The following is a 56,735-nucleotide window of genomic DNA, read 5'->3' on the forward strand; positions in this document are numbered from 1 at the left end:
GCAGGTTGCGGCCGGCCACGCGCTGCAACGCATCGTCGATCGACGCGAGCAGTGCCGGCGGCGCGGGCTGGCGCGCGTTCGCGGCCGCGCAGCGCGTGTAGTGATCGGTGACGCCGGCCAGCACGCGGTCGATCGCGTCGGGCACGTCGCCCGACAGCTTGCGACGCGAGCGGCGCAGGTCGAGCGCGTTCAGCGCGATACGCAGGTCGCGGAAGCTCTCGATCGACGGATGACGGTGGTCGTCGGACGCGCCGAGGCGCGGCAACAGTTGCGTGACGCGATCGAGCATGCGCGACGCATGGTTGCGCTGATCGTCGAGCGGCTGCGTCGACGCGGAGCGCGCGACGTCCTCCCAGCCCGAGCGCAGCAGTCGCCGCACCGCGAGTTCCGCGCCGAACGGCCGCGTCGCCCGCGTCCATACGTATGCGAACAGCAGCCCGGCGACGCCGGCAAGGTTGCTGTTCAGGAACACGAAGAAGTCGGCCTCGTACGCGCTCTGGATGCTGATGAAGGTCGCGGTGTTCACCGCGACGAGCATCGTCACCATGTTGAACTGCGGGCGCGGCAGCAGCGTGCCGATCAGGATGAACGGGCCGGCGAACATCAGCACGAGCATCGCGAAGTCGTGCACGTGCGGCAGCACGGCGAACAGGTACAGGCCCGCGAACACGACGCTCGCGGTGGTGGCCAGGAAGAACTTGAACACCAGCGGCGCGGGCTCGTCGAGCGCCGCGAAGAAGCTGCACGCGACGGCGACGAGCGTGACGGCGCCGGCGCCGTCGTGCCAGCCGGACTGGATCCACAGCCAGCAAGCGAACACGATCGCGCCGACCACGGTCAGCGTCGAGAACAGCATCATCCCGCGATCGAAGAAGCGCTCGGTGCCGCCGAGCCGCCAGTGCCGGTAACGTGGCTGCCAGACACCCGACTCGTTCGCGATCAGCGCGCGCAGCGAGCGGCAGTCCTGCCAGATGTCGATGACCTGGCGCAACCGCCACAGCGCGTTCGACAGCAGCGCGCCGTCCCAGCTCGTCAGCGCGCTGTCCGGCGGCTGCAGCGCGGCGATGCGCGCGCGCAGGTTGTCCGCGACCGGGTCGTCGGCCGTCGCGCCCTCGGTGCCGGCCTTCAAGGCCGGCAGCGGCGCGTCGAACCACTTCGCGGCGTCGGCGAGCAGCGCGTCGAGCGCGGGCGGGCGCACGTGCAGGTCGCGCATCAGCGCAATCAGCGGATCGGCGAGCGACGACATCAGCGGCAGGAACAGCTGCATCCGGCCCGCGAGCGCCTGCATGCGGGCGAGCACGTGCGGGTGCGCGTGGTCGTAGCTCAGCTGGCTCAGCAGGAATTCGAGGCCGGTGATGGTCGCGGCGAGGCGCTGCCGGCACGCGGACAGCGCCTTGCCCGCGAGGTGCCCGGACAGCGTCTCGCGGCCGTAGAACGCGGCGTCCTTGAACCACGCGTCGGTGCGCTCGATCAGCGTCGGCGCGAGCCGGTTCGGGAACACGGCGCTGCCGACCACGCTCGCGCACACGATGCCGAGCACGATTTCCTCGGTGCGTGCGATCGCGACGTCGAAGATCGTCGACGGATCGGTCACGGTGGGCAGCGCGACCAGCGGCATCGTGTAGCCGGCGAGCATGAATACATAGCTGCGCGCGGTGCGGTCGGAGATCGCGAGGTAGAGCAGCGTGCCGCACCACGTCGCGACGATGATGCTGAACAGGAGCGGCGTCTCGACGAACGGCGGCACGAACAGGATCGCGGCGGCCGCGCCGAGCGCGGTGCCGAGCGCGCGATACAGCGCCTTCGAGCGCGTCGCGCCGACGAACGGGTTCGACACGATGTAGACGCTCGCCATCGCCCAGTACGGACGCGGCAGCTGGAAATACAGGCCGAGGTACAGCGCCAGCATCGACGCGGCGAACGTCTTGCCCGAGAACAGCCAGTCGCGAAGGCTCGGATAGGTCATGACGCGGAATCGGCGGGGTGGGACGGACGTGACGCCGGGTGCTGCGCATCGGCCGCGCCGAATGCGTTCAGGACGCGCAGCGTCGCTTCGAGATCGGCGCGCGTGACGCCCTTGAGCACCTGCGCGCGCAGCACGCGAAGGTCTTCTTCCATCTTCGCGGTGACCGCGCGGCCGGCGGCCGTCAGCGAAATCGTCTTCGCACGGCGGTCGTGCGGATCCTCGTCGCGGCGTGCGAGGCCGGCCGCGCACAGCTGGTCGAGCAGGCGCACGAGCGACGGCCCCTCGATGCCGACGTGCTCGGCGAGCGTGCCCTGGCGCACGCCTTCACCGAGGCGGCCGGCGATCAGCAGCGGCGTCGCGCAGGCTTCGGACACGTTGTACGCGGTCAGCACGGCGTCGCTCGTGCGGCGCCACTTGCGCGCGGTGAGCACCAGCAGGCTGCTGACGGCGAGGCGAAGGTCGTGCAGATTGGTCATGGGCGAGATGATAGAGGCAAAAACATTCGATAGCAAACTATCGGTTTTGTCACCTTGGTGTCATTGCCGCACGCCGCGGCGCCAGCCTGCAACGAGCAATCCGGGCAGCTGGCCCGGGGCTGGTCGAGCTGTAAGCTTGTGAATTCGCGGCGGATCAAACCAGACTATACCGGCCCGACTGCGGCGACCGGGATCGCCGCTGGCGGTTGGCCGATCCGTGCGGGGGGGCGGGCGTTGTAGGCCCGACGGGCCGCGCGCCCTGGACGGCCGCGCACCGGTCACACCGAATGAACGTAGCGCATCATGCATTCCGCACGCGATTGCACTAGGCCAATAATTTCCGGGTGTCTTTTTGAGCGGCCATGCGAAAGCAACGGTGGAGACATCGAGACGGGATGGACCGAGCTATCGGCGCGCTGGCACCGGGCGCGCGGCTCGCGCCGCAGCGCGACGTGGCGTCGAGCCTCGGCGTTAGCGTGCAGACCGTCGCCAATGCCGACAAGGAACTCGAAAGGCAGGGCCTGATCCGTTGCGAAGTCGTGCGCGGCAGCTTCGTGGCCGCGCGCGCGTGACCGAATCGATGTCGAACGACATGCTCGATACGGCCGAGCGCGAAATGGTCGATTTCTCGATCGCGCGCGAGGAAGCGGACGAGAGCGTCGGTATCGTGAAGGACGCCGTGGACGAGGTCGCGCAACGGAATAGTTCAACCGTCGCGTGAGTGTCATGCGGTCCTGATGTGCGCGTTGGTGCGCAAGAGGACGCCGTCGCACGGAAGTGCGGCGGCGTTTTTCTATTGATGGGTGGCGATTCGGGAAACGTCGTCCGTCGTCAGCCCTGCATCAATCAGTAGTCCCACGTGACGGGAACGAAGCGGAAACCTTCGCCGTTCTTTGCTACATGCCCGATGGACGGGAACGCCACGTGCGCCGCGGCCAGCAGCGCGCCGGTTTCGGCGGCTTCGTTGAACAGCGCGATACGCACGTCGACCGCTGCTTCGGGATCGTGTTCGAAGCCGTTTTGCCAGTCGGGATTGTCGAAGTTGACTTCGAAGACCGCGTCGCCGACGAACGTCAGCTTTTCACCCTTCGACGCGATGTCCACCACGCAGTGTCCCGGCGTGTGCCCGCCCGTCACGCGCGCCGACACGCCCGGCGCGACTTCCACGGTCCGGTCGAACTGCACGATGTTTTCGCCGTAGAGTTCGACGAACTTCGCGGCCGCCTTGCGCAGCGCGGGCGGAACGGTTTCCGGCATCACCGTCTTGCTGAAATCCGGATTCTTCCAGAACGCGACTTCCGCGGCCGATACGTGAATGCGCACGTCCGGGCTCAGCCGGGCTTTGACGCCGTCGGTGTTCAGGCCGCCGACGTGGTCCATGTGCATGTGCGTGATCACGATATCGGTGATCGCAGCCAGGTCGATGCCCGCCGATTCCAGACGCATGACCGATCGCCCGGCGCGCGTGAAGTATTCGAAACCGTCGCCCACGCCCGAGTCGATCAGGATCAGGCGCTCGCCGCTGCGCACGAGCGCGATATTCAGCGCCCAGTCGAACATGTCGCGTTGCAGGAAACGGCCGTCGAACCATTCGTTACGGTCCGCTTCGCTCACGTTGGTGGACATGGTGGAGGTCGGCAGCGGCAGCACGCCGTCGCTGATCAGCACGACATCGACGTCGCCGATGCGCACGGCATAGCGGGAAGAGACGAGTTCGCCCGAATCTTCGTTGCCGAGGCGGGTGGTAACCGGCTGTACGTTGCGGATTGATTTGTTCATGGTCAATCGTCCTGTTGATCAAGTGGGGTAAGCCGCACTGCGCAGCGCGGTTCGCGGGCGCGACCGTGAATGTCACGCACTTCGCTTCGCTCGCATGTCGATCGAGCGTGTGAGCGATTGTAAGAAACGGCGACGGATGCCAGTAGCACCGCGTGTGCGCACATCGTGTTGTCCGGGCGACAACAATCGGGCATCGACCGCGCTGTTCACGGGAATGCACATCGCCCGCCGTCCGTTGCCGGGCGGCTGGCGATGCGGTCGATGTCATCGATGTCTTTGATGCGTCAGGGTGCTTTACCCGGCACAGTGTCCCGCCGGAGCGAGCCACGCCCCGTGTCCAAAGGACCAGTCCGAATCGTCATTCAGCGAAACAGCGCATGGGCGCCCAGCGGACCAACAGCGCTATCCCGCCAACCTCGTGATCGCTACCTGGCTGCCCGCTTGCTCCCGGAGACGGAACTTCTGGATCTTGCCCGTAGCGGTCTTGGGCAACTCGCCGAAAATCACACGACGCGGGCATTTGAAATGCGCCAGTCGCTCGCGACAGAACAAGATCACATCCTCCTCGGTGATGTGAGAGGCATCCGGTTTCAGTTCGATGAACGCACAAGGCGTCTCGCCCCATTTGTCATCCGGCTGAGCGACCACGGCCGCGTTGAGCACGCCGGACATGCGATAAATGACCTCCTCCACCTCCACGGACGAAATGTTTTCTCCACCCGAGATGATGACGTCCTTGGAGCGGTCCGTGATCTGGATATAGCCGTCGGGATGAACGACCGCAAGATCGCCGGTATGAAACCAGCCGCCAGCGAAAGCCTGTGCCGTTGCGTCGGCATTCTTGAAGTATCCCATCATGACCGTATTCCCCCGGACCAGAACTTCGCCGCAAGACGTGCTATCGGCGGGGACCGGTTCGAGCGTCGCGAGATCGGCGACCGACAAGTTCTCGAACGCGGCCGCGCGTACACCTTGTCGCGCTTTCAATCTCCCTTGCTGCTCCGACGGCAACGTATCCCACTCGTCGTGCCATGCACAGCTGATCGGCGTACCGGCGATCTCGGTAATGCCATAGACGTGGTCGACGTCGAAACCCATCGCGCCAACGGCCTCCAGCACCGCTGCCGGCGCCGGCGAGCCGGCGGTCAAGACCCGCACACGACGAGGCAACGGCTGCAGTTCCGACGGGGGCACGCTCGCGATGCCTGCGAGGACAATCGGTGCCGCACAAAAATGATCGACGCCGTGGTCGGTGATCGCGGAGAGAATATGCGCGGCATTCACCTTGCGCAAACAGACATGCGTTCCCGCCGCTGCCGTAATCGCCCATGTGAAGCACCAGCCGTTCGCGTGGAACATGGGAAGCGTCCACAGGTAAATCGGCGCACGCGGGAGCGGCCAGTTCGTCATTTGCAACAGGCTCATCACATAGGTGCCACGGTGGCTCGGAACGACGCCTTTCGGATCGCCGGTGGTGCCCGAGGTGTAGTTCAACGCGATCGGCGTCCACTCGTCGACCGGGCGGCAGCCTGCAAATGCCGGATCGCCGCTCGCCAGCAGCGACTCATAATCGGTTTCCCCGATGGCCGGGCCGTCGGGTGCTTCGTGATCGTTGATGTCGATCACGCGCGGCGGATGGGGAACCGACTGCAATGCTTTCTCGACCAGAGGCGCCAATTCGCGGTCCACGAGCAGCAGCTTGCATTCGCCGTGGCGCAGAATGAATGCGATGCCGTCGGCATCGAGGCGGCAATTGATGGCATTGAGAACGGCGCCCGAGAGCGGGACGCCGAAGTGGGCCTCAAGCATGGCCGGGGTGTTCGGCGCGATGATCGACACCGTGTCGCCCGGTTCGATCCCCAACCGAACGAGCGCCGACGCGAAGCGATAGCAACGCTCGCGCGTTTCCGCCCACGTCTGCCGGAAGTCGCCATGAATGATCGCGGTTCGATTCGGAAAGACGTCGGCGGTTCGATCGAGAAAGGTCAGGGGCGTCAATGGAACGTGGTTTGCCGCGTTCTTCTCGAGGCCACGAGAATAGGCCGTTGCACTCATGACGTTGTCTCCATTCATTCATTATAAAAAGTAGTGAAGTCACCTACCGGACTACGCTCCGTTACCAGCGTGTTCTCGATGCAGCCGTGATCCGCATAACCCAGGCTCATTCCGCACACCAACATCTGGTTGTCGGGAATGGACAGTTCGTCGGCGATGACGCGGTGGAACTTGTTGAACGCCGCCTGCGGGCAGGTGTCGAGGCCCCGCGCCCGGGCGGCGATCATGACGCTTTGCAGGAACATCCCCGTGTCGAGCAGACTGCCTTCACGCATGACCCGGTCAACCGTGAAGAACAGGCCCACGGGTGCATCGAAGAAGCTGTAATTGCGACCGTGCTGGACGTGCATCCGCTCCTTGTCACCCTTCTCGATGCCCAGCAAGCCATACAGGTTCCAGCCAACCGCGCGCCGGCGATCCACATAAGGTGCGATCCATTCGCGCGGGTAGTAATCGTAGGGCTCGTCCAGGTCGGCGCTGCGGCCAGGATCGTCATTGATCTCGTTGACGGCGGCAGACAGGCGGGACTTCATCGCGCCTGTCACGACATGCACATGCCAAGGCTGGATGTTGACGCCCGTTGCGCTGAAGCGAGCCACGTCGAGGATGGCTTCGATGTGCTCGCGAGGAACCGGCGTGGGCAGGAAAGCGCGGACGCTGCGCCGCGTGACGAGCGCCCAATCGACGGCTCGGGTCACGTCGGCGAACGAGTTCAACGGAGGAGGAGATAGACGGTCCATTTCGATGCCGGCATTGAAAGATGCTTTGCACTGAGCCATGTGGCGTTTGTCGAGGGTAGAGCTCATACGAGCCGTGTTGTTCGCAAGAATGTCGGCGATTGAGTTGCCATGGCAGAAGCGTCAGCGGCCCGCGCTACCCTGAACCGCGACAACCGGCGCACTGTTCGAGCGATGCGAGTCGGCACGTGTCTGGTTGATCAGCGTCACCGCCGCCGCGCCGATGAGGCCAGCCAGGCCGATCGCCATGAAATTCTGTTCCAGCGGCAGCTTCAAGGACACGAGCCAGCCAATGAGCACCGGAGCCACGATCGCGCCGATCCGGCCCACGCCGGAAGCAAAGCCAACACCCGTAGATCGGATCGCATGCGGATAGAAGTCTCCCGCATAAGCGTAGGCCAGCAATTGCGTACCGAGTGTCGATGCGCCGACAACGAATACGACGACAAACAACGATCCGGTCGACTTCGTGTGGCCCATCAGTGACAGCGCCACTGCCCCGACGACGTAAAACGCAATCAGCACCCGCTTGATGTTGACCTTGTCGCTGAGCCAACCACCGAAGATCGCACCGACGATGGCGCCGACGTTGAAGACAATCACGAAGTTCAAGGCCGAGCCGAGGCTATATCCGGCCATGGCCATCAGCTTGGTCAACCACGAACTGAGCGCGTAGACCATGAAGAGGCCCGTCATGAACGCGACCCAGATCATCGAGGTACTGAAGCCCCGCCCGTCCTGGAAGAGGCGTCGCACCGAGGCGTCCTGGGCTTGGTCTGACGAACCTCCCGCGAACTGCTCTTGACCGGTCAACGGATAGTCGGGCACCAACCGCTTCAGCACCGCGCGCAGTTTGTCGTGCCGGCCGCGTTTGAGCAGGAAAATCATCGAATGGGGCATCGTCTTGATGATGAACGGGATCAGCAGGACAGGCAGGCCCGCAGCGAAAAAGACCGATTGCCAGCCGTAGCTGCCGATAAGCTGCTTCGCGGTCAGCGCCACCAGAATCCCGCCAATCGAATATCCGGCGAACACCAGCGTGACCAATCGGGTTCGCAACGCATTGGGCGAAAGCTCCGCCATCTGCGCGGTGACGATCGGCAAGACGCCGCCGATGCCCAGGCCGGCGACGAAGCGCGTGACGCTGAAACTGACGGGATCGCTCGTCAACCCGGCGGCCGCAGTGAAAAGACTGAACAGGGCCACGCAAACGCACATCATCGTCGGTCGTCCGAAGCGGTCAGCCAGCGTGCCGAGGAAAATGGCCCCGAGCATGACACCAAACAGCGTCGAGCCGGCCATGATGCCCGCGCTGGTCGCGTCGATGCGCATGTCCTTCATGATCGACGGCAGCGCCGCGCCGACGACGGCAAGATCGTAGCCGTCGAGTATCAACATCAGGACACACCAGAACAGAACAAGGGCATGAAAGCCATTGAATCTGGCCCGACCGGCGAGTGAGTACACGTCTATCTGGTTCATGTCGTCTCCTTGGATTTAATGTCGTGCATTGAAATGCGCGCGAGTTGCAACCAGTGTCAGACGGACGCGATTGGCCGTCCATGTCCGTCAACTTCAACCTGAATGAGGTCATCGGACACCGATGTTTGCGGCGTTACGCCACTGGCGGCAGCCAGTTGGAGCAATCGCTTCTCGTGATGACGGATTGACGCAGTCCCTCGGACAAACCGTGCCCCGTGCGACGGTCTGCATCGCACGAGGCTATTCGTCTATTCGTTTGAGTACGGGCGTAACGAGGGTGGTGATTGGCATCGGGCTGGAACGTGCGGACCCGGTTGCGTCAGCGCGGACAATTCCGGGCGGAAGCCAACCGCCCGGCACAGCCGATTGGTGCGCACGGCGAACCGCACTAATTCGAGCACGAGAAGCTCGCCGCCAGATTCTGGTCGCCCCCGATGTATTTGGGCCACTGTGGGTATTCGCACATCGGTCTGGTACGTCCGGCTGTTGCCGGAGTCAGGTCGGTGATGGTCAGATCTTTGGGCGCGACTCCTTTCGTCACCCAGTTGTCCAATACCGTCAGACCGTCATATGAACCATTGAATTGTCCGCCGAAGCTGTGGGCTGCACCCGGAACCAGGTAGAACTTCAGAAATTGACCCAGTGGCCCCTGCCCGAATCGGGATACCAGCCTGTTGTAGTAATCGATCGACAATTGCGCCGGGATGAACTGGTCTGATTGTCCGTGCTGGAGAATGATCTTGCCGCCGCGGCTCTGGAATTGACTCAAGTCGGTGCCGGTGCTGTCCATGAGCGCACTCACGGCCTGGACGCGCGAGGTCAATGAGTCCGGGTTCGCAGGATTGAAATTCAGAATGCTGGCGGCAGCGTCGCGAGCGACCGCGAACCGGAGCATGTCATTTGGAAACGCGTAAAAAAATGCGGTCTTGCCGATCACCCCAGGCTCGACCGTCGCATCGGCGGCGGAACTACCCCAGGCCAGGGGCGTCGACCAAAAGTCCGCTCCGGCGAACGCGTTATATCCCGGAAAGGTGTGAATTCCGTTTGCCAGATCGAAGCTGAAGTCGAGTGGTGTGCCAGCGGTGGTCATCGTATTGATTTGCGCGTCTGACAGGCAACTGTCGCCGGTGTCGCCCCCACCGGCGCAGCGAATCGCTGCTGGATCGAACACGCATGCAGCAGGGTTGCTGATAATGCCGTCAGCCACACCGTCCAGCGCGTCGCATTGCTTCATGACCGCTGCGAGCACGGCCTTGCCTTTGGCGGGCGTGATGTATCCGCCGGGCGCCAGCAGCGATCGCGAGATCCTGCCCATCTGCAGCCACAGTCCCGTGATTCCCGACGCGGGAAAGGTCGAAATGATGCCGTCGTAGTCGTGCGGGAATCGTTGCGCCGCGATCAAGCCTTGTCGTCCGCCGCTCGAGCCGCCAATGAAATAACTGTGCACGAAGTCCGACCCATATCGTGCCTTTGCGAGGAAGGCTGCGAAATCGTGCGTCTTCTTGATGTGGTCGCCTGCGTAGTTGGCGCGTGCCTCGTCGTTTGCTGCAAACGAACCGTCCAGGGCGTTTCCCTCATGCCCGCTGTCGCTCCCCATCGTTACGTAACCCCTGCGCAACGGCGTACTGACGCCCGCGGGCTCTGCCCCCGCCAGGAACCCGTCGGCGGGCGAACCCTCGGTATCGGCAATGGTGCCGTCAAATCCGCCGCCGCCAAAGTGGACCGCTTTTCCGTTGAAGTTGGTCGGAAGATCCACCTCCGCCCGAATATCGGGCGCATTGAAATCGACCGGATGAATGGTGCCGAGCACTTTGCAGTACTCACCATTATGGTTACCAGAAACGGTATCGGCGACGAGCGTCGCGGACACGACAGTAGCACCGCTGGTCGGCAACCCGATCGAGCTGGCAGGAACGGTCATGCCAGCCAACGCACTGCACTTCGCGGCTGCCGTCACGACCGCGGCGTTTGCCGGTGCCGCGTCATCGCCGCCGCAGCCCGATACGGTAACGGCTGATGCCGCGAATAGCGCACTCACAATAGCCGGGCTTCGGCGGATTCTGAACCGGGTTGTCATTCTCGTCTCCATATCTTTTTTGCTACCGCAATGCGCTGCTCATCGAGGGCAATTTTTCTTTTCGCGCCGCTGATTGGGTGGCGGGTTGAAGGGAAAACTGTGGCCCGAGTAAGCGATTGCTTGTCTTGCGGTGTTTATTAAGTGCGGGGCTTTCGCGGAGCCAACTCCGGTTCCGCCGCGCAACGGGGCGCGAGGCTTGTTCTGGTTTGCCGAACGCGATTGCAGTGTCAGCCTGGCCGGCACACCAATCCATGCCCGCCGACCTCAGTTTGCGTGAGGTCTGTGGACACGTCGGGTTTTCGTGGTGCTTCGTGCGTTGGCTGCCCGTCACCCGAGCATTCGAGGGAGCATGAGTGGGATGCTGCTTCGGCGCTGCCCGCCTATAGGCGATTCATCGGTTGCACGGCTTTGCGTTGCCTTGCCTCGGCAGCCATGCTTTTGCGCAACGCTCGTTTGGAAACGAGGCTCGAGCCTTTCGGCCGCTCGGACGTACGATCAAGCGTTCGTCTTGCCGTGGCGGTACATTCCCGGGCTGGCCCCCGTCCACTTCCTGAAGGCCCTGTGAAAAGCACTGGCTTCCTGAAATCCAGTCCGTGCCGCGACTTCGGCGACCGTGAGAGAAGTGCTGGAAAACAACTCGATTGCGATGTCACGGCGCAATTCGTCTTTCAGTTGCCGGTAGTTCGTGCCTTCGGCCAGCAGGCGGCGTTGCAGCGTGGCCGCGGATAGATTCAGCAGCCGCGAGAGCGCGTCGAGGTCCGGCCAGTCGTCGGGGGCCTGGTTTCTTAGTCGGCGCCTGACCTGGGCCGTCGTGCTCGATTCATTGCGATACTTGACCAGGATATTGGCCGGTGCATTCTCCAGGAATGCACGCAGGCTCGCTTCCGTCCCGGACAGTTTGAGGTCGAGGAAACTGCGATCGAACCGGATCAGGGTCTCCTCCGCGGAAAACGTCACGTCCTCGCAGAAGCGCATGCGGTAGTCGCTGTCATCGATTGGTGCGGACGCGCGAAACCTCATCTCGATCAGTGGAATCCGTCTGCGTGCGAGCCAGCATGCAAAACCGTGCACGAGGATGAACCATGTCCCGTAGGCAAAGAGCCGGCGTGTCCGCCCATCGTCATGCAGGATGATCACCGCATGCTCGCCTTCGCAGCGCAACTCCCCATGAATGTCGTCGAGAACGGCACGCAGGAACTTCAGCATGCGACGCAGCGCGTGTTCCAGATTGTCCGAATGCAGCGCCGCGTGACACATCAGCGCGTAACTGCCCCGGCGCAGTGGGTGGCTGTCGAGACCAAAGAACTCGTCGTCCATCAAGTCGGCCAGCGCCGCCCACAGGCGCGAAAAGGCCAACGCCGGCACACGGGCTCTCGGTGCATTCAACAATTCTGCCGCGATCCCCGCGTGCTGGAGGACGGCCGACACATCGAGATTCCGTTGTGTCGCCACGAGAATGGCCTCACGTACCAGGCTGATCGAGGTTGTGCCCTTGTCTTGAGCATCATTCATGGTCGGGCTCATCCACGGAAAGTGCAGTGATGTTAATCGCTGCCGGGCGCAAGCGAAACCTGCTACCGGTGATGGCCGTGCGCGTGGTGCTGATGGGCGGCGTCGGCATCCTGGGCGGTGCGGGACTCGAGTGGCCGCATCCGAGGATCATGCGAAACGACGTCACGCTGCGCGGCAAGTGGATGTACCCCTGAAACGCGCATCGCCCGCGGCAGGCAGTGCGGCTCCTCGCCGCGGGAAGCCGTCTCGTCCGGAACGGACGCGGCGGTGGAACGGAAGTCCGCGATGGCACGTATCGCATGAGGGATCCTCGCTATCAGCATGCGCCCGGGCGGGCGCCGACGAGGATCAAAGTCATCCCGCCGATTAGCGAGGCCGGATGTCACAGGACGATGTGGGGAGCGGGGTTCTCCCCGTGCCGTGGACGAGGATGCGGCGGCCCGGCACGCCGGCTCGCGAAGCCGGCGCATCGCCCGAATCGGCGCCTACCGCACATGCGGCAGCAACGCGCGCAACCAGCACGCGACCGCCACCGCGCCGCCATCCGGCGTGCCGATCGCGCGTTCGCCGAGATAGCTCGCCCGTCCCGCGCGCGGTGTCATGCCGGCCGTCTGCTGCGCACCGTGTTCCGCGGCTTCGACTGCGGCCGCGAATGCGCTCGCGGGGTCGCGATCATGGTCGAGTGCGCGGTCGAACGCATCGGCGGCCGGCACCAGTGCGTCGAGCATCGTCCGGTCGCCGGCGCGTGCGCCGCCCAGTTCGCTGATCGCCTCCACCGCGCCGCGGAACGCCGCGGCCCAGTCGCGCGCCGACGGCTCGGCGGTATCGTCGGCATCGTCGGTAGTAGCGAGGCGTCGCGACGCGCGCACCAGCGCGGTCGCATAAAACGGCCCCGAACTGCCCGCGATCGCGCGGCGCAACGCGGCGCCCAGCGCCGCGAGCGTACCGGCCGGCGTGCCGTACGCGGCTTCCGGCAACGCGAGGATCGCCTGCGCGGCGCGATGCATGCTTGCGCCGAGATCGCCGTCGCCCGCGGCCGTGTCGAGTTCCGTCAGTGTCGCTTCGTTGTCGATCAACGCCTGCGCGACCGCATGCAGCGCCGGCTGCAGCCGCGCGGCCCACGCGCGACCGGCCGCATCGAGCGGCGGCAGCGGCTCATCGTGCGCGGCCGCCGCGGCCACATGAATCTGCGCATTGACCGTGCCGCCGCCAGGCCATGCGCGCGCCTGCGTCGGCGCGTCGAGCAGCGCGGCGCGTTCTTCGTTCAACCGCAGCAGCGAGATCGAGCAGCCGGGCATGTTCAGCGCGGACAGGAACGTGCCGGCCCATGCGCGCGCGACTGTGATGCCGCGCCGGCTCAGGTTGTCGTACGCGGCGCGCAGCACGATCGCCAGTTCCATGTCCGGCGTCGCGCCGAGACCGTTGACGAACAGCGCGACGCGTTCGCCGCGATCGAGCACGAGATCGGCGACGATGCTCGACAGCAGCGTCTCGACGAGCGCATCGGCCGGCAGCGGCGCGGTGCGTTCGACGCCTTTCTCGCCGTGGATGCCGAGGCCGAGCTCGATCTCGTGATCGGCGAGACTGAACCCCGATTTCTCGGCGCCGGGGATCGTGCAGCCGTCGAGCGCGACGCCCATCGTGCCGAGTTCGGCCGCCGCGTTGCGCGCGATTGCCGCGACACGGGCAAGCGGCAGCCCGCGCGCGGCGGCCGCGCCGGCCAGCTTGTGGATCAGTACGGTGCCCGCGATTCCGCGCCGCTGCCCGCGCTCGACGCGCCCGCGCAGCGACACGTCGTCGGCGACGATCACCGTCTCCACCGGAATGCCCTCGGCGCGGGCGAGCTCGGCGGCCAGCCCGAAATTGAGGCGGTCGCCGGTGTAGTTCTTCACGACGAGCAGCGCGCCGTTCGGGCCGGCGCTCGCGCGGATCGCGGCGAGCACGGCGTCGGTCGACGGCGACGTGAACACTTCGCCGCAGACGGCCGCGCTCAGCATCCCTTCGCCGACATAGCCGCCGTGCGCGGGCTCGTGGCCGCTGCCGCCGCCGGACAGGATCGCGACGGGGCGCTGCAACGGCTCGGGCAGCGGCTGGCGGACGAGCACGTGCTCGTCGCCGAGGATCGCGAGATGCGGCGACTGCCGCGCGATGCCTTCGAGCATTTCGCGCACGACATCGGACGGGTGGTTCACGAGCTTTTTCATGGCGACGGTTTCCTGACGTGGGACGGAGGCCGGCGGACCCGCGCGGGGGCCGGCCGGGCGGCGTGCTGTAAACGATAGGCGACGCACACCTGAAACGGCGAGCCGCACAGTCGGCGTTAGGTGACGGCGATGCATTCGTAGCACGAATGTAACGATAACAGCGTCGCGCCGATTCCCGGGCTCGTCGTGAGCCTGGTTGGCGCTTCGGTCACGGCCGTGCGGAACGGGCCGGCGAATGGCGGGACGAGCGATTCGGGCGGGGTGGGCCTGCTCGGCGGCTTGATGCCGGGACTCGGCCCGACGCCGCTCGGTTCGCTGACTGTCGCTCGCCGTGGCGGCTTCGCGCGCCGCCTCGCTTGCGTCGGTCGACGACGCACGCGGATCGCGGCGGGCTCGGCACGAGCACTCGCCGCTCGCGAAAGCGCGGCACTGCGTGTCGCCGCACGCTTCCTCTTACTTGACCGCCGCGATCGCCTTCGCGCGTATCAGCCGCGCTCGCAGCACATTGCGGCTGATCCCAAGCAGTCGTGCGGCCTGGATCTGGTTGCGGTGGCTGAAGTCGAACGCCACGCGCATCACGGTGTCCTCGATACGCTCGAACAGGTTCTCGTGCGCGTCGTCGAACAGCGCGCACAGCGCCAGTTCGAGCGCTTCCTGAGCGGGCACACGACTCGCCGCTTCCCGCGCGCCCGCGGCCGGTGCGCATGACGACGTCAGGTTCAGGTCGGTGTCCTGCAACGCATCGTGACGACTCACCAGCACCGCGTGATGCATCGCGTTCTCCAGTTCGCGGATGTTGCCGGGCCACGGATGCGCTTCGAGCCGGCGCGCCGCGCGCGGATCGATGCTGCGCGGCCCGTGGCCGAGGCGGCCGCGGTATGTGTCGAGGAAGTGGCGCGCGAGCGGCACGATGTCGCCAGGACGTTCGCGCAGCGTCGGCACGTCGAGCCGCACGACATTGAGCCGGTAGAACAGGTCGCCGCGAAACCGTCCGGCTGCCACCGCCTGCTCCAGGTCGACGTTGGTCGCGGCCACCACGCGCACGTCGATCGGGATGCTCGCGCGCGAGCCGAGCCGCACGACCTCGCGCTCCTGCAGCACGCGCAGCAGCTTGACCTGCATCGGCAGCGGCAGGTCGCCGATCTCGTCGAGAAACAGCGTGCCGCCGTTCGCGGCTTCGAACCAGCCGGGCTTCGCGCCGACCGCGCCCGTGAATGCGCCTTTCTCGTGACCGAACAGTTCGCTGTCGACGAGCGTGTCGGAGAGCGCGCCGCAGTTCACGGCGACGAACGGCCCGTCGCCGCGATGGCTGACGTCGTGCACGTGGCGCGCGATCAATTCCTTGCCGGTGCCGGTCTCGCCGGCGATCAGCACGTTCGCGTCGCTCGGCGCGACGCGCCGCACGCGTTCGAGCAGCGCGAGCGAACGCGGATCGACGAACACGTGCGCACGGGTGCGATCCGCCGCGTGATGTGCCGAGCCGGCGAGAACGGGCGCGCCACGCGACCGCGTGCGCGATTCGTCCGGCTGAGCGGCGACGATACGAAGATTGACCGGACGCGGCGTGGCAAACAGGGAGGTCATGGCGATGAAGGCGTGAGTCATTCGAACAGGCGGACCCGCGCCGACGGGCGCCGCGGTCCGGTTGCTGCCTGGTCAGCAGAGTGTTCCGTGTTTTGCGTCGCGCGGGAAGGATCGATTTCTGATAACGAAAGCGGGATTGCTGCGCAGGATGCAGCGACGCGCGAGCGCGTTGCGGCGACAGCGGATTCGACGTCATCGTGTTCGATACGACGGTGCCTGACCGCTGCGATCGGACGCGCGCCGCGCGCAAAACTGCTGACTGAGCAGCAGCGCATCAGCAACGCTGTTTCCGCCGGTTCATCTCGCTGTGGAATATCGATGTGAGGCGCTTCCTGGAACGCTTGCCATGGCTGCTCAATTGGCCGCGGAACCCATACCCGGCGGGCGATCGAGGAAAACTTCGTGATGCAGATGATTGGACGATCGCGCAACCGTCGACGATGGCACGCTCCTTGCGACCCTGGCACCGTATCGGCGCGACAACGCGCAGCTCGACAACGGGAACGCATGGCATGAGCAACACCCTCAACGTAGTCGCCCTGTCGGGCGGGCTGCAACGACCATCACGCACGCTGGCACTGACGAACGCGATCGTTGCCGCGCTCGGCGACGCATTGCCGATCGACACGCGGCTGATCGAACTCGGCGAGATCGGCAACCGGCTGGCCGGCGCGCTGAAGCGCGCGCAGGTACCGACCGATCTCGACGCACTGATCCGCGCGATCGAGACGGCCGATGCGCTCATCGTCGCGAGCCCCGTGTATCGCGCGTCGTACACCGGCCTCTTCAAGCACCTGTTCGACCTCGTGCATCACGAATCGCTGGTCGATGTGCCGGTGCTGCTCGCGGCCACCGGCGGCAGCGAGCGCCACGCGCTGGTGATCGACCACCAACTGCGGCCGCTGTTCAGCTTCTTCCAGGCGCGCACGCTGCCGATCGGCGTGTACGCGGCCGAAAGCGATTTCGACGGCTACGAGATCGCGAACCCCGCGCTGCGCGCCCGCATCGCGCTCGCGGTGGACCGTGCGGTGCCGCAACTGCGGCCGCGCGCACTTGCCGCCGTGGCTGCGTAACCCGTTTTCCCCTTCCATCAGGACCTTTCATGAGCATTCACGAACCCTCGGCCGACGGCGTCAAATTCGCATACTGGGTGCCGAACGTCAGCGGCGGCCTCGTCGTCAGCACCATCGAACAGCGTACCGACTGGAGTCTCGAATACAACCAGAAGCTCGCGCGCACGGCCGAGGCGGCCGGCTTCGACTACGCGCTGAGCCAGATCCGTTTCACGGCCGGCTACGGCGCCGAATACCAGCACGAATCGGTCTCGTTCAGCCAGGCGCTGCTGCACGCGACGACGAAGCTCAAGGTGCTCGCCGCGATCCTGCCGGGGCCGTGGCATCCGGCCGTGGTCGCGAAGCAGCTCGCGACGATCGACCATATTTCGAACGGACGCATCGCGATCAACGTCGTCAGCGGCTGGTTCAAGGGCGAATTCACCGCGATCGGCGAGCCGTGGCTCGAGCATGACGAACGCTATCGGCGCTCGAAGGAGTTCATCCAGGCGCTGAAGGGGATCTGGACGCAGGACAACTTCACGTTCAAGGGCGACTTCTACCGCTTCAACGATTACACGCTGAGCCCGAAACCCGTGCAGAAGCCGCATCCGGAGATCTTCCAGGGCGGCAGCTCGCGCGCGGCGCGCGACAACGCGGCGAGCGTGTCGGACTGGTACTTCACGAACGGCAATACACCGGAGAACCTGAAGGCGCAGATCGACGACATTCGCGCGAAGGCCGCGGCGAACAACCATCGCGTGCGGATCGGCGTCAATGCGTTCGTGATCGCGCGCGACACCGAGGAAGAGGCGCGTGCCGTGCTCGACGACATCATCCGGCACGCGCACGTCGAGGCCGTGCACGCGTTCGGCGATGCAGTGAAACAGGCCGGCAGCGCATCGCCGGAAGGCGAGGGCAACTGGGCGAAATCCACGTTCGAGGATCTCGTGCAGTACAACGACGGCTTCCGCACGAACCTGATCGGCACGCCGCAACAGATCGCCGAGCGGATCGTCGCGCTGAAGGCGATCGGCGTCGATCTCGTGCTCGCCGGGTTCCTGCATTTCATCGAGGAGGTCGAGTATTTCGGCCAGCGCGTGCTGCCGCTCGTGCGCGAACTCGAAGCGCGGCGGCAGGCGGTTGCCGCGTGATGCGCGCCGGCTCGCGTTGACGGTTCGATCTCTGTCCGGATGCCGAGCCGGGCGGGCGCGCGAGCCGGCGCCTCCGCGCGCCGCTCACTCGGTCAGGTCGAAATCGTCCTCCCGGCCGTTCAGCATCGCGGTCAGCGTGCGCAGGCCGGCATCGAGCTGATCCATGGTCGGCGCCGCCAGCGCGAGCCTGACCGCGTTCGGCGCATGGCCGGCCGACACGGCGAAGGTGGTCGACGGCGTCAGCCCGATGTCGCGCCTGGCCGCGGCTGCGACGAGGGCCTGCGAACGCCAGTGCGCCGGCAACGTCAGCCACAGGTGATAGCACTTGCCGTTGGTCCGGATATCGAAACCCGCCAGACGCTCGATCGCCAGTGCCTGACGCGCGCTCGCATCGACGCGCTTCAGTCTCGCCAGCTCGGCCACGGTGCCGTCGCGCATCAATCGCTGCGCGGCCGCGAACGCGAATCCCGACGCGGTCCATCCGCCCGAGCGCACCGAGGCCATCACGCTTTCGCGCAGCCGCGGCGGCGGCACGATGAAGCCCAGGGTCAGGCCGGGCGTGACCTTCTTGGACAGGCTGTCGATCACGATGCAGGCGTCCGGCGCGAGCGCGGCCAGCGGCGGCTCGTCGTCGAGAAACCCGTACACGTTGTCCTCGATGACCGGAATGTCGAGCTTGTCGAGCACGCGTAGCAGATCGGCGCGGCGCGCGGCGTTCATCGTCGTGCCCAGCGGATTCTGGATGGCCGGCTGAATGTAGATCGCCGAGAGCCGGGCCTCGCGGTGTGCCTTTTGCACGGCGTCGGGCCGCACGCCGTCTTCGTCCATCGCCAGCGGCACCAGCGTGATCCCCAGCTTGGCGGCGATGCCCTTGATGAACGGGTAGGTCAGGGCCTCCACGCCGCAGCGCCCGCCCGTCGGCACGACTGCCGCAACGGCCGCGGCGATGCTTTGCCGCCCGTTGCCGGTAAACACGAGCTGTTCCGGCGACGGCGACCATTCGGGCTGCGCCAGATACGCGGCGGCGACGCTTCGGATGGCCGCGGTTCCGGTACTCGTCGCCTCGCGCAACGCGGCGTCGAGCTCCGCAGGTCGGTGCAATCCGCTCAGACTTCTCGCGATCAACGCGGTCTGATCCGGAACGGTCGGGTAATTGAACTCGAGATCGATCCGCACCCCACGCGGCTCGCCCGGCGCTGCCGCGCCGCGCCGCGTCTCACCCGAGACGAAGGTGCCCCGGCCGACCTCGCCCACCACCAGCCCACGGCGTAACAGTTCCGTGTAGACGCGGCCGGCCGTCGATGCGGCGATTGCATGCTGGTCGGCGAAACGGCGCTGCGGAGGCAGGCGCTCGCCCGGCCTGAGCGTGCCGTCCGCAATCTGGGCGGCGATCGCGTCGGCCAACTGCAGATACTCGGATTTCGACATGGATTGCACCGATGACAATGATTATTGCACTGAGGTCAATGTTTTGATTGCACTGAGTGTTGCGGCGGTGCATTCTGCTTTCATCAAGTCGATTGTACCGGGGCTGAAATGCCAGCGCGGCCCATGCGGCCGGCAGTGCGCTTGCGCACGGCATCGCCCCGGCACACCCAATGGAGAAGCAGCATGCATGCAGCCCTGATCCACCGTGCGGCGACGACGCGGGCGCGACCCGCTTCGCGGTTGTCCGCCACTCCGTCGTTCGAACCGGCGAGAAAATCATGATGGCCGCGCCGGCCGCAATGGGCCTGGAGTTGACGCTGACCACGATCCTGATCGCGTTCGCCGGCGTGTTCGTGATCGCGTTCATGCGCGGCGCGTTTGGCGGCGGGTTCGCGATCATCGGCATTCCGCTGCTGTCGCTCGTGATGGACCCGGTGACTGCCGGCGGTCTGCTCGCGCCGTTGTTCATCGCAATGGACCTGTTCGCGCTGCGCTACTGGAAGCCGTCGACCTGGTCGAAGCCGGACCTCGTGCTGCTCCTGCCGGGGCTGGTGACCGGCATCGGCTTCGGCTATCTGGCATTCCGCTTCCTCGACCATCGCGCCATCGAGCTTCTGATGGCGGTGGTCACGCTGATCTTCGTCGGCCTGTGGGTGAGGGGCGGCGCGGCACTGACGGTTCGTCCGCGTTCGTCGCCGAAGGCCGTCACGGCCGGCCTTGCGTCGGGCGTCACGACGATGGTCGCGCATTCGGGCGGCCCGCCGCTCGCGATGTATCTGCTGCCGCTCGGCCTCAGCAAGGAGATGTACGCCGGAACGACGAGCATGTTCTTCACCGTGGGCAATGCGATCAAAGCGGTGCCGTGGATGCTGATCGTGAGGCCGACCGCGAACGTCTGGGCATTGATGGCCGTGTGCCTGCTCGCCATTCCGGCCGGCGTGATGTCCGGCTGGCGTCTTCACGGCAAACTGGATCAACGCCTGATCTACCGGATCTGTTACGGATTGCTGGCGGTGACCGCGGTGAAACTGTTGTGGGACGGCATTTCCGGCTATCTCGCATGAAGCAGGCGCGCTGGCGCGCGGTTCCCACGGATGCAAACCAATCAGTAGTGCAGATGTAGATCACCTGCCAAACAGGAGCGTGTATGCCAATATGCGGCGCCCAAACGTTGGACGGTGAACGCGTATCCGAGGCTGATCCACTACAGCCGTTTGCCCAGGGGCGGCCACTTTCCGGCCTGGGAACAGCCTCAGGCGCTGTCGGAAGAACTGCGCGCGAGTTTCCGCGCGCTGCGCCGAACGGCATTCGTTCGATAGTGCGATTGCCGAATCAAGCCACGCCCGCCATCTTCGATGCATCGACGACCATCTGCACGCCGAGACCGCCGAGGATGAGGCCCATCACCCAGCGCTGCGCGAGCAGCAGCGTCGGGCGAGCGTGCAGGTACTTCGCGATGCTGCTCGAGCAGATCGCGACCAGCCCGTTCGCGCAAGCGAACGCCGCGATCAACAACGAACCGAGAAACAGCGACTGGCCGAACACGCTGCCCTGCCGGTAATCGATGAACTGCGGCAGCAGCGACACGAACAGCATCGCGAGTTTCGGATTCAGCACGCTGGTGGTCGCGCCCATCGCGAGCAGCCGCAGCGGCTGCTCGTTCGGCAGCGCCCGCACCTCGAACGGCGAACGGCCGCCGGGCCGCACGGCCTGCCACGCGAGGTAGAGCAGATAGGCGGCGCCCACGACGCCGAGCACGGTGCCCGCATAGGGCACGCTCATGAACAGCGTCGTGATGCCGAACGCCGCGCCGAACATGTAGAACAGGTAGCCGATCATCACGCCGGAGAGCGAAATGAGCCCGGCCGCACGCCCCTGCGCGATCGAGCGCGACATCACGTAGACCATGTTCGGCCCCGGCGTGACCGCGAGCATGCCGCCAATGACAAGAAACCCGTAGAGCGATCCGGACGTATGCATGTTGTTCGCTTCCTGTATCGAATGAGTGCTGACGGGATTCATTGTCCGACCATGGAGGCAGACAGTAAAACGGGATAAACTGAATCGATTAATCAGTTTTTCTGAATCGACATGAAAAAGCTCGACCTCGATGTGCTCGCGATGGTGGTGGCCGTCGCGGAATCCGGATCGTTCGCGCAGGGCGCGCAGGCCGTGCACCGGTCGCCGTCGGCGGTGAGCATGCAGATCAAGGCGCTGGAAGACGCGCTCGGCAAGCCGCTGTTCATCCGCGATACGCGCAACGTCACGGCCACCGACGACGGCCGCGTGCTCGCCGAATACGGCCGCCGGATGCTGGCGATGCGCGACGAGGCGTGGGCGTCGGTCGTGCGGCCGGAGATCCGCGGTCGCGTGACAATCGGCGTGCCCGACGACTACATCTCGTCGCTGCTGCCGCAGGTGCTCGGCAAGTTCGCGGCGATGCATCCGCGGGTCGAAGTGCGCGTGATCGGCCAGCCGAGCAGCGCGCTCGTGCCGATGCTGAAGGACAGCACGGTCGACCTCGCGTGCCTCACGCGCATCAAGGGCGTGACCGGCGAGCTGATCCGGATGGAGCCGCTCGTCTGGGTCGGCTCACCCAAGCGGAACGTATGGGAGGAGCGGCCGCTGCCGGTCGCGTTCTTCACGCACGGCGGCAGCATGGCGCGCGATCATGCGGTCAAGGCGCTGAACCGGCAGAAGATCCCGTACCGGATGTCTTACGAAAGCCCGAGCCACCTCGGGCTGCTGAGCATGGTGGAGGCCGGACTCGCGGTCGCGCCGCTCGCGCGCTGCTGCATTCCCGATCATCTCGTGCAGCTTTCGGAAAGCCACGGGCTGCCGCCGCTCGGCGAACTCGAGGTCGTGCTGGCGCGCAGCGCGCAGTCCGCGCGGCCGCCGTGCGACTACCTGGCGGAGCAGATTCTCGATGAATGGCGCGCGTGATCGCGCTGTTCGTCTGCCGATGCGTCAGCACGACTTCAGCAGCCACTCCCGAAACGCCACCAGCGACGGCAGCGTGTCGTTTTCCGGCGGGTACACCAGGTAGTAGCTGCGCTGGCTGGTGATCGCGTCGCCGATCGACACGAGCTCGTTGCGGCTCAGTTCGTCTTCGACCAGCACTTTCGGCACGAGGCCGATCCCCATGCCGGCCCGCACGGCCTGGATCAGGTGCGACGTCAGCTCGAAGCTCGGGCCGATCCGCATCTCGCGATGATCGAGGCCGAAGTGCGAGAACCATTCCGCCCACGCGTGCTGATTGCTCGTCACGCCCAGCAGCGTCTGCCCGACCGCCCATGCCGGCGCGCGCGGGCCGGCCTTGCGGCGCCCGGCCGCGTCGGGGCTCGCGATCGCGATCAGGAACTCGTTGTACAGCCGGTGCGCGTGCAGGCCGGGCCAGTCGCCCGCGCCGACGGTGATGGCCGCGTCGAGATCGTCGGTATGGAAGTCGATGCCGCCGATCCGCGAATGCAGGTGCACGGTCACGCCCGGATGCGCGGCATAGAAGTCGTGCAGGTGCGGCAACAGCCATTTCGAGCCGAAGGTCGGCAAGGTCGCGAGCCGCAGCGTGCCGGCGCCGGCCTGGTGCGACATCGCCTGCAGCGTCGCGCCGCGGATGCGCCCGAGCGCGCCGCTCAGCTCGACGAAGTAGCGCCGCCCGACTTCCGTCAGCTTCACGGAGCGGCCCTCACGCCGGAACAGCGGCACGCCGAGCTGGTCCTCGAGCGTTTGCACCTGCCGGCTGATCGCGCTCTGGCTCAACGACAGCTCGTCGGCGGCGCGCGTGTAGCTTTCGTGGCGCGCGGCTGCCTCGAACACCAGCAACAGCGACATGGACGGGGTAAGGCGACGGTAATTCATGAGTTTTATGCAAGTTTTGCAGGGGGAGAATTCGTTTGTTTCTCATGCTGATTCGCAAGATACTGGATTTCCGCGTCGCGTGGAATCTTGCTCAAAACTCATGTTTCTGATCGAGACAGCGCACCGGCCTCATCCACCTCGCGCTTTCATCCCATGTCGATCGCTCCGTTGCCCCGTCCCGTCAGCCCGCCCGAGGGCCGTTACCGCGACTTTCTCGCCGCCCTCCAGGCCGCCGGATTCGCCGGTGAAATCCGCGCGGACCATGCGAACCGGACCGTGCAGGCGACCGACAACTCGATCTACCAGCGTCTGCCGCAGGCGGTGATCTGTCCCGCGCATGCGGAGGACGTGCGGCTCGTCGCGCGGCTGCTGGCCGAGCCGGCGCACCGCGACGTCGCGGTGGCGGCGCGCGGCGGCGGCACCGGCACCAACGGGCAGTCGCTGACCGATGGGGTGGTCGTGGACCTGTCGCGCAACATGAACCGGATCCTCGAAATCAACGCCGACGAGCGCTGGGTGCGCGTGCAGGCAGGCGTCGTCAAGGACCAGCTCAATGCCGCGCTGAAGCCGCATGGCCTCTTTTTCGCGCCGGAGCTGTCGACGTCGAACCGCGCGACGGTCGGCGGGATGATCAACACCGATGCGAGCGGGCAAGGCAGCTGCACGTACGGCAAGACGCGCGACCACGTGCTGGCGCTCGACTTCGTGCTGATGGGCGGCGAGCAGCTGCACAGCGACGCGCTCGCGGACGACGAGCTGGAACGCCGCTGCGCGCGGCAGGACCGGGTCGGCAAGGTTTATCGCACCGCGCGCCGCATCAGCGACGACAAAGCCGCGTTGATCGACGCGAAGTTTCCGAAGCTCAATCGCTGCCTGACCGGCTACGATCTCGCGCACCTGCGCGAACCGGACGGCCGCTTCAACCTGAACAGCGTGCTGTGCGGCGCCGAAGGCTCGCTCGGCTTCGTCGTCGAGGCGAAGCTGAACGTGCTGCCGATCCCGAAGGTTTCGGTGCTGGTGAACGTGCGCTACGCCGGCTTCATGGACGCGCTACGCGATGCGCGTGCGCTGCTCGAACTCAAGCCGCTGTCGATCGAGACGGTCGACTCGAAGGTGCTGATGCTCGCGATGAAGGATTTCGTGTGGAGCAGCGTGGCCGAGTATTTCCCGCAGGACGAAGCGCGTCCGACGCTCGGCATCAACCTGATCGAATTCAGCGGCGACGATGCGCAGGACGTCGATGCGCGCGTGCGTGCGTTCGTCGAGCATCTGCGCACCGATACGAGCGTCGAGCGCCTGGGCCACACGCTCGCGACCGGTGACGAGGCGGTCAAGCGCGTGTACGCGATGCGCAAGCGCGCGGTCGGCCTGCTCGGCAACGTGCAGGGCGAGGCGCGCCCGCAGCCGTTCGTCGAGGACACCGCGGTGCCGCCCGAGAACCTGGCCGCGTATATCGCCGAATTCCGCGCGCTGCTCGACGGTCACGGGCTGCAGTACGGGATGTTCGGCCACGTCGACGCGGGTGTGCTGCATGTGCGCCCGGCGCTCGACATGAAGGACCCGAAGCAGGCCGCGCTGGTGCGGCCGGTGTCGGACGCGGTGGCCGAACTCACGCAGCGGCATGGTGGCCTGTTATGGGGAGAGCATGGCAAGGGCGTGCGCTCCGAATATGTGCCGGCGTTCTTCGGCGAGCTGTATCCGTCGCTGCAGCAACTGAAGGCCGCGTTCGATCCGCACAACCAGTTCAACCCGGGCAAGATCGCGACGCCGCCGGACAACACGCTGCGGCTGCTGAAGATCGACGAGGTGCCTACGCGCGGCGACCACGACCGGCAGATCGACGAGCGCGTATGGCAGAGCTACGGCACGGCGATGCACTGCAACGGCAACGGCGCGTGCTACAACTTCGATCCGGACGACGCGATGTGCCCGTCGTGGAAGGCGACGCGCGAACGGGTGCAGTCGCCGAAGGGGCGCGCGTCGCTGATGCGCGAATGGTTGCGCCTGCAAGGACAGGCCGGCATCGACGTCGTCGCGGCGGCGCGTGCGCGGCAGCCGTTCCTGCGCGGTCTCGCGGCCCGCTGGCGCAACAGCCGCGCCGCGCGCAACGGTGAAGCCGACTTCTCGCACGAGGTGTATGACGCGATGGCCGGCTGCCTCGCGTGCAAATCGTGCGCGGGTCAGTGCCCGGTCAAGGTCAACGTGCCCGAGTTCCGCTCGCGCTTTCTCGAGCTGTATCACCAGCGCTACCTGCGGCCGGTGCGCGACTACCTGATCGGCTCGCTCGAATTCACGATGCCGTGGATGGCGCGCGTGCCGGCGCTGTACAACGGGCTGATGCGCGCCGGCTGGGTGCGCACGCTGCTCGAGCGGCACGTCGGCATGGTCGACAGCCCGCTCTTGAGCCGCTTCGATCTCGCGGCCGTGATCCGGCAGTGGAACGTGCGGCCGGCCGATCCGCACGCGCTCGCCGCGCTGAGCGACGCGCAGCGCGTGCGCAGCGTCGTCATCGTGCAGGACACGTTCACGCGCTATTTCGACACCGAGCAGCTGGCGACGCTGATCGAGCTGGCCGCGCGCATCGGCTTCCAGGTGTGGCTGGCGCCGCTCGCGCCGAACGGCAAGGCGCTGCATGTGCAGGGCTTTCTTCGCGCGTTCGAGAAGGCGGCGATTCGCAACGCGACGCAACTGGCCGCGCTCGCGCGCTCGGGTGTCACGCTCGTCGGCCTCGATCCGGCGATGACGCTCACCTATCGGCAGGAATACCTGAAGGTGACGGGGCTGGCCGACGTGCCGAAGGTCGCGCTGCCGCAGGAGTGGCTGCTGCACGCGCTGCCGGAAGCCGGCGCGGACGCAGGTGCAGGCGATCGATCGGCAGCGTACCGGTTGCTGCCGCATTGCACGGAGAAGACCAACGCGCCGGACAGCGGCAAGCAGTGGGCGCAAGTGTTCGCGCGCCGCGGGCTGCGCCTGGCGGTGCAGGCGACGGGATGCTGCGGGATGTCGGGGACCTACGGGCACGAGGCGCGCAACCTGCAGACATCGAAGACGATCTATGCGCAATCGTGGGCCGCGCATGTCGATGCGCCGCAAGCGCAGGGCGAAGCGCTGGCGACCGGATATTCGTGCCGCAGCCAGGTGAAGCGCATGTCCGCGCGGCAGGTGCGCCATCCGCTGCAGGCGCTGCTCGATCACGTGCGTGATGGACTTTGACGGCCGGTTGAATCGTCGATGCGGGGGCGCGAGGCGCGCTGAGGACAGTGTGCGGAGCACGGCGCGTATGCGTTTGGCATGGCCGGTGCCGGCATGAGGCCGGACACCGGGACGGCGGACGGGTTCCGCATGCGGCTGGACCTATAGCGTGCATGCACGCGCTTCAGGCACGCATGCCGTTGTGACGGCAACCGGTACGGGAGGCCGATTCGCGCCGTTTGTGATTAGTAGATGATGCCGAGCAACACGGCCTTGACGATCGCTTGTGTCTTGTTGACCGAGTTGAGTTTCTCCATGATGTTCTGCATGTGGAAGGTGATGGTTCGCTCCGATATGGAAAGAATGGAAGCGATTTCCAGCGCGGTCTTCCCGTCAGCGGCCCATTTCAGCACTTCCTTTTCGCGCGTGGTGAATGGGCCCATTTGCATCGCGCCCGCGGGCGCGTCAACCAGGCGCGAATTCACCGCGTGAGCGGCGTGCGCCAGATAGATCAGCCGGCTTTCCGTGGCGGCGAGTTCCTGATCTGAAATGGGGTCGGCGCTGCGCGCGACGCTCCACATCGCGATGCGCCCGTGCTTGTCGCGGATGGGCTGGGACCAGCCGTGCGCAACACCATGCGCCTTCGCTTCTTCCCAGAATGGCTCATCGGCGCGTGCGTCGACGGGCCATACAAGGGGGGACGTATAGATCAGCCCGTAACGGACGACGGGGTCGCGTGCGAAATAATTTCCCTCGAGGTAGCGCTGTTGCCAGGATTCGGGATAGGTATTGCGTGTACGGAACGTGGGCCGGGTCACGGGTAAGGGGTCGCGTGCGCCATAGGCGCACATTTCAAAATCGAGCGCGCGTGCCTGTGCGGCAACGATTTCGAATACATCATCGAAGCTCAGCGCGCGCGACAACGTCGTCATGACGTCTTCTCTCCATGCATCCACAACAATCTCCAAATAGCGTGTAGTGTCAAACGCACGCGGTCGATGACCAGGCCGCGTGCGCGGACGACATGTTCGCTGCGCATGGAGCCGGGAAGCTCGAGCCCTCGCGCAACACATTGATCTCGGAGGTTTCTGCGGTGTGTTGATATCGACTGGCTGAATTAGTCGGGGAAGAAGCGCGAAGCCATTCGAGTGCCACCGACGTGATGCACCCGGTTCCGGCCGGATGCTGTTGTGTTTGTTGTTTTGAATGGCGCGCTGGCCCCGGCGCCTGAAGTGTTTCAAGAATGCTTTCGCCGGCTGCACGCACGGATTCCCCGCACGTGCGTCATGCAGACCCGGTTGTGTCGTCGATGCACGGCGACGACCCCGCCGGCGTCCGGCCGGCAGACGATCCGTCAAGCGTCGAATCGAATCTCCAGCGAAGCGCTCGATCGTGGTGTAGTCGAGCGTTGTCGACGGCGTGGTACGACGAACCGCCGCTTGTTCTTGTTGGCTACGCGCATCTCGTCGGCTGCGCGCACGTCGCTTCTTTCATGCGGTACGGCATGCCTGCACGATCAGTCGATCCAGATGGGAACGATCGAAAGCGCGAGCAGGAGCCCCAGCGTAACGTTTGCGATGCGCCAATGACGGTCGGTCCGCAGCGTGCGGCCGAGCAGCACGCCGGCCGTACACCACAGCACGAGGGAGAAGATCGCTGCGATGCCGAATGCAATACCGAGTATCACGGCGAGGTGCATCGGGTCGGGCGTCAGCGCCGCGAACGACGCGGCCGCGCCGAGCGCCATCGTCCATCCTTTCGGATTGAGCCACAGCAGCAGCGCGCCACCGATGAAGCTGGTTGGCGTTTGCGATGCATTCACGTGACTCTTGGGCGCGCCGCTCGACGCGATTTTCCACGCGAGCCACAGAAGGTAGGCGGAGCCCAGCACTTTCATGATCAGTTGCAGCGCCGGCACCGCGTGCAGCAGCCCGGCCAGCCCGGCCGCCGCGATGGCCGCGAGCGATGCGAGGCCGAGCGCGATGCCGCCGAGCAGCGGCACGCTGCGCCTGAACCCGAACTGCGTGCCCGACGCCGTCGCCAGCGTGGTCGCGCCGCCCGGCGTGATGGTGGCGACGATGACGAACACGATCAGGGAGAACAGCGTCTGGGACATGGTTGGACAACCTCGTATGAAGAGCTGGGCGGCTTTGGAATCCGTCTTGGCGCAAACTGGATCGGGTGCCTGACAAACTCTAAAAGTCTTTCGCAAGCTAGGGTATGGAATGTTTATAATGAGCCTATTAGCGTTGCTAATACTCTATTTGCCCCCATGCCCCGCAATCTCGATACGAGTCTGTTACGCACATTTGTCACCGTTTCGCGTCGCTCGACCATGACGGCGGCGGCGCACGCGCTGCATCTGACCCAGGGCGCAATCAGCCAGCAGATCAAGCGGCTCGAGGAGTGCTTTGGCCAGCGGCTGTTCGATCGCTCGCAGGGGCGACTGAAACTCACTGCCGCGGGCGAACGTCTGCTCGAGCGGGCAGAGCAGCTCGTGCGGCTCAACGACCGCATCTGGGACGACATGAGCGAGCCGGTATTTGCCGGCGTGCTGCGCGTCGGGGCGCCGTCCGATCTGGTCGGCACCTATCTCGCCGGCATATTCAAGGCGTTTGCTCACCACTATCCGCACGTCGAGATCGTGCTCGTCAACCTTGCGTCGGTCGAACTGTCGGCCGCGCTGCTCGATGGAAGAGTCGATATCGCGGTGATCGAGCAGCCGGCGAGCGAGCCGGGCGGGGAGCGCCTGCGGATCGAGCCGCTCGCGTGGGTCGGCGCGGTCGGCGGCAGCGCGCACCTGAAGCGGCCGCTGGCGGTGTCGATCGTCAGCGACGCGTGCGTGTTCCGCCCGGCATTGTTCGACGCGTTGACGCAGCACGAGATCGCGTGGCGGACGGTGTTCGAAAACGGCGACATCGAGGCGACGAAGGCGACCGTCCGAATGGACATGGCGGTGACCGCATGGCTCGCGTCGACGGTCCCTGCCGATCTGCAGATGCTGCGGCCGGCGCAGGGTTTGCCCACGTTGCAGGATTTCGCCGTGACCCTGCATCTGCCGCCATCCGGCACGACGCCGCTGGTCGAGGAAATGGCGAACTTCATTCGAAACGGTTTTCTCGACGCGCCGTCCGTTGGCGACGGCATGTTGTCCGGTGCGGCCGATCGCGCGGCCTGAGCGCGTGCTTCAGATGCGGCTCTCTCCGGATGCCGCCCGCCTGTAGGTCCTTCCAGTATCGCTGCGCGTAGCCGCACTATAGGATCGATGCCGAGATTCGGTTGACGGCATCGCGACGTGTGCGTACTGCGCGCATTGCGACCGCGTTCGACCACACTTCGGCTTTGCGCCGCTTCCCCGTTTCCGCCAGTCGATTTTTCCCGAGGCATTCCATGACTATCTGGTTGCTGCAACTCATGCTCGTGATCGCGTGCTGCAACGTCTGCGGCCGTGTTGCCGAGCGGCTCGGCCAATGTGCGGTCGTCGGTGAAATCGCGGCCGGGCTCCTGCTCGGCCCTTCGCTGTTCGGCGCGATCGCACCGGATTTCTACGATGTGCTGTTCGGCGCGCACGCGCCGTCGGCGATGGCGCAGGTCGGTGAGATCGGCCTGGTGTTGCTGATGTTCCAGCTCGGGCTGCACATGGAATTCGGCGTCACGTTGCGCGGCGGCCGGTGGCGCGTGCCCGTCGCCGTCGCGATCGGTGGCTTGTGCATACCGGCCGCGATCGGCATGGTCATCGCGATCGTGTCGAAGGACACGCTTGCGATCGATGCACCGTGGCTGCCGTACGTGCTCTTCTGCGGGGTCGCGCTCGCGGTGTCGGCTGTGCCGGTCATGGCGCGCATCGTCGACGATCTGAGGCTCAGCGCGATGAGCGGCGCGCGGCACGCGATGTCCGCGGCGATGCTGACGGATGCGCTCGGCTGGATGTTGCTGGCGACGATCGCGTCGCTGTCGAACGGGCCCGGCTGGGCCTTCGCGCGCATGCTCGCCAGCTTGCTCGTGTTTCTGGCGCTGAGTGCGTTGCTGGCGCGCTTCGTCGTTCGCCCGCTGCTCATGCGGTTGGCGCAAACGGCGCACGCGACGCGCGACCGGCTCGTGGTGTTGTTCTGCTTCGTGCTGGCGTCGGCGGTCGCAACGTCGCTGATCGGTTTCCATAGCGCATTCGGGGCGCTGTCGGCGGCGCTGTTCGTGCGTCGCGTGCCGGGGCTGGACGTGGAGTGGCGCGAGAATGTCGAGGGCTTCGTGAAGCTCGTGCTGATGCCGGTGTTCTTCGCGTACGCCGGGTTGCACGCGTCGATCGGGATGATCGACGATGCGTCTTCATGGTTGTGGTTCGGCGTGTTTCTCGCCGGCGGGTTCGCGGGCAAGTTCGGCGGCAGCTACGTCGGTGCGCGCGTGACGGGGCTTGCGCCGCGCGATGCGATGCTGGTCGGCTCGTTGATGAATACGCGCGGATTGATGGAACTGATCGTGCTATCGATCGGGCTGCAGATGCAGATTCTTCCGACCCGCGTCTATACGATCCTCGTCATATTCGCGCTGGTGACGACGGCGCTGACCGCGCCGCTCGTCCGGCTTACGCTGCGCGCGCATTCGCGCTCGGCCCCGGCGATGCAGATCGTCGGCAAGTGACGGGGCGGCGCGCACCGTGAAGCGTATCCGGATGCGCGCCGCGCCACGCCGCGACAGCGTCGACTTCGTCAACCGCGAACGACGGCGTCCCACGCACGCTTCAACCGGCGAGCGGCCTCTTCGGCACTCTGTTCTCCCAGCATCGAGTACGACACGCGCAGCGTGTCGCGCTCCGGATCGGATGCATAGAATGCGTTGCCGGGCACGAACACGACCTTTTCGCGGATGGCCGCTTCGAGCACCTTTTCAGCCGGAACTTGCCGCGCGAAGCGGCACCACAGGAACATCCCGCCTTCGGGTTCGTTGAACGACAGGTCGTTGCCGAATGCGTCGCGCAATGCCTTCGTCAGCGCATCGCGTCTCGTGCGGTAGGCGGTCCGCAGCACTTCGATGCGCGACGCCAGGCGGCCCGACGCGAGATAACGCGCGACGATGTTCTGCGTCAGCGTCGACGTGTGCAGATCGAATGCCTGCTTGGCGACGGCCATCGGCGGCCGCAGTGCCGAGGGCGGCACGATCCATCCGACCCGCACGCCGGGCGAGAAGACCTTCGACAAGGTGGACAGGTAGCACACGGTGCGGTTGCCGCCCGGTTGCTGCGAAGCGATCGACAGCAGGCTCGGGATCGCTGCACCGCTGAAGCGCAACTGGCCGTAGGGGTCGTCCTCGATGATCGCGCAGCCGTGACGCTGCGCGAGTTCGACCAGGCGGACACGCTGCGTGAGCGGCATCGTGTAGCCGGTCGGATTCGCGAAATTCGGCGTCAGGTAGATCGCCTTGACGCCGCCGCGCTTGAGTTCGCGTTCGACCTGATCGAGATCGAGCCCGTCCGGGCCGCCGTTGATGCCGTCGATCCGGGCGCCGATGAACTGGAATACCTGCAGTGCGGCGACATAGGTCGGCCGTTCGACGAGTACGCGGTCGCCCTGGTCGAACAGGACGCGCGCAACGAGATCGAGCCCCTGCTGCGATCCGGACGTGATCAGCATCGATTCCGGCGAAGCCGGTATGCCGAGCGTGCCGGCCCAGTTGCTGATCTGTTGGCGCAAGCCCGATTCACCTTCGGTGAGGCCATACTGGAAGAGGTCGCGGTGCTCGTCGCGCAGGATGGCGCCGAGTGCGTCGTCGATGCCGTCCATGTCGAACAGGTCGGAAGCGGGGATGCCGCCGGCCAGCGAGATCACGTCCGGATTCTTGCTGAATTCCAGCAGCTCGCGCACTGCGGAGGACTTGATGCCACGCGCGCGCATGGCCAGCACGATGTCGTTCATGGAGGTGCCTGTTGTCGGAAATGGCGGCGCGCAGGGCCGCCGGAAGTGAAAAAGGCCGGCAGGTTCGTCGAACCGGCCGGCGGATGGGAAGTATGTCGAGCGAATCGCGCGCGAAGCACGATTGCCGTCGCTCAATCGAACATGCGCCAGCCGTCTTCCTGGTGGATCAGGAACAGGCCCATCGTGCGTCGCGTCGACGTACAGCGCTCGATGGCATGCAGGTTCTTGCTCTGGAACAGCGTCAATTGACCGGGCTGCGGCTTCAGCATGATCTTCGCGGCCCTTTCGAGTGCGGCGATCGCACCGGTTTCACGATATTCGGCATGCATCTGGTCGAGGGCGGCGCGGGATTCCGGTCGGTTGTCCCACATCACCATGCCTGCGTCGTTGTCGGCGCCCTGAATCGTCAGGAACCCGCCGAGCTGCCGTGGAAACGATCGCTTCAGCGGCCAGTTCGCGGTGTCGCGCCCGTAGCTCACGTCGTCGCAGTGCGGCGCGAAGTTGAACGGCGCCTCGAAGGGTTCGTAGACGCGTCGCGTCGCCAGCAGGAACTCGACTTCGTAGTCGTGCCCGATCGTCAGCGGCTTCGCGTCCAGCGCATCCGAAAACAGGCGAACGAATCGGGTCGTCCGCAGGCCGTCGTTGACGCGACAGGCGATCCCGAAGTACTCCGCCGCCTTCGAAACGAGCTTGTCCCCCTGTTCGCGCTGGAGCTGGCCGAGCGTCACCGAGGTGGCGACGATACCCGCGTGGTGGGCGTTTTTCGTAAACGGCGAGCTCGAGAAGCCCTCGTCGTCCCACCACGCGTCGCGCTCGCCGTCGGGCACGATATCCATGACGATTGCATCCGCTTCGTCCGAATCGAGCGCGTGAACCGCCGCGGCGATGGTCATGCGCTCGGCGCGCGCCGGGGTGCCGAAGCGCATCAGTTGAGCTGGGTAGGTATGCTGCATGATGCCTCCACGTATGCGGAATGATTAGGATTGCGGCATAAGGCAGTCGCCCTTGCCCAGTTCGGACAATGCCGGTTGCCTCAATAAACGGTAAAGCTCCGCGGGCTTCGGCTCGGATTCGGATCGCCGGTATTTCGGAAACAGCAGCAGGCCGGTCGTGCCGGCGACGAGCGGCGCACCGTCGCGCGTGCCGAGACGATCCCCGGCCCGGATCGGCTGGAAATTCCGCAAGCCTGCGTCGAGGCTGACCTCGCCGTCCGGATAGGGGACGATGTGCGCCCACGTATAGATCGGATTCGCGCACGCATCGACGGACGGCAGCGAAGCGCCGTGGACGACCGCGCTGACGGTGGTGATCGCGTCCAGGCACACGCGCACGCCCGCCGCGATCTGATAGAGGCCGAAGCCCTTCTGGCCGAGCTCGATGCTCAGCGCAACACCGTCGCCCTGCTGGATGAATTCGTCCGACGTGCAGCCGCCTGCGGACGCGGTGGAAAAGGGCCTGCCCCAATGCGTGACGACGGGGGTGTCCGGTGCGATCGCGTGCGCCAGTTGCAGGCTCGTCGGGTGGTAGTTGAAGACGAAGAACGGCGCTTCCGACGGCTCGATCGTCTGATGCAGGTCGACGCAGAAGCGGGCGCGCCTCATCACCGGCTCCATCTCGCGCGCGCGCCGGTCGTCGGCCGTGTCGCGCCCGGCGCGACCGAACGTGCGGTTCAAGTCGCGTTCGACGAAGCGCGTGCCGCGCCGCGCGGCGTCGACGTTGCCCAGCAGAAAGCCGATCGACACCGACGGCGCCAGCACGCCGGCCTCCACGTAGCGGCAAAGCGCATTGAGCACGGGGAGTCCGGCGTATTCGTTGCCGTGCGTCAGCGCGATGAACAACAGGTCGAATCGCGGCTCGTGTGCCGAGTTCGCGTGGGGCGGATGGATCACGAAGCCGAAGCGCTCGACACGCTCGACGCGGGCGCGACCGATCGTGCTCGACCCGGCGAACCGTTCGAACGCCGCGATCTCGGCCTCGAGCCGATTGCGCGCGGGGTCGCCGCCCGCCGTTGAAGCGATGTCTGTCATCAGTGAAACATCCGCCATTGACCGTCATGCCAGACCAGGAACGATCCGAGCGTGCGGCGCACGGTCGTGCATTGCTCGACCGCATGCATGACGCGCGTGTTGAGAATGTTCAGTTGTCCGGGCCGCCCGTTGATGGTGACGCTACGCACGCGGTCGAGCCGGTCGATGCGCCGGGTTTGCGCGAATTCGCTCATCAGTTCGTCGAGCTCGGCGCGCGTCGCGGGCCGGTAGTCCCACATGACGAGGCCGGCGCTGTTTTCCGCGTCCTGGACCGACAGGAAGAGTGAGATCTGATCGTAGCCTTCGTCGTAACCGTCCTTGATCGGCCAGTTCAGCGGTTCGCGGCCGAAGTGGATCGCGTCGCAATGCGGCGGGACGCTGTAGAGCCCGTTGGGCACCGGCTGGTATTCCCGTTTGGACACGAGCGGAAGTTCGCCCCAGTCGCCGACCCGAACCGAGCCGGCGCCGAGCTCGCGGATACAGAGTTTGACGAATTCCGTGTCGCGCAGCGCCGCATTCGTGCGGCCGGCATAGGAGAAGTAGTCGATCAGACCGGGGATCAACTGCTCTTTCACCAGCCGCTGGGTCGGCCCGATCGCCAGCCCCGACTTGCCGGCGCCGGCGAAGCTCTGGTGCTGCGTGACCGGCGGGAAGGCCGGATCGTCCCACCATCGGTCGAGCGCGCTCGGATCGACCAGATCGACAAGGACCGCGGCGGCCTTGCGATCGCGAATCAGCAATGCGGCATCGGCGAGCGTGAGATCCGCGCGCTCGACCTGCTTGTCGAAATCGTAGATTTCAGCGCGATAGTGCTTGTTCAAAGCGAATTCCTCCGAGGAGAAGGCGATTCAGGACAGTGATCTCGGGACTACCGTGCGGCCACACTCATGGATTCGAGCAGTTTTTCGCTGAAGACGCGAAGACACGGATATTTGAACAGCAGGCGCACCGGCACGTCGCGGCCGAGCTGCCGCTCGAGCTGGGTGCTCACCAGCGCGGCGGAAATCGACGAGCCGCCGATCGTGAAGAAGTCGTCGTCGGGCGTCACGGCGTCGCGGCCGAGGACGCTCGCCACGACGGACGCGACGACGTGGTCGACGCGCCGGACATGAGGTATCTCGATAGGCTGGATCATGGGTTGGCACCGGTCGAATGACGAACGGCGCGCCGCGCCGTTCGCCGGTTTCATGGCCGCGGGTGCGGTCGGTCAGGCGTAGGAAGGTTGCTGAGCGAAGCTCACGCCGCGTGCGTTGCGCTCGACGCGGCGGTTATGCCCGAATCGATCCTCGCCGGATACGAGCACGACGCCGAACTTGTCGAGCGAGATCTTGCTGCCGTATTCGTCGACTGTGTTGGTGTCCGGATAGACCTTGACCGCGGCCGGCACGTAGCGGCTCGCGTAGCCGAGCCGGGTCTGGTCGACCGTGGAGTTCGGAAACGACGAGTGCATCAGCGTCGACCAGAAGATCACGAACTGGCCGGGCTTCATCACGATCGAAACGGCCTTGCTCTCGTCCGGTTTCCAGTCCGGATCCTTCTGCAGGCTGCGATAGTCGTAGCCGAAGAAGCCGCGCTTGATGCCGTCCTTCTCGAGGGCATTGATGTTGGACGGATCGAATTGCATCTTCCTCGACTCGTCGTAGAACATCTCTTCATGCGTGCCCGGCACGAACCGCAGACAGCCGTTTTGCTCGGTTGCGTCGGTCAGCGCCGTCCATACCGTGATCGCGCCGCCGAACCGCTGGTCGCCCGGCCACACGATCTGCGGCTGGCCCGACGCATGCGCGAACGTGTCGGCCTGATGCCAGTCGGTCCCTTCGTCGCCCGGATACTTCGGGAACATCTCCGAACGCCAGCAGATGACGTCGGGCCCGAGAATCGAGTTGAGCCGCTGGACGATTTCCTGCCGGCCGATATGCTCGCTCAGCAGATTGACGTCGAGGTGGCGATCGTAATTGGCGATCGGGCTCGTCGGCGGCAGGTCGTAGACCGCGTATTCACGATCGAACAGCTGCGCGCGGATCGTCCTGTAGCGTTCGCGCGCTTCCTCGGGCGAATACAGCGTGAACGGGCCGATGTAGCCTTGCGCGCGAAAAGTGGCGATTTCCTCGGGCGTCAGTCGAAAGTTCTGCATGGAGGTGCTCCTGGTCGAATCGATTAAATGCATCCGCTTCGAAGGGACGAAGCGGTGTTCGGGAAATGACGCACGCGCTTACGCGAGTTCGGCTGCTGCTGCTTCGTAGATGCCGGCCCAGCCGTCGATCGTCGGCGCAGCCATCAGCTTGCTGGTCGGCACCCGCACCTGCAGCCGGTTCTCGACCTGAATCTGCAGTTCGACGATCGTCAGCGAGCTGGCGCCCCGGTCGAAGAAATCCTCGTCGCCGCGCAGGTCGGCGAAGCCGAGCGTGTCCCGGCAGGTCGAGGCGATCAGGTCGGGGATGGCAACAGTTTTTTCAGTCATTACGTTCTCCGGATTTTCAGATGGGACTTGCGAGTCGAACCCGATCGACCTTGCCGTTCGCGTTGACCGGTAGTTCGGCGCACACGGCGATGGCGTCGGGAATCATGAAACCAGGCACCAGCTTGCGCAGTTCGCCGCGAATGAACGCGGGCATGTTGTCGCGCTGTTCGTTGGTCTGTACCGTGGCGACCAGCGACTTTTCGCCGTTCGGGTCTTCGCGAACCTGGACGACGCATTCCTCCACGCACGGCAAGCGCGCAACGAGTTGCTGCACCTCGTCGAGGCTGACGCGGTAGCCGCGGATCTTCGTGAGCCGATCGCGCCGGCCGACGAATTCGAGCGTGCCGTCCGCACGGCGCCGGACGATGTCGCCGGTGCGGTAGAGCCGGCCGGGCCCGGACGGATCCGGCACGAAGGCCGCGCGTGTCGCGTCGGGTTTGTTCAGATAGCCGAGCGCGACGCCGTCGCCGCCGGTATAGAGCTCGCCTTCCTGCCCGTCCGGAACGGCCGCGAGATCGCCGTCGCCGCGCACGACATGCACCGACGTGCCGGTCACGGGCGTGCCGATCGGTACGATGCCGTCGGGCCGGTTGCCGCGCGTCATCACGTGGCAGCACGTAAACGTCGTGTTTTCGGTCGGGCCGTACCCGTTGACGATGGTGATGCCGGGGAACGCATCGAGAGCGGCATTGACCGCGTCCGGATGCAGCACGTCGCCGCCCGCCAGCAGCACACGCACGCCGGTCAGCATGGCCGGATAGCGGCGGACGACGAGATGAAACAGCGCGGCGGTCAGCCACATCACGCTCACGCGCTGTTCGCGGATCAACTGCGAAACGGCATTGGGATCGAAGATGGCGCCGTCGTATACCACGAGGCGCGCGCCGTTCAGCAAGGCGCCCCAGATCTCGAACGTCGACGCATCGAAGGTGATCGGGGACAGCAGCAGGAATGCATCGTCCGGCTGGATCGCGATGTAGTTCGGCCGATCGACGAGCCGCACGACGCCGCGATGCGGCACCACGACGCCTTTCGGCTTGCCGGTGCTTCCCGAGGTAAACATCACGTAGGCCGGCGCGTCGCCACCGTGCGACGCGGCGGGCGGCGGAGCGTCGGCATCTTCGGCATCCTCGGCCGATCTGTCGTTCGCGAGATCGGCGACGTGGATGACCGACAGTCCCGACTCGCGCAGCGTGTCGTCGCCGGCGGCCGCGATCGCGTGCCGCGCCGCACTGTCACGTGTGTACGCGTGCTTGACCGCAGCGGGGTAGTTCGGATCGAGCGGGACGAAGGTCGCGCCGAGTTTGACGATCGCCAGCATCGAGATCACGGCGTTCGCGCAGCGCGGCAGCATCAGCAGCACGGGCGCGCCCTGCGTCACGCCATGCCGGGCAAGCACCGCGGCAAGCCGGTTCGCGCAACGGTCGAGTTCGCGGTAGGTGAGCGGCGCCGTGTGCGCCGTTCCCTCCAGTGCGATGCGCTCCGGCGTGCGGCGCACCTGCTCGGCGAAGCGGCCGTCGATGGTCGAGTGGTTCATTGAACAGGTTCCGATCGGTTGGCTTGCGTTCCGAAGAATTGCAGCAGCGTGTCGGTCATGGCCGGTTGCGCGCGACACAGCTCGTAGTGGTCGCCGTCGAATTCGTGCACGCCGGTCGCGTCCGGCAGGTGCGCCACGATGATGTGTGCGCTTTCCGGGAGCACCTGTCGATCACTTCGCGTCGCGATCACGAGCGTGGGCTGCGTCACGGTGCCGGCTGCGCCGAGGAAGTCGGTGCGCCGGTACGCGACGTAGTTCAGTCCGTAGCGGTGCAGGTGCGCCGCGCTCGAGAACGGAACCGAGATGAACGAATGAAATTCGGATTGGGGCGCGCTGCGGCCGGACGAGATCTTGTCGAACAGCATGCCGGCCATTTCCTGGCTCGTCGCCGCGACCGGAAGGAGCACGTCCACTTCGCGCTGGAAGCTGCTCGGCGGACAGACCGACGGCTTCAGCATGAATTCGCCGCACACCAGCGCGAGCCGGCGGACGCTGTCGGGGTAGCGGGCGGCGGCCAGCAGGCCGACGCCGGCGCCGGAGCAATAGCCGATCACATCGATCGGGCCGTCGTGTCCGACGCGGTCGTTCGCATGCGCGGCGACCGTCACGAGATCGCGCACGTGGTATTCGACGTCGAATGCGTCGTCGGTCGCATCATCCTGCAGGTCGAGCACGAACCGCGATTCCCACGTGATCACGTTGAAGTGCGGCTCGAGCGCGTTGCACAGTCGTTCGACCATCGCATGACGCACGCCGAACGGCAAAACGAGCATCAGGTTGCGGCGGCCGGTCGAGCGCTCCGTATGAAACACTCGCAGGGGCCGACCGTCGAAGGCCGGAATGGTCTCTCGCTGCATGGGGCGAATATCGTAGGGAAGGAAGGGCGTCGCCGCGTCGCGCGGGACGGCATGCCTTTGGACCGAAGTCGGCTCGATTTCAGCTCGGCGTCGTCGTGCGCGGACATTCGATGCCCAGCGACGCACACGTGATTTCATCGATCTCGATCCAGCACGCGAACACCGGCTTGCCGTCGATGATCTGCGGGGGCGCGGCGCGGTGCGCGTGAACCCTCAGACGCATCAGCAGCCGTTCGACGCCGAGCGGCGACACCGTGATGAGCCGTCGAACGCCGTTCGACCGCGCGAAACCCACGACGTCCGCCAGCAATCTGCGCGTATTCGCATGCGCGCGCTTGAGGCCGCTGGAATCGGCACCGAGGATGTAGGACGAAAAGCGCGAGAGTTCCCAGATATCGGGCGCATTCGGAACCGGTGCCGCGCCCATCAGCCCGGGAAAAATCTCGCTCAGCAGGTACGGCCGGGTCGTCGGCAGCAGTCGGGCGCACGAGCAGATCGCGCCGCTGTCCTCGCGACCGAAGATATGGATCGTGTCCGGTCGATCGAATTGATCGAACTCCTGCTGATCGACTACCGGAAGCTGCCAGCCGAGCTTCTCGATGAAGATTGCGTGTCGATACGACGCGAGTGCCGCAAGGTTCGAAGCGGACAGTTGCGACGCGTTTCCGATAGTGGTGTGGTGCATGTGCGAACTCCAATTGACGTACGCATTAAATGCGAAATGGAGGACGCGTCGAAACTGCAATTTTTTACAGGACCGGCAGTGCGAGATGCGCGCGGACACTCGCGGTCCACGGCAGCGTATTGATCCAGTCCGCGAGCAGCGATCGGGTGTGGTCGGGCCCGACGTCGTAGCCTCTTGCGCAGACGATCATCACGTTGGAGGTCACGCTGTTCGGAAACATTCGGCAAGTGCGATCGCGATCCGTCAACCAGGACCAGCCGAAGGTCATCGGCGGTCGCCAGTTGGTATCGATCCATTCGCAATGGCCGGCGTGGCACGCGGGAAGGCCGAGATCCCATGCGTCGCTCAGTACGCGTTCGTCGCGCGCTGCATAGAGCAGGGCGAGCGTGACCGATGCGAGCTGCGTAGCGGACACGCGGACGTATCCGTCGTGCGAACACGTGTCGAAGTAAGCCGGCACCGCATGTCCGTCCGGTTTCAGATCCACGAGCAACCTCCTTGTTTGGCGTGTGTCCCGGCCGATGCGCGCATCGCGCGCGAATGACGACCGTTACCTTCAAACATGGGCGGACGACTGGCCGCGCGGCGTCGCCAAGGCAGGCCGGAAGCGGAACGACATCGATACGGAACGGATCGGATCGCGCGGCGGGAAGTAGCCGTTGGCGCGACGATGTGCGGCGTGATGCCGGAGGTGATCCGGCTGAATCGCGGTGATCCGGACGGGATTGGTTCGGATACCAAAAAGGCCATGAGGCCGCGCCATCCGCTGTGATGCAACTCTGCGGACTCGATGCCATGAATGGCCGGATTTGGAAGACATTCTGCGACTAACCGTGGCGGCGCGCAATTCGTTTCATCCTGCAAAAAACTACAGCTGACGGTCGGTGCCGGATATCTGCATCATCGCGACAGACGGATTGGCCGGCCGCTTCACGGCATGGCCCGACGCGGGCACGAAAGGCCCGGTCGACCGCGGCGAAGCGACAAATGGAGTGTGGCGTGATCGACGTAGCGGATATTGAGGTACGAGATTTTGACAGCACCGACATCGACGGCTTCATCGCGTACTGGTACGACAGCGGCGACAGCCATCTGATCGAAATGGGCGTCGATCCGGCGCGGCTGCCCGGCCGCCGTCAGATGCGCGACATGCTCGCGCTCAATATCGAGCGGGACACGCGCGCCGACATGCCGCGCAACGCGATCCTGAGCGTCGCGCTGAAAGGACAGACCGTGGGCGTGCACGAACTGACGCATCTCGAGCCGCGCGCCGGGGCGGCGCCGGGGCAGTACGTCAGCGGCGTCATGCACGCGCATATCTGGAGCCCGGAACATCGGCGACTCGGCATCGGCATCGTGTCGTACGTGAAGGCGATGGCGGCATTCTTCGCGCGCTTCTCGCTCGATTCGATCCGGTTCGAGTCGCCGGCCGACAACGTGGGCGCCAATCGGGTCAAGACGCGGCTCGGCATCGATGCCCAAGGAGAGGGCGTGTTCGATCTGCCGATCCTGCGCACGCCGCTGCGTACGGTCAGGTATTGCGTGACGCGGGATCAGCTCCCGGCCATTACCGCGCGCATGGAAGCGCTGTGGGAAGCGAGGCGGCATACCGGCTCGCCTGCGTGACGTACGCGTCCGGCGCGTGATCGGCGCGTGATCGACCGATGAACCCCACCCCCACCCCGACCGCGACAGTCATGACTCCCACCGCAGCGTTGAAAGTCTTCATGCCGGTCCTAGCGCCGCGCATCCGGCTCGTGTGCTGCTCGTACGCCGGCGGCAACGCTTCCGCGTACGCCCATTGGCATGCCGGGTTGCCGGACGACGTCGAAGTGTGCGCGGTCGAACTGCCCGGGCGCGGCGCGCGGTTCGGCGAGCCGCCGTTGCGCACGATGGGCGCGCTCGCCGACCATGTCATGGCAAGCCTGCTTCCCCTCGCCGACGCAGGCGTCGTGCTGTTCGGACACAGCATGGGCGGCGCGCTGGCGCTCGAGCTGACGAGCCGGCTCGTCGACCTCGGCATGCCCCCGTCGGCCCTTGCCGTGTCCGGATGCGCGGCGCCGCATCTGCCGTCGCGACGCCGGCGCCGGCTGCACGATTTGCCTCGCGACGAACTGGTGCAGGAACTGAATCTGCTGGAAGGGCTGCCTGCGGGGATGCTGGATGCGGATGCCTTCATCGATCTGTTCCTGCCGACGATCCGTGCGGACCTCGAGTGCAGGGAAACCTGGCGTGCGGCGATTCGCGCCGTGCCGGTGCCGGTCCATGTGCTCGCCGGTGCCGACGATGCGCTGGTCGCACTCGATGATCTGGGCGAATGGCAACGGTATTCGTCGTTGCCGATCCGAGTGCGGGTGTTCGACGGCGAGCATTTTTTCATCGACTCGCATCGCGCGGAGGTGCTTGCGCATCTGCGCGAAATCCTCGGCGAGCCGCCGGCGTCGGCCGGCGGCGGTGCGGTGAAGCGGGCATCGACATCAACCGCCGAACGGATCGCCTAGAAGACAACCCAGGAGACGACACGTGGAGACCCTGCAAGCGGCATCCCCGGTGATCGGAAAGAATGCAGTGAGGACACCGGAAGATTTCAGAAACATGCCAGACGAATACCGGACGCTCGCCACGCATCTGATGATGGTACATACTGAAGGGGAGCTGACCGGCGCGGACGACTACACGCAGGTGTTCTACAACCTTGCGCCGAATGCATACGAGAAATTCGTTTGCTGCGAGCGTGCGGCCGAGGAGGTGCGGCACTACGAACTGAGCGCCGAGGTGCTGGCGGGCCTGAACGTCGATACGAGCGCGATGCTGACGCAGCATTTCCAGGCGCGTCCGTATTACGCGAACGAACTGGTGCGCGGCGTACGGAACTGGATGGAACGGGGCATCTTCTCGTTCCTGGGCGAGGCGGTCGTGCTCGAGCATCTGCTCGAGTTTCAGGAGTCGAGCTACGCGCCGTTCAGCGAGATTTTCGTAAAGCAGATCATCAAGGACGAGCACGTCCATGTCGCGCACGGGTTCCGCATCATTCGCGACGCATGCGCATCCGACGCGGGACGGCAGCAGGCCCAACAGGCGCTCGACCGTCTGTGGCCGCATATCCTCGGGCTGTTCGGGCGGGACGAATCGAAGCGGTCCGCGTTGTACGTCAAGTGGGGGCTGCGAAAGACGACGAACGGCGAGTTGCGACGCCATTTCGTCCGCAAGATCCTGCCGAAACTGGGCGCGCTCGGGCTCGTGGTGCCGGAGATGGCATCCCGCAACGGGGCCCTGTCATGATCGACGCACGCGACATGAAGGCGCGGCGCAAGGAACTGATCGCCGAACGGCTGCCGGCGCTGCTCGAACAGGATCCGGCGCTGGCCGTCCGCTTCAACGAGGTCCGGCGTTTTTCGTCGCTGGTCCGCGCCTCGGAGTATCACCTGACCAATGCATGCAATATCCGGTGCAAGGGCTGTTGGTTCTTCGAGTTCGGTCATGACCAGCAGTCGCAGGAAGTGAAGTCGATCGCGCAATGGCGAGCGTTCGTCGCCGCCGAACGCAAACGGCGCGTGAACTGCGCGCTGTTGATCGGCGGAGAACCGACGCGGTTTCGCGACCGTATCGAGGCTTTCGTCGACGAAATGCGCTACGTGTCGATCTCGACGAACGGCTTGAAGCCGCTGCCGAACATTGAACCGTTCGAGCGCGTGACGGTGTTCATCTCGTTGTTCGGCGGCGGCCCGCTCGACGACGCGCTTCGCGCGATTCGGCCGGGCGGCAGCCGATTCGAAGGCTTGTTCGACACGGCGCTCGACAACTATCGGGACGATCCGCGCGCCACATTCGTATTCGCGGTGACGGAAGACGGCATCGGCTATATCGAACCGACGGTGCGGCGCATTCGCGACAACGGCAACGTCGTCACGTTCAACTTCTACAGCAAGTACGATACGGGCCACCCGTTGCGGATGGGAAACGGTCGGCGCCTGCTGGCCGAAATGCTGCGCGTCGCACGCGCCTATCCGGACACCGTGCTGAATCATCCTGCGCATATCGAGGCAATCGTCACCGGCCGCGCATGGTGTGGCGAGTTCGGCTACGACGTGTGCCCGAGCGTGAGTCAGGACCATCCGGGCAATGTGGAACGATTGACGAACGGCCACGCGGCGTTGCCGATGTTCAACACGTGGAAGCCGGATCTTCAGACCGTCGAATTGTGCTGCACGTCGGGGCATTGCGGCGATTGCCGCGACAGCCAGGCCGTCTACAGCTGGCTGATGGTGAGCCTCGACAAGTCGCTCGACAGCATCGAGTCGCTGCGGAACTGGGTCGGCGTGGCGGAGTGTTACTGGAAGCAGTTCATCTGGTCGCCGTTTCGCGAGGCGCCGCGAGCCGATGTTCCGGACGATGCCGCGCCGCTGGCCCGAATGCCGGCCCGGCAGCCCGAGGAAGTGCGATGACGGCGTCCCATGCCGGCTGGGCCGCCGAGGCGCTCGACATTCCCGGGCCGGCCGACGCGCGCGCGCAATGGCAGGCGTGCCTCGGTGCGATGCCGATCATCGACCATCTGGGCGCGTCGCTCGACCTGTCGGACCCGCGGATCGTTCGACTGGCGCTGGTGACGCGTACGCAAGCGCACGAGGGCGGACTCGGCACGGACGCGCTCAACGGCGCGATCATCGCGGGCCTGCTCGATTGCGCGATGTCGGTGACCGGCGTGCTGCACATGCGCGGCCGCACCTGCGGCACCGTCCAGATGTCGATCCAGTTCATGAAGCCGGTCCGAACGGCCTACCCCGTCGTCGAATGCGTGGCGATGCGCCGCTCGCCCAGCGTCGTGTTCATCGAGGCGCGGCTCACCGAAGGGCGGGGCCGCTGCAGCGTGCTGGCCACCGGCGTGGTCGGGGCGGCTACGCTGGCGCAGCGTGCGTCCGGACGCGACGGTCGCAGCAACTGGTCGGAACGGGCAGCGCTGGCTGCGCTGCTCGAGAAGGATCAGACCGCTGCCTGACGGGTACGCATTGCGATGCGGGCCGCGCGCGGCCCGCAACAATGGAGCGCCGTTTACTTGCCCCAGGCAGCGCCGGATGTCGCGGTGTCGATCAAGCGTGCCGCTGTCAGGCCCGGCCGATCACGACGCGCCGCGATTCTTTTTTCCGGCCGGCGTGCTGCCCGCAGCCGGAAACGCGCCGACGCCGCGCGGGCGTTTCGGTTCGATCGCCGTGTTGCCGATCACGTGCCGGAAATCGATCTCGTGCGCGGCGAGCGCGCCGATGAGGGTCGCGATGACCGCGAGGTGGGAGGGGACGGTGCCCTTGCTCGAATAGTTCGTGATGGAACTTTCGTTCATCCGGATCAGCCGGGCGAATTCCCGCGCCGTCAACTGCGCTTTCTTCAACTCCTGTTGAAATTCCGCATACGCCATTGCACACATGTCGCTTCATCTCCGCAAAACGCGAATCGACCCGGGCGGCGCCGGCGCCGACGGGTGGCGTGCCCGTCGTGCCGGCGTCGCGGCGGGTTACATCTTCACCTGGTCGAGGAAGGTCTTCTTGCCGCTCTTGTAGCCGTAGATCGAGATGATCCCGTGCGTCAGGTCGCCCTTCGCGTCGAACGTCGTCGTGCCGATCACGCCTTCGTACTTCGTCGACGGCATCGCGGCGAGGACCTTCGCCGGGTCGGTCGAGTTCGCGCGCTTCATCGCGTCGACCGCGATGTAGACCGCGTCGTACGCGAACGGCGCATCGAACTTGATGCCCTGGTTGAAGCGCTTCTGGTACTTCGCGAGGAACGCCGCGCCGCCCGGCATCTTCTCGAGCGCGGCGCCCGCCTGCGAGCACAGCACGTTGTCGGCCGCCGGGCCGGCCAGATCGGCCAGCGAGTCGGTGCACACGCCGTCGCCGGACAGGATCTTCGCGCGCAGGCCGAGCTGTCTTGCCTGCTTCGCGAGCGGGCCGCCGGTGGCGTCCATGCCGCCGTACATGATCGCGTCCGGGTTCTCGCCCTTGACCTTCGTGAGAATCGCGCGGAAGTCGACGGCCTTGTCGTTGGTCGCGTCGTGCGACAGCACCTTCAGGCCGAGCGCCTTCGCCTTCTTCTCGAATTCGTTCGCGAGGCCTTGGCCGTACGCGGTCGAATCGTCGATCACCGCGACGCTCTTCACGCCCTTCGACTGCGCGTAGCTCGCGAGTGCCGGCCCTTGCTGCGCGTCGGTCGCGACCACGCGGTAGGTCGTCTTGAAGCCCTGCTGCGTATAGGTCGGGTTCGTGGCCGACGGCGAGATCTGCACGATGCCCGCGTCGCTGTAGATCTTCGACGCCGGGATCGACGTGCCCGAGTTCAGGTGGCCGATGACGGCGACGACCTTGTCGTCGACGAGCTTCTGCGCGACCTGCGTGGCCTGGCGCGGGTCGGCCGCGTCATCCTGCGCGTCAAGCTGCAGCGTGATCTTCTTGCCGCCGATCGTCAGGCCCTTCGCATTGATTTCCTCGACCGCGAGGCGCGCACCGTTCTCGTTGTCCTTGCCCAGGTGCGAAATGCCGCCCGTCGTCGGCTCGACGCTGCCGATCTTCACGACCTGGTCGGCCATCGCGCCCGACGCGGCCGCGAATGCGGCGGCTGCCAGTGCGACGGTGATCAGGGGTTTGCAGCGCATGCCGACTGTGCTTCGTTCCATCTGCCATCTCCGTTGATTGATATTTCTAGTGCCGTCCGGCCGCTCGCGCGCCCTTGTGAGGCGGTCGGCGTGCCGGACGAATCTCCATGACCCGTGAGGGGGCCGGCTTGCATGCCGCCGGGCTGTCGACGTCGACGGACAACGCCGGCGCCGAGCGTTTCCCGAGCGAGCGGGATGCTTTCGTCAGACGACACGCAATTGGTATGAATATATCCGAACGCGTATGCGCCCGCTTCGCCGAATTGCGTAGCCTTGCGCAAATGTGAGGCGATCGCGCGATTGTTGCGCCGGCCCCTCGGGCAGGTTCGTGGCCGTCTCGCGCCGCTGTCGATTGCTCCGATTATTCGACCGGGCCGATGCCGATGGCCATGGACAGTGCGATGCAATCAATCGCGAACTGTTCGGTCGGTTTGTCTGCACACTTTCATCGCCACCCCGTTTGATGCAACTAACGGTCGAGCTCGGTCGCGTCGGCGAATTGGTGCGGGTCGATATAAGCGGCGTGTGCGTTCGGCTTTGCAGACAACCGGCCCGGCATGACTGGCCCGCTGCCGGATCGTTCTTCGGATCGGCCTTGCCGTTCGACGAAATCGCGAGCCTACGTCCGACCGCGCAACGCGACGAATATCACGCCCGCAATCGCGAGCAGCCCGCCGCACACCGTCTCGATGCCGGGCCGCTCGCCCGTCAGCACGATCGACAACGCCGTCGCGACCGCCGGCGTCAGATAGAGAAAGTTGGCGGCGCGCGCCGCGCCGAAGTAGCCGAGTGCGACAGTCCAGGTTGCGTAACCCAGCGCGGCGGGAAAGACGCCGAGCACCAGCACCGCCAGCGTCGTGTCGTGCGACGCGCCGCCGAGCGACACGAGTGCGCCGGGCAACCATGGCGTGAGCAGGAGCGCGCCGGCCAGCAGCGTGTACGCGGCGCAGGGCAGCGCGCCGTACACGGGAATCAGCCGCCGCTGCAGCACGAAATAGCTGGCCGAACACAGCGCCGCGCCGAGGATCAGCGAGCTCCCCGAGCCGAGCACGAGCCCGCCGGGTTGTCCGTGCGCGATCACCGCGATGCCGGCCAGGCTGATCAGCGACCCGACCCATCCCCAGCGATTGAAGCGTTCGTGCAGAAACACCGCGGCCAGCAGCGCCGTGAAGATCGGCAGCGTGTTCACGATGAAGCTCGCCGCGCCGGCCGACACGGTTTGCTCGCCGGTATTGAGCAGCGCGTTGTAGAGCGCGATGCCGAGAAACCCGCAGACGAGAAAGCGCAACGCGTCGCGGGTCGACGGCTTCGCAGGCCGCCGCCACGCCAGCCATGCGATCACGAGCACGGCCGCGGTCGCGAAGCGTGCGGCCGCGAGTTGCAACGGCGCCAGCCCGTGCAGTCCGATCCGGATGAACGGGAAAGCGGACGCCCACGAGACGATCGTGAACGCCACTGCGCCGGCTGCGATGAGCGGTTGTCGCGCGCCGCGCGACGAGGAGGAAAGGGTGTTCATGCGACAATGGTGCGGTGTGGCGAGATGTTAAGCTAGCGCACAGATCAACATCCGAATATGAATATGGCTCACAGCTCGGTGCGGCGCCGGGCCGACGGCTCGGCACGCACGCCTCGGCGTGTGGCGGACGCGCTGTCGGCCGTCACGCCGGCACCTGGCTCGCGGCCGCCGCTGGCGAGCCTGGAGACTGTCTGCATGGTGGCGCGCCACGGTTCGTTTCTGGCGGCCGCCGACGTGTCCGGCGTCACGCACGGCGCGATCAGCCGGCGCGTGGCCGCCGTCGAGAACTGGCTGGGCATGGCGTTGTTCGAACGCCATGCGCGCGGCGTGCGCCTCACGCCGGACGGCCAGCGCTTCGTCGGCCGGATCGAACAGGCGTTCACGATCATCGACGGCGCGGCCGACCAGTGGCGCTCGCCGCGTGCGCCGCGCCTCGTCAAGCTGAGTGTGGTGCCGGCATTCGCGCAGCTCTGGCTGTTCGAGCGGCAGCATGCACTCGAGAGCGAAGCGCCCGCGTTGCGCATCGAGCTCGGCATCGAAGTGCGCAACGTGGATATCGCCGCCGGCGAGGCGGATCTGTCGATCCGCTACGGGCGCGGCAACTGGCGTGAGCTCGAAACCCGCGAGTTCATGCCGGAGACGCTCCATCCGGTCGCGCATCCGCGGCTCGCCGCGCAGCTGGCCGCGCTGCGCCGTCGAAGCGGTGATGCCGCGCTGCTCGAGATGCCGCTGCTGCACGATTCCGACGTGACCGGCTGGCGTACCTGGTTCGACGCGCTCGGCATTCCGTTCAAGCCGCGCGCGCAGGATCGCCGCTTCGAGGATTACAACCTGGTGCTCGCGGCGGCGGAAGCGGGGCTCGGCGTGGCGCTGGCGCGGATGCCGCTCGCGGATGCGTATCTCGAGCGCAGCGCGCTCGTCCGCGTGAGCCGGCACGAGGTCGAGTCGCCGCTCAGGTATCACTTCGTGCATGCGAAGGGCGAGAATCGTCCGGAGGTGCTCGCGCTGATGGAGCGGATGCGGGCGGCGCTGGGGCAGGCGGTTCAGCCGCCGGCGCGTGCGTCGAAGGGCGCCTGACGTCGCCGCGGCTCGACCTGGGATGCCGGATGATCGACAATGCGATCGCGGAAAAACGCGAAATCCGATAATGAATGAGAATCGACAGTTTCTGCAGACGTACGGATGCAGAGGGAGAGAGTGAGTAATGAATAGACCAGACAAGTCGTCGAAAGCGCGCGCGGCGCTCGACCAGCTGTTTTCGGGCATGGCGCCCACGGACGCGCAGCAGCGCGCGTCGCGTCCGGGCAACCCGTTCGAAGCGGCAGGCGACCCCGCCGGCCCCGACGGCCGGGTCGAAGTCACGTTGTCGACGCGGATCCAGCTGCGCGGCTATCCGGGCGCGGATGCGTTCATGAAGCGCATGGCCGAAGCCTGGGGCCTCACGTGGGGCGCATACGACGCGGTTCGCGCGACGGCAACGCTGCCGGCCGGCTGGCGCTCGCGTCGGCTTCCGGAGGTCACGCAGATCGTCGACGAGCGCGACGTGCTGCGCGCGGAAAGCAGCCTGCAGGGCGGCGAGATGTCGTATCTGAAAGTGCATCCGCGCTACTACATCGATGCGCGCAAGGGGTTCGGCTGGGGCAAGTCGTCGAAGGCGTCCGACGATCCGGATGGCGACGGCCCGGACTGGAACTGCTACGTGATGGATCGGGAAAAGTCCGTCGAGGTGCACGAGCTGACGACGTCGTCGTCGAAGGCCGACATGGACAACGCGCGTGCGACGTTGCTGAAATGGCTCGACGAGCACTATCCGAAACATCGCGATCCGTTCGCGTACTGGACGGACTGCGAACGTCCGCTGTAAACCCCGCCGTGCGGCGGGCGGCCATCGCGGAGGGCGCTTGAAGCGGAACGGTCCGGTGCCGATTCTCTGGGCTGCGTTCGGCGCGGCGGTCGGCTCGACCGTCATCGAGCTGATGCTCTGGCCGGTCGCCGGCGAGGATGCGATTCACAACCTGCTCCGCGATGCGCGCCTGACGGCCGCCATCGTGATGGGGCGAGCCGCGCTCGGCGCGTCCTCGGGGTTCGATCCGCTGATCATGGGCGTGGCGACGCTGGTGCATGGCGTGCTGTCGCTTGCCTATGCGGCCGTGCTGGCGAAGCTGGTCCGCAACCTGTCGCCCGGCGCGGCGCTGCTCGCGGGCGGCGCGTTCGGACTCGTGCTCTATGGCGTCAACCTGCACGCGTTCACCGCGATCTTTCCGTGGTTCGTTCCCGTGCGCGGCGCGATCACGCTGGTCGCCCATCTGGCCTTCGGCGTGACCGCCGCGGGCGTCTACTGCATCGTGCGGCGCTCGCCGCGCGCCTGATCGACGGCGGTTGCCGCCGTCGTGCTTTCGCATCACGACCCCTGGAATAATCCGGCGTGTCCAGTCGTTCAATCGTCGGGTGACCCTATACGAAGCCGGCGCCGTGCGTGACGCCAAGGGTCGAATGGTCGGGGGCAACAATGCAGGAGCCGATCATGTGCAACCTGTTTCGGTTCGGGATGGGCGTCGTCTGTCTCGGGTGTTCGGTGTGCGTCCTTGCGCAAACGTACGACGACGACTCGCCGGACGAAGGCGCCCGTTGCCGCGCGGTCGTCGCGCAGGCGGAAATTGACGGAACGGAACAGCAGATCGTCGGGCGTGCGTGCCGGCAAAGCGACGGCACCTGGCAGATGGTGCAAAGCCCGGACGGCAGCATCGTGTGGTACCCGGACACAGCCTATCCGTACACCGACCCGTGGTACTGGGGCCCGGCGGTTTTCGTCGGCACGGGCGTGAGTTTCGTCTTCATCGACCGCTTCCATCATCGCCATCACTTCGACCACTTCGGTCACTTCAGTCACTTCAGTCACTTCGACGGGGTCGGGCACGGCCACGTCGGCGTTCCGATGGGCGCGGGCTTTCACCATGGCCCGGCCTTCGTAGGCGGCGGCCACGGGTTCGGCGGGATGCGACGGCATTAGACCTGGGCAACACGGCGCGCGGCGGACGCACATCGCAACGTGCGCCCGCCGGCTCGGCGCGAGGCGACGTGCGCCGTCAGAACTTGTGGCGGATGCCGACGATCGCGAGTTCCTGCGTATCGGTGCCGGCGTTCACGCCATACGAGCCGACCGATGCCGCGGCCTTCACGATCGCGCCGCTCGCGTTCAGCGTATTGCCGCTCGCCTTCTGGTAGCCGACCAGCGCATACAGGTCGGTGCGCTTCGACAGCGCGTAGTCCGCGCCGAGGTTCACCTGGTTGTAGTGCGCGGAGGCCGGGCCCGTCAGCGACGTGTAGTTGTAGCCGACACCCGCGCGCAGCGCCGGCGAGAACTGCCAGTTGAAGAACGCCGAGCCGTTGTTGAACTTCGCGTTCTGCGTGAAGGCCGACAGCGTGTCCGCGCCGTACTGCGTGTTCGAATACGCGAGGCCGAAGGTCGCCGGCCCGGCCACGTACTGGCCGGCCACGCGCACGATCTGGATCGACTTCGCACTCGAGAAGCCCTGGTTGATCACGGTGTTGAACAGCGTGTCCGAACTGCTCGACCACGTGCGCACGCCGCTCGCGACCGTCGAGCCGCCATTCGCGAAGAAGTAGCCGGCGCCGAGCGACAGCGGGCCGTTCGCGTAGCTCAGGCCGAAGCTGTAGGTGCGGCCGCTGCCGGTCGCGCCCGCGACGCCGCCGAAGCCGTATAGCGCGGCGAACTGGAAGCCGGAGATCAACGGGCTCGTGTATTTCACCGAGTTGCTGACGCGCAGGCTGTTGTCGTAGTTGTCGAGGTCGCCCGGCGTCGCGAATACGCCGCCGAAGTAGTTGTCCTCGGTGAGGCCCTGCACGAGATCGACGACCGGATCGTATTGGCGGCCGAGCGTCACGGTGCCGTAGGTGTTGTTCGCGAGGCCGACGACGGCCTTGCGCCCGAATTCGCGCCCGCCCTGGCCGAGCGCGCCGGTGCCGAGGTTGAAGCCGTTCTCGAGCTGGAACAGCGCGGACAGCCCGCCGCCGAGATCCTCGATGCCGCGCAGCCCCCAGCGGCTGCCGGACAGGTTGCCGCTGCTGAACCTGACGAGGTTCGACGCATTGCTGCCGTTCGCGTTGCGCACGTTGTGCACGTACGCGATGCCCGCATCGGCGATGCCGTACAGCGTGACGCTGCTTTGCGCGTGCGCGCCGGCGGCATGGAGCGAGGCCGGCAGGGCGAGCAGCGCGAATGTCCGGATTCGTTTCATGGTTGGATTCCCCCGTTGGTCGATAGGTCTGACGAGTCGGTGAACGATACGGACGGCGCATCGTCGAGGGAACCAATAAATTGTCGGATCGTTATGAGGCTCGGCGGCGATGGATGCGTGCGCAACCGTCCGGCGGCGTGCCCGCCGGGCCCTCACGCATCATGCCGACGCGATGCATTCCTGAGCACGAGCGCCATCAGCTGCCGCCGCGAATCGACGCCGAGCTTCGCGAACGCGCGCTTCGCATAGGTATCGACAGTGGACGTCTTGAGCCCCATCGACTGCGCGATCGCCGCTGACGTCATGCCCTGGATGAACGATGCGCACACATGCATCTCGCGCGCGGTCAGCCGTTCCTGCAGTTCCGGAAGCCATTGCGCGACGCGGTCGAGATCGAGTTCGTCACGCGGCCCTTCGTCCGCGCAGACAGCGCCGAGCAGCCGCTTGTGCGCGGACGCCATCGGCAGCACGACCTGCGACAGCTGCTTCAGCAGACTCAGCTCCTTCAACGAAAACGGCGGCAGCCGCCGCGACCGCGCGATCGAAATCGAGTAGCGCGTGCCGCCCGTCACGCCCGCGATCACGCATTCGTCGTGAATGTCGCCGGCGTCGAAGAACAGGTGCCGCAGCTCGCTTGCGACCCGCTGCGACGACACCTGCAGCAACTGCGTGTCGCTTTCGCTGTCGATGGCCGCATACGTGAGGTCCTCGCTCGCATAGCTTCGGTAGTAGTGGCGCATCACCTGCGCGACGAGCTCCGGCTCGCGGCCGAAGCTGCCGATCCAGCCGACACTGCGCCGGCCCGACGCCGAGCATCGTTCGTAGTCGAGGTGCACCGCGTCGAAATCGACGTAGCGTACGAGCGTGTCGTACACGGCGCGCATGAACTGCGGCGTCCCGATCGCTTGCGCGATATCGCCGAGCGTATCCGTCACGAATGCGACGTGACTCAGCGGGAGATCGGGAGTGGAAAGCGCAGCGCTCATGGCGTCGGATGTCGAAGAAATCAGGTGGCGCTACAGGTATCACGAATAATTTCGACTGCCTACGCGGGAATCTACGCAAACGACCGCGAACGGCGATGCCGTTTGTCCCGGTTTTCACGACTGACGGTGCGGGCCGCGATCTCTACATTGACCCTTGTGCTGAACACCGCTTGACGGCGTTGACGCGAGTCCGGACCCGGACATGGCGCCAGGGCCGATACCCATCACAAGGAGAATCCCCATGCGTATCCGTTCCCGTCGTCGCGCGGCCCTGTGCACCGCGCTCGTCACGTCCGCGGGGCTGGCCCTCGCGACCAGCCGGTCCGCCCATGCGGGCGATGCCAACCTGAACGTGTACAACTGGTCACAGTACATCGCGAACGACACGGTGCCCAACTTCGAGAAGCAGACGGGCATCAAGGTGCGCTACGACAGCTACGACAGCGACGACACGTTGCAGACCAAGTTGCTCGCGGGCAGCTCGGGCTACGACATCGTCGTGCCGACGTCGAACTATCTCGCACAGCAGATCCAGGCCGGCGTGTACCAGAAGCTCGACAAGTCGAAGCTGCCGAATCTCGCGAATCTCGATCCGGTGCTGATGAAGATGATCGCGAAGGCCGATCCGGGCAATCAGTACGGCGTGCCGTGGGTCTGGGGCACGACGGGCATCGGCTACAACGTTGACGCAGTGAAAAAGCGGCTCGGCGAGAACGCGCCCACCGACAGCTGGGCGCTGCTGTTCGATCCCGCGAACGCGGCGAAGCTCAAAGGCTGCGGCATCTCGCTGCTCGATGCGCCCGACGCCGCGTTCGCGGCCGCGCTGCAGTACCTGGGCAAGGATCCGGAGAGCAAGAATCCGGCCGACTACCAGGCTGCCTACGACGTGCTGAAGAAGATCCGCCCGTACGTGACGCAGTTCAGCTCGGCCGGCTATGCGGACGATCTCGCGAACAACGACGTGTGCGTCGTGCTCGGCTGGTCCGGCGACGTCAGCGTCGCGCGGCGGCGCACGCTCGACGCGAAGCGTCCGTACGAAATCCGCTACGTGAATCCGAAGGAAGGCGGCCTGCTGTGGTTCGACGTGATGGCGATTCCGAAGGACGCACCGCACCCGGAAGCGGCATTGAAGTGGATCAACTACATCGAGGAGCCGAAGACCAACGCGGCGATCACGAACGAGATCTTCTATCCGAGCGCGAACAAGGCCGCGAAATCGTTCGTGACGCCGGCGATCGCGCAGGATTCGGGCATCTACCTGCCGGACGCCACGCTCGCGAAGACGTCGCTCGCGATGCCGCGCAGCGCCGACATCGCGCGGATGCAGAACCGGTTGTGGCTGCAACTGAAGTCGGGCGGTTGAGGGCGACGATCATGGACTCTATCGCATACGCCCGGCCGGCCGCCACCGGCCATCGCAGCCGGCTCGCGCACGACGCGTTCGTGCGCATCGAAAACGTCGTGAAGAAGTTCGGCGACAGCACCGCCGTCGACAACGTGAACCTGACGATCGCGAAGAACGAGCTGTTCGCGCTGCTCGGCAGCTCGGGCTGCGGCAAGTCGACGCTGTTGCGCATGCTCGCCGGGCTGGAGACGGCCACCTCCGGCAAGATCCTCGTCGACGGTGAGGACCTCGCGTCGCTGCCGCCGTACCGCCGGCCGGTGAACATGATGTTCCAGTCGTACGCGCTGTTCCCGCACATGTCGGTCGAGTCGAACGTCGCGTTCGGGCTGAAGCAGGAAGGCACGCCGAAGAACGAGATCAAGGAACGCGTGGCCGACGCGCTCGCGCTCGTGCAGATGAGCAAGTACGCGAAGCGCAAGCCGCACCAGCTGTCCGGCGGCCAGCAGCAGCGCGTCGCGCTGGCCCGCTCGCTCGTCAAGCGCCCGAAGCTGCTGCTGCTCGACGAACCGATGTCCGCGCTCGACAAGAAGATCCGCCAGAAGACCCAGCTCGAACTGGTGAACATCATCGAGAAGGTCGACGTGACCTGCGTGATGGTCACGCACGACCAGGAAGAGGCGATGACGATGGCGAGCCGCCTCGCGGTGATGAGCGAAGGCAAGATCGTGCAGATCGGCACGCCCGGCGAAGTGTACGAATACCCGAACAGCCGCTTCTCGGCCGAGTTCATCGGCTCGACGAACCTGTTCGAAGGGCGCGTGGTCGAGGACGAGCCCGATCACATCTTCGTCGAAAGCGACGACCTCGAAGCGCGCATGGTTGTGAGCCACGGCGTGACCGGCCCGCTGGGGATGCCCGTCGGCATCTCGGTGCGGCCCGAGCGCGTGCATGTGTCGCGCGACAAGCCCGGCTCGCATCACAACTGGGCGCGCGGCGTCGTGACGGACATCGCGTACATGGGCAGCTACTCGCTGTACCACGTGCGTTTGCCGAGCGGCAAGACGGTCGTGTCGAACCTGTCGAGCTCGCACCTGCTGCACGACGGTGCGCCGTCGTGGAATGACGACGTGTTCGTGTCGTGGTCGCCGGCCAGCGGCGTCGTGCTGACGCAGTGAGGACGACATGATGAGAACTTCCGCTTCCACTCCGTCCACGCCGGTTTCCGCCGGTGCAGCCGCCGCGACACCGGCTTCGAAGCGCCGCGGCCGCTTCGCCGCGCTGTCGCGCTTCCTGCCGTCGGGCCGCAACGTCGCGATCGGCGTGCCGTTCCTGTGGCTCACGATCTTCTTCGCGCTGCCGTTCGTGCTGGTGCTGAAGATCAGCTTCGCCGACCAGATGCTCGGCATTCCGCCGTATACCGCGCTCGCACGGCTCGAAGCCGGCACGGTCCAGCTCGTGTTGTCGCTGAAGCATTACGCGTTGCTGCTGCAGGACGACCTGTATCTGAAAACCTACGTCAGTTCACTGAAGATGGCCGCCGTGTCGACGCTGATGTGCCTGCTCGCCGGCTATCCGATCGCGTACTGCATCGCCCGCGCGGCGCCGGCACGCCGCAACCTGCTGATGATGGCCGTGATGCTGCCGTTCTGGACGTCGTTCCTGATCCGCGTCTATGCGTGGGTCGGGATCATGAAGGACGACGGCCTGCTGAATCGCGCGCTGGTGGCGCTCGGCGTGATCGCGACGCCGCTGCGCCTCTATCACACGGACGCGGGCGTCTACATCGGGATGGTCTATTCGTACCTGCCGTTCATGGTGATGCCGCTCTATGCGCATCTCGTGAAGCTGGACCTGACGCTGCTGGAGGCCGCGCACGATCTCGGCGCGACGCCGTGGTCCGCGTTCTGGCGCATCACGCTGCCGCTGTCGCGCAACGGAATCGTCGCGGGCAGCCTGCTCG

The 56,735-nt window shown here is 65.7% G+C and carries 50 protein-coding genes and 3 pseudogenes (1 of these 53 running past the window's edge); 22 read left to right on the top strand and 31 right to left on the bottom strand.

All coding sequences use genetic code 11. From position 1 onward, the window contains the following. Together F3J14_RS02750 and F3J14_RS02755 are read right to left on the bottom strand one after the other, a co-directional pair. On the bottom strand, nt 1–1,966 hold a 1,966-nt coding region (locus tag F3J14_RS02750), incomplete at its 3' end, for an FUSC family protein (RefSeq protein ID WP_166721668.1). Beyond that, nucleotides 1,963–2,442, bottom strand: a complete 480-nt coding sequence (locus tag F3J14_RS02755) for a MarR family transcriptional regulator (RefSeq protein ID WP_006755464.1) — start codon at nt 2,440–2,442, stop codon at nt 1,963–1,965. The genes F3J14_RS02750 and F3J14_RS02755, both read right to left, overlap by 4 nt. A 303-nt stretch (nt 2,443–2,745) precedes the next feature. On the opposite strand from F3J14_RS02755, the pseudogene F3J14_RS02760 reads away from it, so the two are divergent. Further along, nucleotides 2,746–3,082, top strand: a pseudogene (locus F3J14_RS02760) (GntR family transcriptional regulator); the annotation flags it as partial. 206 nt (nt 3,083–3,288) lie between these two features. Here F3J14_RS02760 and F3J14_RS02765 read toward each other — a convergent pair. The 6 genes from F3J14_RS02765 to F3J14_RS02790 form a co-directional block, all read right to left on the bottom strand. Next, complete coding sequence (locus tag F3J14_RS02765) at nt 3,289–4,221, bottom strand: MBL fold metallo-hydrolase (RefSeq protein WP_166721669.1); 933 nt, start codon at nt 4,219–4,221, stop codon at nt 3,289–3,291. 402 nt (nt 4,222–4,623) lie between these two features. Next, on the bottom strand, nt 4,624–6,276 hold the full coding sequence (locus F3J14_RS02770) for an AMP-binding protein (RefSeq protein ID WP_166721670.1): 1,653 nt from the start codon (nt 6,274–6,276) through the stop codon (nt 4,624–4,626). A 14-nt stretch (nt 6,277–6,290) separates the two neighbouring features. Further along, the gene (locus F3J14_RS02775) at nt 6,291–7,055 is read right to left on the bottom strand and encodes a nitroreductase (RefSeq protein WP_166721758.1); all 765 of its coding nucleotides are present in this window, start codon (nt 7,053–7,055) and stop codon (nt 6,291–6,293) included. 81 nt (nt 7,056–7,136) lie between these two features. Continuing rightward, complete coding sequence (locus F3J14_RS02780) at nt 7,137–8,495, bottom strand: MFS transporter (RefSeq protein WP_166721671.1); 1,359 nt, start codon at nt 8,493–8,495, stop codon at nt 7,137–7,139. Between the two features lie 388 nt (nt 8,496–8,883). Then, nucleotides 8,884–10,572 (bottom strand): tannase/feruloyl esterase family alpha/beta hydrolase, encoded by a 1,689-nt coding sequence (locus F3J14_RS02785; protein ID WP_166721672.1) that lies wholly within the window; start codon nt 10,570–10,572, stop codon nt 8,884–8,886. A gap of 495 nt (nt 10,573–11,067) precedes the next feature. Next, nucleotides 11,068–12,084, bottom strand: coding sequence for an AraC family transcriptional regulator (locus F3J14_RS02790; protein WP_166721673.1), 1,017 nt, complete (start codon nt 12,082–12,084; stop codon nt 11,068–11,070). Between the two features lie 29 nt (nt 12,085–12,113). Between F3J14_RS02790 and F3J14_RS02795 the strand changes: the two genes are divergently transcribed. Then, a complete protein-coding gene (locus F3J14_RS02795) occupies nt 12,114–12,278 on the top strand; it encodes a hypothetical protein (protein ID WP_247682105.1) in 165 nt (54 codons plus the stop codon). A gap of 291 nt (nt 12,279–12,569) precedes the next feature. Here the strand turns inward: F3J14_RS02795 and F3J14_RS02800 are convergent, their stop codons facing one another. Continuing rightward, nucleotides 12,570–14,288 carry a dihydroxyacetone kinase family protein gene (locus F3J14_RS02800; protein WP_166721674.1) on the bottom strand — a complete coding sequence of 573 codons (1,719 nt, stop codon included), beginning with the start codon at nt 14,286–14,288 and terminating at the stop codon, nt 12,570–12,572. Between the two features lie 453 nt (nt 14,289–14,741). After that, entirely contained in the window at nt 14,742–15,872 is a 1,131-nt protein-coding gene (locus F3J14_RS02805; protein WP_166721675.1) for a sigma 54-interacting transcriptional regulator, read from the bottom strand. A gap of 512 nt (nt 15,873–16,384) precedes the next feature. Between F3J14_RS02805 and msuE the strand changes: the two genes are divergently transcribed. Then, nucleotides 16,385–16,945, top strand: a complete 561-nt coding sequence (gene msuE / locus F3J14_RS02810; protein ID WP_166721676.1) for an FMN reductase — start codon at nt 16,385–16,387, stop codon at nt 16,943–16,945. A 29-nt stretch (nt 16,946–16,974) separates the two neighbouring features. Further along, nucleotides 16,975–18,078 (top strand): dimethylsulfone monooxygenase SfnG, encoded by a 1,104-nt coding sequence (gene sfnG / locus F3J14_RS02815; RefSeq protein ID WP_105830249.1) that lies wholly within the window; start codon nt 16,975–16,977, stop codon nt 18,076–18,078. Nucleotides 18,079–18,162: 84 nt separating this feature from the next. Here sfnG and F3J14_RS02820 read toward each other — a convergent pair whose 3' ends face one another. Next, nucleotides 18,163–19,506, bottom strand: a complete 1,344-nt coding sequence (locus F3J14_RS02820) for a PLP-dependent aminotransferase family protein (RefSeq protein ID WP_166721677.1) — start codon at nt 19,504–19,506, stop codon at nt 18,163–18,165. A 278-nt stretch (nt 19,507–19,784) separates the two neighbouring features. Between F3J14_RS02820 and F3J14_RS02825 the strand changes: the two genes are divergently transcribed. Continuing rightward, entirely contained in the window at nt 19,785–20,570 is a 786-nt protein-coding gene (locus tag F3J14_RS02825) for a sulfite exporter TauE/SafE family protein (protein WP_166721678.1), read from the top strand. A 90-nt stretch (nt 20,571–20,660) separates the two neighbouring features. Then, a pseudogene (locus F3J14_RS35530) lies at nt 20,661–20,825 on the top strand (epoxide hydrolase); the annotation flags it as partial. Nucleotides 20,826–20,838: 13 nt separating this feature from the next. Here F3J14_RS35530 and F3J14_RS02830 read toward each other — a convergent pair. Further along, complete coding sequence (locus tag F3J14_RS02830) at nt 20,839–21,486, bottom strand: LysE family translocator (RefSeq protein WP_166721679.1); 648 nt, start codon at nt 21,484–21,486, stop codon at nt 20,839–20,841. A 111-nt stretch (nt 21,487–21,597) separates the two neighbouring features. On the opposite strand from F3J14_RS02830, the gene F3J14_RS02835 reads away from it, so the two are divergent. Further along, nucleotides 21,598–22,449, top strand: coding sequence for a LysR substrate-binding domain-containing protein (locus tag F3J14_RS02835; protein ID WP_166721680.1), 852 nt, complete (start codon nt 21,598–21,600; stop codon nt 22,447–22,449). Nucleotides 22,450–22,473: 24 nt separating this feature from the next. Here the strand turns inward: F3J14_RS02835 and F3J14_RS02840 are convergent, their stop codons facing one another. Beyond that, the gene (locus F3J14_RS02840) at nt 22,474–23,364 is read right to left on the bottom strand and encodes a LysR substrate-binding domain-containing protein (protein WP_105830246.1); all 891 of its coding nucleotides are present in this window, start codon (nt 23,362–23,364) and stop codon (nt 22,474–22,476) included. Between the two features lie 153 nt (nt 23,365–23,517). Here F3J14_RS02840 and F3J14_RS02845 point away from each other — a divergent pair, with 153 nt between their 5' ends. Further along, entirely contained in the window at nt 23,518–26,577 is a 3,060-nt protein-coding gene (locus tag F3J14_RS02845) for an FAD-binding and (Fe-S)-binding domain-containing protein (RefSeq protein ID WP_166721681.1), read from the top strand. A 224-nt stretch (nt 26,578–26,801) separates the two neighbouring features. Here F3J14_RS02845 and F3J14_RS02850 read toward each other — a convergent pair whose 3' ends face one another. Together F3J14_RS02850 and F3J14_RS02855 are read right to left on the bottom strand one after the other, a co-directional pair. Continuing rightward, a complete protein-coding gene (locus tag F3J14_RS02850) occupies nt 26,802–27,488 on the bottom strand; it encodes an autoinducer binding domain-containing protein (protein WP_166721682.1) in 687 nt (228 codons plus the stop codon). Between the two features lie 584 nt (nt 27,489–28,072). Continuing rightward, nucleotides 28,073–28,672 (bottom strand): LysE family translocator, encoded by a 600-nt coding sequence (locus tag F3J14_RS02855; protein WP_166721683.1) that lies wholly within the window; start codon nt 28,670–28,672, stop codon nt 28,073–28,075. A gap of 156 nt (nt 28,673–28,828) precedes the next feature. Here F3J14_RS02855 and F3J14_RS02860 point away from each other — a divergent pair, with 156 nt between their 5' ends. Together F3J14_RS02860 and F3J14_RS02865 are read left to right on the top strand one after the other, a co-directional pair. Next, nucleotides 28,829–29,734: a LysR family transcriptional regulator gene (locus F3J14_RS02860; RefSeq protein ID WP_166721684.1), complete on the top strand. Its 906-nt coding sequence runs from the start codon at nt 28,829–28,831 to the stop codon at nt 29,732–29,734. Between the two features lie 212 nt (nt 29,735–29,946). Then, nucleotides 29,947–31,191 carry a cation:proton antiporter gene (locus F3J14_RS02865; RefSeq protein ID WP_166721685.1) on the top strand — a complete coding sequence of 415 codons (1,245 nt, stop codon included), beginning with the start codon at nt 29,947–29,949 and terminating at the stop codon, nt 31,189–31,191. 68 nt (nt 31,192–31,259) lie between these two features. Here F3J14_RS02865 and F3J14_RS02870 read toward each other — a convergent pair whose 3' ends face one another. From F3J14_RS02870 to F3J14_RS02920, 11 genes are all read right to left on the bottom strand, one after another. Next, nucleotides 31,260–32,462, bottom strand: a complete 1,203-nt coding sequence (locus F3J14_RS02870; protein ID WP_166721686.1) for a PLP-dependent aminotransferase family protein — start codon at nt 32,460–32,462, stop codon at nt 31,260–31,262. A gap of 131 nt (nt 32,463–32,593) precedes the next feature. After that, nucleotides 32,594–33,415, bottom strand: coding sequence for a hypothetical protein (locus tag F3J14_RS02875; protein ID WP_166721687.1), 822 nt, complete (start codon nt 33,413–33,415; stop codon nt 32,594–32,596). Nucleotides 33,416–33,439: 24 nt separating this feature from the next. After that, nucleotides 33,440–34,489, bottom strand: coding sequence for a succinylglutamate desuccinylase/aspartoacylase family protein (locus tag F3J14_RS02880; protein WP_166721688.1), 1,050 nt, complete (start codon nt 34,487–34,489; stop codon nt 33,440–33,442). Continuing rightward, complete coding sequence (locus F3J14_RS02885) at nt 34,489–35,310, bottom strand: hypothetical protein (protein WP_105830238.1); 822 nt, start codon at nt 35,308–35,310, stop codon at nt 34,489–34,491. The genes F3J14_RS02880 and F3J14_RS02885 overlap by 1 nt, the downstream gene beginning before the upstream one ends. Nucleotides 35,311–35,357: 47 nt before the next feature. After that, nucleotides 35,358–35,678 (bottom strand): phosphopantetheine-binding protein, encoded by a 321-nt coding sequence (locus F3J14_RS02890; RefSeq protein ID WP_247682107.1) that lies wholly within the window; start codon nt 35,676–35,678, stop codon nt 35,358–35,360. Between the two features lie 18 nt (nt 35,679–35,696). Beyond that, nucleotides 35,697–36,623 carry a chlorinating enzyme gene (locus F3J14_RS02895; RefSeq protein ID WP_166721689.1) on the bottom strand — a complete coding sequence of 309 codons (927 nt, stop codon included), beginning with the start codon at nt 36,621–36,623 and terminating at the stop codon, nt 35,697–35,699. A 78-nt stretch (nt 36,624–36,701) separates the two neighbouring features. Further along, on the bottom strand, nt 36,702–36,950 hold the full coding sequence (locus F3J14_RS02900; protein WP_105830237.1) for an acyl carrier protein: 249 nt from the start codon (nt 36,948–36,950) through the stop codon (nt 36,702–36,704). Nucleotides 36,951–36,966: 16 nt separating this feature from the next. Then, on the bottom strand, nt 36,967–38,487 hold the full coding sequence (locus F3J14_RS02905; protein WP_166721690.1) for an amino acid adenylation domain-containing protein: 1,521 nt from the start codon (nt 38,485–38,487) through the stop codon (nt 36,967–36,969). Beyond that, nucleotides 38,484–39,344: an alpha/beta fold hydrolase gene (locus tag F3J14_RS02910; protein ID WP_166721691.1), complete on the bottom strand. Its 861-nt coding sequence runs from the start codon at nt 39,342–39,344 to the stop codon at nt 38,484–38,486. Before F3J14_RS02910 ends, F3J14_RS02905 begins: the two co-directional genes overlap by 4 nt. A gap of 79 nt (nt 39,345–39,423) precedes the next feature. Beyond that, nucleotides 39,424–40,029 carry an acyl-homoserine-lactone synthase gene (locus F3J14_RS02915; RefSeq protein WP_166721692.1) on the bottom strand — a complete coding sequence of 202 codons (606 nt, stop codon included), beginning with the start codon at nt 40,027–40,029 and terminating at the stop codon, nt 39,424–39,426. Nucleotides 40,030–40,093: 64 nt separating this feature from the next. Further along, complete coding sequence (locus F3J14_RS02920) at nt 40,094–40,516, bottom strand: DUF4902 domain-containing protein (RefSeq protein ID WP_166721693.1); 423 nt, start codon at nt 40,514–40,516, stop codon at nt 40,094–40,096. Between the two features lie 512 nt (nt 40,517–41,028). On the opposite strand from F3J14_RS02920, the gene F3J14_RS02925 reads away from it, so the two are divergent. From F3J14_RS02925 to F3J14_RS02945, 5 genes are all read left to right on the top strand, one after another. Continuing rightward, the gene (locus F3J14_RS02925; protein WP_166721694.1) at nt 41,029–41,655 is read left to right on the top strand and encodes a hypothetical protein; all 627 of its coding nucleotides are present in this window, start codon (nt 41,029–41,031) and stop codon (nt 41,653–41,655) included. Nucleotides 41,656–41,693: 38 nt separating this feature from the next. Beyond that, nucleotides 41,694–42,530, top strand: coding sequence for an alpha/beta fold hydrolase (locus tag F3J14_RS02930; protein WP_247682108.1), 837 nt, complete (start codon nt 41,694–41,696; stop codon nt 42,528–42,530). Nucleotides 42,531–42,624: 94 nt separating this feature from the next. Then, on the top strand, nt 42,625–43,311 hold the full coding sequence (locus tag F3J14_RS02935; RefSeq protein ID WP_166721695.1) for a Phenylacetic acid catabolic protein: 687 nt from the start codon (nt 42,625–42,627) through the stop codon (nt 43,309–43,311). Beyond that, entirely contained in the window at nt 43,308–44,474 is a 1,167-nt protein-coding gene (locus tag F3J14_RS02940) for a radical SAM protein (protein ID WP_166721696.1), read from the top strand. Before F3J14_RS02935 ends, F3J14_RS02940 begins: the two co-directional genes overlap by 4 nt. Next, nucleotides 44,471–45,025, top strand: a complete 555-nt coding sequence (locus F3J14_RS02945; RefSeq protein ID WP_166721697.1) for a PaaI family thioesterase — start codon at nt 44,471–44,473, stop codon at nt 45,023–45,025. Before F3J14_RS02940 ends, F3J14_RS02945 begins: the two co-directional genes overlap by 4 nt. Before the next feature lie 120 nt (nt 45,026–45,145). Here the strand turns inward: F3J14_RS02945 and F3J14_RS02950 are convergent, their stop codons facing one another. The 3 genes from F3J14_RS02950 to F3J14_RS02960 form a co-directional block, all read right to left on the bottom strand. Further along, nucleotides 45,146–45,448: a hypothetical protein gene (locus tag F3J14_RS02950; RefSeq protein ID WP_012372184.1), complete on the bottom strand. Its 303-nt coding sequence runs from the start codon at nt 45,446–45,448 to the stop codon at nt 45,146–45,148. Nucleotides 45,449–45,535: 87 nt separating this feature from the next. Further along, the gene (locus F3J14_RS02955) at nt 45,536–46,690 is read right to left on the bottom strand and encodes a branched-chain amino acid ABC transporter substrate-binding protein (RefSeq protein WP_006749739.1); all 1,155 of its coding nucleotides are present in this window, start codon (nt 46,688–46,690) and stop codon (nt 45,536–45,538) included. 598 nt (nt 46,691–47,288) lie between these two features. Further along, the gene (locus F3J14_RS02960) at nt 47,289–48,185 is read right to left on the bottom strand and encodes a DMT family transporter (protein WP_166721698.1); all 897 of its coding nucleotides are present in this window, start codon (nt 48,183–48,185) and stop codon (nt 47,289–47,291) included. A gap of 57 nt (nt 48,186–48,242) precedes the next feature. Between F3J14_RS02960 and F3J14_RS02965 the strand changes: the two genes are divergently transcribed. The 4 genes from F3J14_RS02965 to F3J14_RS02980 all read left to right on the top strand — a co-directional run bounded on the left by F3J14_RS02965 (nt 48,243) and on the right by F3J14_RS02980 (nt 51,195). Next, nucleotides 48,243–49,262, top strand: a complete 1,020-nt coding sequence (locus tag F3J14_RS02965) for a LysR substrate-binding domain-containing protein (RefSeq protein ID WP_166721699.1) — start codon at nt 48,243–48,245, stop codon at nt 49,260–49,262. 127 nt (nt 49,263–49,389) lie between these two features. Next, nucleotides 49,390–50,049, top strand: coding sequence for a nitroreductase (locus F3J14_RS02970; RefSeq protein WP_166721700.1), 660 nt, complete (start codon nt 49,390–49,392; stop codon nt 50,047–50,049). A gap of 37 nt (nt 50,050–50,086) precedes the next feature. Beyond that, nucleotides 50,087–50,554 carry a sodium:proline symporter gene (locus F3J14_RS02975; RefSeq protein ID WP_166721701.1) on the top strand — a complete coding sequence of 156 codons (468 nt, stop codon included), beginning with the start codon at nt 50,087–50,089 and terminating at the stop codon, nt 50,552–50,554. A 155-nt stretch (nt 50,555–50,709) separates the two neighbouring features. Beyond that, nucleotides 50,710–51,195, top strand: a complete 486-nt coding sequence (locus F3J14_RS02980; protein ID WP_166721702.1) for a hypothetical protein — start codon at nt 50,710–50,712, stop codon at nt 51,193–51,195. A gap of 76 nt (nt 51,196–51,271) precedes the next feature. Here the strand turns inward: F3J14_RS02980 and F3J14_RS02985 are convergent, their stop codons facing one another. Both F3J14_RS02985 and F3J14_RS02990 read right to left on the bottom strand, forming a co-directional pair. After that, on the bottom strand, nt 51,272–52,444 hold the full coding sequence (locus F3J14_RS02985) for a porin (protein WP_166721703.1): 1,173 nt from the start codon (nt 52,442–52,444) through the stop codon (nt 51,272–51,274). A 152-nt stretch (nt 52,445–52,596) separates the two neighbouring features. Next, a complete protein-coding gene (locus tag F3J14_RS02990; RefSeq protein WP_166721704.1) occupies nt 52,597–53,430 on the bottom strand; it encodes a helix-turn-helix transcriptional regulator in 834 nt (277 codons plus the stop codon). Between the two features lie 241 nt (nt 53,431–53,671). Between F3J14_RS02990 and F3J14_RS02995 the strand changes: the two genes are divergently transcribed. The 3 genes and pseudogenes from F3J14_RS02995 to F3J14_RS03005 form a co-directional block, all read left to right on the top strand. After that, entirely contained in the window at nt 53,672–54,793 is a 1,122-nt protein-coding gene (locus F3J14_RS02995; RefSeq protein ID WP_166721705.1) for a polyamine ABC transporter substrate-binding protein, read from the top strand. 68 nt (nt 54,794–54,861) lie between these two features. Then, nucleotides 54,862–55,950: pseudogene (gene potA / locus F3J14_RS03000) on the top strand (polyamine ABC transporter ATP-binding protein); the annotation flags it as partial. A 10-nt stretch (nt 55,951–55,960) separates the two neighbouring features. Further along, nucleotides 55,961–56,735 carry the 5' portion of an ABC transporter permease subunit gene (locus tag F3J14_RS03005; protein WP_166721706.1) on the top strand. Its footprint extends 209 nt past the window's final position, so 775 of the gene's 984 nt are visible here — the first part of the coding sequence; it begins with the start codon at nt 55,961–55,963; its stop codon lies beyond the right edge, outside the window.

This window comes from Burkholderia sp. Tr-862 (assembly GCF_011753085.1).
Classification (GTDB): Bacteria; Pseudomonadota; Gammaproteobacteria; order Burkholderiales; family Burkholderiaceae; genus Burkholderia; species Burkholderia ambifaria.

Excerpts from the sequence above, each read along its gene's own strand:
- F3J14_RS02755 (WP_006755464.1), bottom strand. The coding sequence starts at position 2,442 with ATGACCAATCTGCACGACCTTCGCCTCGCCGTCAGCAGCCTGCTGGTG.
- F3J14_RS02765 (WP_166721669.1), bottom strand. The coding sequence starts at position 4,221 with ATGAACAAATCAATCCGCAACGTACAGCCGGTTACCACCCGCCTCGGC.
- F3J14_RS02770 (WP_166721670.1), bottom strand. The coding sequence starts at position 6,276 with ATGAGTGCAACGGCCTATTCTCGTGGCCTCGAGAAGAACGCGGCAAAC.
- F3J14_RS02775 (WP_166721758.1), bottom strand. The coding sequence starts at position 7,055 with ATGGCTCAGTGCAAAGCATCTTTCAATGCCGGCATCGAAATGGACCGT.
- F3J14_RS02780 (WP_166721671.1), bottom strand. The coding sequence starts at position 8,495 with ATGAACCAGATAGACGTGTACTCACTCGCCGGTCGGGCCAGATTCAAT.
- F3J14_RS02785 (WP_166721672.1), bottom strand. The coding sequence starts at position 10,572 with ATGACAACCCGGTTCAGAATCCGCCGAAGCCCGGCTATTGTGAGTGCG.
- F3J14_RS02790 (WP_166721673.1), bottom strand. The coding sequence starts at position 12,084 with ATGAATGATGCTCAAGACAAGGGCACAACCTCGATCAGCCTGGTACGT.
- F3J14_RS02795 (WP_247682105.1), top strand. The coding sequence starts at position 12,114 with ATGTTAATCGCTGCCGGGCGCAAGCGAAACCTGCTACCGGTGATGGCC.
- F3J14_RS02800 (WP_166721674.1), bottom strand. The coding sequence starts at position 14,288 with ATGAAAAAGCTCGTGAACCACCCGTCCGATGTCGTGCGCGAAATGCTC.
- F3J14_RS02805 (WP_166721675.1), bottom strand. The coding sequence starts at position 15,872 with ATGACCTCCCTGTTTGCCACGCCGCGTCCGGTCAATCTTCGTATCGTC.
- msuE (WP_166721676.1), top strand. The coding sequence starts at position 16,385 with ATGAGCAACACCCTCAACGTAGTCGCCCTGTCGGGCGGGCTGCAACGA.
- sfnG (WP_105830249.1), top strand. The coding sequence starts at position 16,975 with ATGAGCATTCACGAACCCTCGGCCGACGGCGTCAAATTCGCATACTGG.
- F3J14_RS02820 (WP_166721677.1), bottom strand. The coding sequence starts at position 19,506 with ATGTCGAAATCCGAGTATCTGCAGTTGGCCGACGCGATCGCCGCCCAG.
- F3J14_RS02825 (WP_166721678.1), top strand. The coding sequence starts at position 19,785 with ATGATGGCCGCGCCGGCCGCAATGGGCCTGGAGTTGACGCTGACCACG.
- F3J14_RS02830 (WP_166721679.1), bottom strand. The coding sequence starts at position 21,486 with ATGCATACGTCCGGATCGCTCTACGGGTTTCTTGTCATTGGCGGCATG.
- F3J14_RS02835 (WP_166721680.1), top strand. The coding sequence starts at position 21,598 with ATGAAAAAGCTCGACCTCGATGTGCTCGCGATGGTGGTGGCCGTCGCG.
- F3J14_RS02840 (WP_105830246.1), bottom strand. The coding sequence starts at position 23,364 with ATGAATTACCGTCGCCTTACCCCGTCCATGTCGCTGTTGCTGGTGTTC.
- F3J14_RS02845 (WP_166721681.1), top strand. The coding sequence starts at position 23,518 with ATGTCGATCGCTCCGTTGCCCCGTCCCGTCAGCCCGCCCGAGGGCCGT.
- F3J14_RS02850 (WP_166721682.1), bottom strand. The coding sequence starts at position 27,488 with ATGACGACGTTGTCGCGCGCGCTGAGCTTCGATGATGTATTCGAAATC.
- F3J14_RS02855 (WP_166721683.1), bottom strand. The coding sequence starts at position 28,672 with ATGTCCCAGACGCTGTTCTCCCTGATCGTGTTCGTCATCGTCGCCACC.
- F3J14_RS02860 (WP_166721684.1), top strand. The coding sequence starts at position 28,829 with ATGCCCCGCAATCTCGATACGAGTCTGTTACGCACATTTGTCACCGTT.
- F3J14_RS02865 (WP_166721685.1), top strand. The coding sequence starts at position 29,947 with ATGACTATCTGGTTGCTGCAACTCATGCTCGTGATCGCGTGCTGCAAC.
- F3J14_RS02870 (WP_166721686.1), bottom strand. The coding sequence starts at position 32,462 with ATGAACGACATCGTGCTGGCCATGCGCGCGCGTGGCATCAAGTCCTCC.
- F3J14_RS02875 (WP_166721687.1), bottom strand. The coding sequence starts at position 33,415 with ATGCAGCATACCTACCCAGCTCAACTGATGCGCTTCGGCACCCCGGCG.
- F3J14_RS02880 (WP_166721688.1), bottom strand. The coding sequence starts at position 34,489 with ATGACAGACATCGCTTCAACGGCGGGCGGCGACCCCGCGCGCAATCGG.
- F3J14_RS02890 (WP_247682107.1), bottom strand. The coding sequence starts at position 35,678 with ATGAAACCGGCGAACGGCGCGGCGCGCCGTTCGTCATTCGACCGGTGC.
- F3J14_RS02895 (WP_166721689.1), bottom strand. The coding sequence starts at position 36,623 with ATGCAGAACTTTCGACTGACGCCCGAGGAAATCGCCACTTTTCGCGCG.
- F3J14_RS02900 (WP_105830237.1), bottom strand. The coding sequence starts at position 36,950 with ATGACTGAAAAAACTGTTGCCATCCCCGACCTGATCGCCTCGACCTGC.
- F3J14_RS02905 (WP_166721690.1), bottom strand. The coding sequence starts at position 38,487 with ATGAACCACTCGACCATCGACGGCCGCTTCGCCGAGCAGGTGCGCCGC.
- F3J14_RS02910 (WP_166721691.1), bottom strand. The coding sequence starts at position 39,344 with ATGCAGCGAGAGACCATTCCGGCCTTCGACGGTCGGCCCCTGCGAGTG.
- F3J14_RS02915 (WP_166721692.1), bottom strand. The coding sequence starts at position 40,029 with ATGCACCACACCACTATCGGAAACGCGTCGCAACTGTCCGCTTCGAAC.
- F3J14_RS02930 (WP_247682108.1), top strand. The coding sequence starts at position 41,694 with ATGAACCCCACCCCCACCCCGACCGCGACAGTCATGACTCCCACCGCA.
- F3J14_RS02935 (WP_166721695.1), top strand. The coding sequence starts at position 42,625 with ATGCCAGACGAATACCGGACGCTCGCCACGCATCTGATGATGGTACAT.
- F3J14_RS02940 (WP_166721696.1), top strand. The coding sequence starts at position 43,308 with ATGATCGACGCACGCGACATGAAGGCGCGGCGCAAGGAACTGATCGCC.
- F3J14_RS02945 (WP_166721697.1), top strand. The coding sequence starts at position 44,471 with ATGACGGCGTCCCATGCCGGCTGGGCCGCCGAGGCGCTCGACATTCCC.
- F3J14_RS02950 (WP_012372184.1), bottom strand. The coding sequence starts at position 45,448 with ATGTGTGCAATGGCGTATGCGGAATTTCAACAGGAGTTGAAGAAAGCG.
- F3J14_RS02955 (WP_006749739.1), bottom strand. The coding sequence starts at position 46,690 with ATGGAACGAAGCACAGTCGGCATGCGCTGCAAACCCCTGATCACCGTC.
- F3J14_RS02960 (WP_166721698.1), bottom strand. The coding sequence starts at position 48,185 with ATGAACACCCTTTCCTCCTCGTCGCGCGGCGCGCGACAACCGCTCATC.
- F3J14_RS02965 (WP_166721699.1), top strand. The coding sequence starts at position 48,243 with ATGAATATGGCTCACAGCTCGGTGCGGCGCCGGGCCGACGGCTCGGCA.
- F3J14_RS02970 (WP_166721700.1), top strand. The coding sequence starts at position 49,390 with ATGAATAGACCAGACAAGTCGTCGAAAGCGCGCGCGGCGCTCGACCAG.
- F3J14_RS02980 (WP_166721702.1), top strand. The coding sequence starts at position 50,710 with ATGTGCAACCTGTTTCGGTTCGGGATGGGCGTCGTCTGTCTCGGGTGT.
- F3J14_RS02985 (WP_166721703.1), bottom strand. The coding sequence starts at position 52,444 with ATGAAACGAATCCGGACATTCGCGCTGCTCGCCCTGCCGGCCTCGCTC.
- F3J14_RS02990 (WP_166721704.1), bottom strand. The coding sequence starts at position 53,430 with ATGAGCGCTGCGCTTTCCACTCCCGATCTCCCGCTGAGTCACGTCGCA.
- F3J14_RS02995 (WP_166721705.1), top strand. The coding sequence starts at position 53,672 with ATGCGTATCCGTTCCCGTCGTCGCGCGGCCCTGTGCACCGCGCTCGTC.